The following is a 57,671-nucleotide window of genomic DNA, read 5'->3' as shown; positions in this document are numbered from 1 at the left end:
AGTTGCAAGCCCCCGGAGCACCGCCCCTGCTTTGTGTCGACACGCTCGATCCGAGCCTGGCCCAGGGCTGGCGGGCCGTTGAGCTGGCGGCCGACGATATCGCCTTCCTGCAATACACCTCCGGTTCGACGGCGCTGCCCAAGGGTGTGCAAGTCAGCCATGGCAACCTGGTGGCCAACGAACTGCTGATCCGTCGCGGCTTTGGCATCGACCTTAACCCCGATGATGTGATCGTCAGTTGGCTGCCGCTGTACCACGACATGGGCCTGATCGGCGGGTTGCTGCAACCGATCTTCAGCGGCGTGCCCTGTGTCCTGATGTCCCCGGGGTATTTCCTCGGTCGGCCCCTGCGCTGGCTGGAGGCGATCAGCGAGTACGGCGGCACCATCAGCGGTGGCCCGGACTTCGCTTACCGCCTGTGCAGCGAGCGGGTCAGCGAGTCGGCCCTGGCGCGCCTGGACCTGAGCCGCTGGCGCGTGGCCTATTCCGGTTCCGAGCCGATTCGCCTGGACACCCTGGAGCGTTTCGCCGAGAAATTCGCCGCCTGCGGATTCACCTCCCATCAGTTCTTTGCGTCTTATGGTTTGGCCGAGGCCACCTTGTTCGTGGCCGGCGGTACCCGTGGCCAGGGCATCCCGGCGTTGCGCCTGGATGACCGGGCCCTGGCGCGCAATTGCGCCGAGCCGGGCAGCGGCAATGCGCTGATGAGTTGCGGCAGCAGCCAGCCGCTGCACGCGGTGCTGATCGTCGATCCTCACAGCTTGTCCGAACTGGCCGAAAACCAGGTGGGCGAAGTCTGGGCCGCCGGCCCGAGCATCGCCCACGGTTACTGGCGCAACCCCGAAGCCAGCGCCAAGACCTTTGTCCAGCACGCTGGTCGCACCTGGCTGCGCACCGGTGACCTGGGCTTTATGCGCGCTGGCGAGCTGTACATCAGCGGGCGCCTGAAAGACCTGCTGATCGTGCGCGGGCACAACCTTTATCCACAGGACATCGAGCAAACCATCGAGCGTGAAGTGGAGGTGGTGCGCAAAGGCCGGGTCGCGGCGTTCGCAGTCACCGAGCAGGGCGTGGAAGGCATCGGCATTGCCGCCGAGATCAGCCGCAGCGTGCAGAAAATCCTGGCGCCCGAGGCCTTGATCAAGCTGATTCGCCAGGCCGTGGCCGAGGCCTATCAGGAAGCGCCAAGCGTGGTGGTGCTGCTCAACCCGGGGGCGTTGCCCAAGACCTCCAGCGGCAAACTGCAACGCTCGGCCTGCCGCACGCGCCTGGCCGATGGCAGCCTGGATCACTATGGATTGTTCCCGCCGTCGCACGGGGGCGCCCTTGAGTCGACCCCGGCCGAGCAGGGCAGCAGTGAGCTGCACGCCGTGATTGCACAGATCTGGGCCGAGCAGCTGCAAGTGCCCCACGTGGCGGCCGATGATCACTTCTTCCTGCTTGGCGGCAACTCGATTGCCGCGACCCAGGTGGTGGCGCGCCTGCGGGAAGCGCTGGGCCTGGAACTGAACCTGCGGCTGCTGTTCGAGGCCCCGACCCTGGCCGGTTTTGCTGCCCAGGTGGCGCGCCTGCAACAGGACGGCGGCCTGGCCCAGGGCGCCATTGGCGCCTTGTCCCGCAGCGAGGCCCTGCCGCAATCCCTGGCCCAGAACCGACTGTGGATCACCTGGCAACTCGACCCGCAGAGCACGGCCTACAACATTCCCGCCGGTTTGCGCCTGCGCGGCGAACTGGACCAGGACGCCCTGCGCACCAGCTTCGAGCAATTGATCGAACGCCATGAATCGCTGCGCACGCGCTTTTTCGAACGCGACGGCCAGGCCCTGCAGCAGGTGGCCCCGAGCGCTGAATTCAACCTGCAACTGATCGATCTCGGCGACCTGCCGCCGGCCGAGCGCGAAGCCCGGGCCCGGCAGATCCGCGAGGACGAAGCCCGCACCCAGTTCGACTTGGAGCACGGCCCGCTGCTGTGGGTCACCCTGCTGCGCCTGGACGACGAAGAGCACCAACTGCTGGTGACCTTGCACCACATCATTGCCGACGGTTGGTCGCTGAACCTGCTGATCGACGAGTTTTCGCGCCTGTATGCAGCGGCCTCCCAGGGGCAGGTGGCGACGCTTGCGCCCCTGCCGTTGCAGTACGCCGATTACGGCAGTTGGCAGCGCCAGTGGCTGGCCCAGGGCGAGGGCGAACGCCAACTGGCGTATTGGAAACAGCAACTGGGGGACGAGCACCCGAGCCTGGAACTGGCCACCGACCACCCACGCGCCGCGCAGCTCACCCGCAGCGCCGCACGCCACAGCCTGCGCCTGGGCGCGAGCCTGAGCGAGGCAGTGCGCGAGGCCGCCCAGGCCCAGCAATCGACCGCCTTCATGGTGCTGCTGACGGCGTTCCAGAGCCTGTTGTATCGCTACAGCGGTCAGCGCGACCTGCGCATCGGCGTGCCCAATGCCAACCGCCCGCGCCTGGAAACCCAGGGCCTGATCGGCTTCTTCATCAACACCCAGGTGCTGCGCGCCAACATCGATTCGCGGCTGTCGTTCGCCGAGCTGCTGCAACAGACCCGGCTAGCCGCGCTGGAAGCCCAGGCCCATCAGGACCTGCCGTTCGAACAACTGCTGGAAGCCTTCCCCCAGGCGCGGGAGCAGGGCCTGTTCCAGGTCATGTTCAACCACCAGCAGCGCGATCTCAGCGCCTTGCGCCGGCTGCCCGGGCTGCTGGCCGAAGAGTTGCCGTGGCACAGCCGCGAAGCCAAGTTCGACCTGCAACTGCACAGCGACGAAGACCGCAATGGGCGCCTGAGCCTGGCCTTCGACTACGCCGATGAACTGTTCGACGCCGCCACCATCGAGCGTCTGGCCGAGCATTTCGTCAGCCTGCTGCAACAGGCCTGCGAGCAGTCGGATACTGCAATTGGCGACCTGCAACTGCTCAACCCGGCCGAGCAGGCCCAGCAACTGCAATGGAGCAGCGCCCCCTGCGCCCCGGCCACGCGCTGGCTGCCGGAGCTGCTCTGCGAACAGGCGCGGCTGACCCCGGAGCGCAGTGCCCTGCTGTGGGACGGCGGCCAGATGAGCTTTGCCGAGCTGCACACCCAGGCCAACCGCCTGGCCCATTACCTGCGCGACAAGGGCGTGGGCCCGGATGTGCGGGTGGCGATTGCCGCCGAGCGTTCGCCACACCTGCTGATCGGCCTGCTGGCGATCCTCAAGGCCGGTGGCGCCTATGTGCCGCTGGATGCGGATTACCCCGCCGAGCGCCTGGCCTACATGCTGGGCGACAGCGGCGTCGAGCTGCTGCTGACCCAGACCCACCTGCTCGAGCGCCTGCCCCCGGCCGAGGGCGTCAGCACCATCGCCATGGACAGCCTCAAGCTCGACACCTGGCCAAGCCAGGCCCCGGGCCTGCACCTGGATGGCGAGCACCTGGCCTATGTGATCTACACCTCCGGTTCCACCGGCCAGCCCAAGGGTGTGGGCGTGACCCATCAGGCGCTGAGCGAACGCTTGCAGTGGATGCAGGCCACCTACCGCCTGGACGCCAGCGATGTGCTGATGCAAAAGGCGCCCATCAGTTTTGACGTGTCGGTCTGGGAGTGCTTCTGGCCGTTGATCACCGGTTGCCAGTTGTTGATCGCCGCCCCCGGCGAGCATCGCGACCCGCACCGTATCGCCCGCTTGGTGCAGGACTTCGGCGTGACCACCCTGCACTTTGTGCCGCCGCTGTTGCAGCTGTTTATCGATGAGCCCCTGGCCGCCCAGTGCACAAGCCTGCGCCGCCTGTTCTCCGGGGGCGAAGCCTTGCCTGCCGAATTGCGCGGCCGAGTCCTGGAGCAACTGCCGCAGGTGCAACTGCACAACCGTTATGGCCCGACCGAGACCGCGATCAACGTTACCCACTGGCACTGCACCGATGCCGACGGCGAACGTTCGCCCATCGGCCGGCCCCTGGGCAATGTGATTTGCCGCGTGCTCGACCACGACCTCAACCCATTGCCTGCCGGCGTGCCGGGTGAGCTGTGCATCAGCGGCAACGGCCTGGCCCGTGGCTACCTGGGACGTCCGGCGCTGACCGCCGAACGTTTTGTGGTCGACCCGCTGAGCGTCAGCGGCGAGCGCCTGTACCGCACCGGTGACCGGGTGCGTTGGAGCCGCGAGGGTGTGCTCGAATACCTCGGACGCCTCGATCAGCAGGTCAAACTGCGGGGCTTTCGCGTCGAGCCGCAGGAAATCGAAGCGCGGCTGCTGGCCCAGGACGGCGTGGCCCAGGCTGCGGTACTGGTGCGCGACACCCTGGCCGGGGCGCAACTGATCGGCTACTACACCAGCAGTGACAGCAGCGAGGAGCACGCGGCGCAGAGTGTCCGCCTGAGAACCGCGCTGGCCGCCGAGCTGCCGGACTACATGGTGCCGGCGCAACTGCTGCGCCTGGAGGCCATGCCCCTGAGCCCCAGCGGCAAACTCGACCGCCGTGCCTTGCCCGAGCCGCAGTGGCAGGTGCGCGAGCACGTTGAGCCGAGCAGCGCCCTGGAACAGCAAATCGCCGGGGTCTGGCGCGAAGTGCTGGGCCAGGAACGGATCGGCCTGCGTGACGATTTCTTCGCCCTGGGCGGCCACTCGTTGCTTGCCACGCAGATTATTTCCCGCACCCGCCAGGCCTGTGATGTCGAGCTGCCGCTGCGGGTGCTGTTCGAAGCCAGCGAGCTGGGGGACTTTGCCGAACAGGTGCGATTGATCCAGGAAGCGGGGCAACGCAACCAGCAGCCGCCGATTGCCAAGGTCGACCGCAGCCTGCCGGTGCCACTGTCCTATTCCCAGCAGCGCATGTGGTTCCTGTGGCAAATGGAGCCCGACAGCCCGGCCTATAACGTCGGCGGTATGGCGCGCTTTAGCGGTGTGCTGGATATCGGGCGTTTCGAGGCGGCGTTGCAGGCGCTGATCATGCGCCATGAAACCTTGCGCACCACCTTCCCCAGCGTCGACGGCGTGGCCCGGCAACAGGTGCACGGGCAAAGCGCGGTGCGCATGGCCTGGAAGGATTTTTCCGCGCTCGACGCTGCGGCCCGGGAGTCGCGTCTGCAGCAACTGGCCGACAGCGAGGCGCATACACCGTTCAACCTGGAGACCGGCCCGCTGCTGCGGGTGTGCCTGGTCAAGGCCGGCGAGCAGGAGCACTACCTGGTCCTGACCCTGCACCACATCGTCACCGAGGGCTGGGCGATGGATATTTTCGCCCGGGAGTTGAGCGCGCTGTACGAAGCCTTTATCGACGACCGCGAGTCGCCCCTGGAACCCTTGCCGGTGCAGTACCTGGACTACAGCGTGTGGCAGCGCCAGTGGCTGGAGGCCGGCGAACGCCAGCGCCAGCTCGACTACTGGACCACGCAACTGGGCTACGAGCACCCGCTGCTAGAGTTGCCCAGCGACCGTCCGCGGCCGCCGGTGCAAAGCCATCAGGGCGAGCTGTACCGCTTCGACCTGAGTGACGATTTGGCAGCGCGGGTCCGCGCCTTCAATGCGCAACAGGGCCTGACCCTGTTCATGACCATGACCGCGACCCTGGCAGTGCTGCTGTACCGCTACAGCGGCCAGACCGACCTGCGCATCGGCGCGCCGGTGGCCAACCGCATCCGCCCGGAAAGCGAAGGGCTGATCGGTGCCTTCCTCAATACCCAGGTCCTGCGTTGCCAGCTCGACGGGCAGATGAGCGTGGCCCAGCTGTTCGAGCAGGTGCGGCACACCGTGATCGAGGGCCAGTCCCATCAGGACCTGCCGTTCGACCACCTGGTGGAAGCCCTGCAACCGCCGCGCAGTGCTGCCTACAACCCGTTGTTCCAGGTGATGTGCAACGTGCAGCGCTGGGAATTCCAGCAAAGCCGGCAACTGGCCGGGATGAGCGTGGAATACCTGGCCAACGACGCGCGGGCGACCAAGTTCGACCTCAACCTGGAAGTCACCGACCTCGACCATCGCCTGGGTTGCTGCCTGACCTACAGCACCGACCTGTTCGACGAGCCGCGCATTGCGCGGATGGCCGGGCACTGGCGCAACCTGTTGCAGGCGCTGATCGCCAATCCGCAGCAGCGCTTGAGCGAACTGCCGCTGCTGGACGCCGGCGAGCAACAGCAGCTGCTGGACAGCCTGGGCATCGAGCCCGGGGTGCATCGTCTCGACCAGTGCATCCAGCAGCTGTTCAGCCAGCAGGCGCAGCTTCGCCAGGACGCGCCGGCCCTGACATTTGCCGGGCAGACCCTGAGCTACAGCGAGCTCGACAAGCGCGCCAATCGCCTGGCCTGGATGCTCCGTGAGCGTGGGGTTGGCCCCCAGGTCCGGGTCGGTCTGGCCCTGCCGCGCTCCCTGGAAATGGTCATCGGCTTGCTGGCGATCCTCAAGGCCGGCGGCGCCTACGTGCCCCTGGACCCGGAATACCCGCTGGACCGCCTGCATTACATGATCGAAGACAGCGGCATCGGCCTGCTGCTCAGCGACAGCGCGATGTTCGAGGCCCTGGGCCCGCTGCCGGCCACGGTCGGGCGCTGGTGCCTGGAGGCAGACGGCGCGCTGCTGGCCGACTACCCGGCCAGTGAGTTGCCCTTTATCAGCCTGGCGCAGCATCAGGCCTACCTGATCTACACCTCGGGTTCCACCGGCAAACCCAAGGGCGTGGTGGTGGCCCACGGCGAAATCGCCATGCATTGCCAGGCGGTGATCGAGCGCTTCGGCATGCGCGCCGACGATTGCGAGCTGCACTTTTATTCGATCAACTTCGACGCCGCCACCGAGCGCCTGCTGGTGCCGCTGCTCAGCGGCGCCCATGTGGTGCTGCGGGCCCAGGGCCAGTGGGACGCGCAGGAGATCTGCCAACTGATCCGCCAGCACCGGATCAACATCCTCGGCTTTACCCCCAGCTACGGCAGCCAGTTGGCGCAGTGGCTGGCAACCCAGGGTGAAACCCTGCCGGTGCGCATGTGCATCACCGGCGGCGAAGCCTTGACCGGCGAGCACCTGAGCCGGATCCGCGCGGCGTTCCAGCCGAGCCTGTTCTTCAACGCCTACGGCCCCACCGAAACCGTGGTCATGCCCTTGGCCAGCCTCGCACCCCAGGTGCTGGAGGAGGGCGTCGGCAGCGTGCCGATCGGCAGCGTGATCGGCGCCCGTGTCGCCTACATTCTCGATGCCGACCTGGCCCTGGTGCCGCAAGGTGCCACCGGTGAGCTGTATGTCGGCGGTGCCGGCCTGGCCCAGGGCTATCACCAGCGTCCGGGCATGAGTGCCGAACGCTTTGTCGCCGACCCGTTCAGCACCGAGGGCGGGCGCCTGTACCGCACCGGCGACCTGGTGCGCCAGCGTGCCGACGGCCTGGTGGAATACCTGGGGCGGATCGACCATCAGGTGAAAATCCGTGGTTTCCGCATCGAGCTGGGGGAGATCGAGACCCGCCTGCTGGAACATGCTGCGGTGCGTGAGGCGGTGGTGCTGGCGCTGGAGATGCCCGGTGGCCGGCAGTTGGCGGCCTACCTGGTGAGCGAGGCGGCCGAGCACGGCGCCGAGCAGCAGAACGCCCTGCGTGATGCGCTCAAGCTGCACCTGAAAAGCCAGTTGCCGGACTACATGGTGCCGACCCACCTGATCTTGCTGGCGAGCATGCCCCTGACCGCCAACGGCAAGCTCGACCGTCGCGCCTTGCCCCTGCCGGACCCGGAGCTCAACCGCCAGCAGTACGTGGCGCCGAGCAACGAGTTGGAGCAGACCCTGGCTCAGGTCTGGTGCGAAGTGCTGAACCTGGCCCAGGTCGGCCTGAACGACAACTTCTTCGAACTGGGGGGCGACTCGATCCTGTCGATCCAGGTGGTCAGCCGGGCGCGTCAGCTGGGTATTCATTTCAGCCCGCGTGACCTGTTCCAGCACCAGACGGTGCAGACCCTGGCCGCCGTCGCCAGCCGCAGCCAGCAGGTCAGTGCCGAGCAAGGCCTGCTCAGCGGCGCGTCGGGCCTGACGCCGATCCAGCACTGGTTCTTCGACAGCGCCATTCCCGAGCGCCAGCACTGGAACCAGGCCTTGCTGCTGCAACCGACCCAGGCGCTGGATCCGCAGCACCTGGAGCAGGCCCTGTTGACGGTGCTGGAGCACCACGACGCCCTGCGCCTGCGCTTCAGCCAGGACTCGGGTGCGTGGCAGGCCGAACACCAGGCCCTGGGTGACGAGCCGCTGCTGTGGCACGTGCGCGTGCCGTCCATGGAGCGTTGCCTCGAACTGTTCAGCGACGCCCAGCGCAGCCTCGATCTGCAGCAGGGGCCGCTGTTGCGGGCGCTGCTGGTGGACGGGCCGCAAGACCAGCAACGGCTGTTGATTGCCATTCACCACCTGGTGGTCGACGGGGTCTCGTGGCGCGTGCTGCTGGACGATCTGCAAAGCGTCTACCGCCAGTTGCTCGAGCAGCAGGCGCCGCGTCTGCCGCTGAAAACCAGTGCCCTGCGCGACTGGGCGGCGCGCTTGCAGGCCTATGCCGGCAGCGAGTCCCTGCGCGAAGAGCTGGGCTGGTGGCAGGATCAACTGGCCGGTCCCAGCGCCGAGCTGCCGGTGGAGCGCGCCCAGGGCGGGCAGCAACACCGGCACGGGCAGACCGTCAGCGTGACCCTGGATGCCCCGTGCACCCAGCAACTGCTGCAACAGGCGCCCGCCGCCTACCGCACCCAGGTCAACGACCTGCTGCTGACGGCCCTGGCGCGGGTGCTGTGCCGCTGGACCGGGCAGGACTCGGCATTGATTCAGCTCGAAGGCCACGGCCGCGAAACCCTGTTCGACGACATCGACCTGACCCGCAGCGTGGGCTGGTTCACCAGTGCCTACCCGTTGCGCCTGACCCCGTTGCAGATCGAAGAAGCAGCCGGGCAGGGCGCCTCGATCAAGGCCATCAAGGAGCAATTGCGCGCGGTGCCGCACAAGGGCCTGGGTTATGGCGTGCTGTGTTACCTGGCTGACGACCTGAGCCGCCAGACCCTGGCCGCCTTGCCCCGGGCGCCGATCACCTTCAACTACCTGGGGCAGTTCGACCAGAGTTTTGCCCAGGACGCGTTGTTCCGCCCCCTGGACGAGCCGGTGGGCCCGGCCCACTCGCCGGACGCACCGCTGCCCAACGAGCTGAGCGTCGACAGCCAGGTGTATGGCGGCGAACTGGTGCTGCGCTGGACCTTCAGCGCCGAGCGCTTCGACAGCCAGACCATCACCGACCTGGCCGAGGCCTACCTGGGCGAGCTGCGCAGCCTGATTGCCCATTGCCTCAAGGACGATGCCGGCGGCCTGACGCCCTCGGACTTCCCCCTGGCCCGCCTGACCCAGGCACAGCTGGACGGTTTGCCGGTGCCGGCGGCGCAGATCGAAGACGTGTACCCGCTGACCCCGATGCAGGAGGGCATGTTGTTGCACACCCTGCTGGAGCCGGGCACCGGCCTGTACTACATGCAGGACCGCTACCGCATCAACAGCGCACTCGACCCCGAGCGTTTCGCCCAGGCCTGGCAGGCGGTGATCGCCCGTCATGAAGCCTTGCGCGCGTCCTTCTGCTGGAACGTCGGCGAGGACATGCTGCAAGTTATCCACAAGCCGGGCAGCACGCCGATCGAGTACCTGGATTGGACTGCGATAGCCGAGGCCGAGCAGGAGCCCCAACTGCAAGCGCTGCTCAAGCGTGAGCGCGAAGCCGGGTTCGAACTGCTGGAGCAGGCACCGTTCCACCTGCGGCTGATCCGCGTCGGCGCCACCCGCTACTGGTTCATGATGAGCAACCACCACATCCTGATCGATGCCTGGTGCCGCTCGTTGCTGATGAATGACTTCTTCGAGATCTACAGTGCCCTCGGCGAATGCCGCGACCCGCAACTGGACGTGGCGCCGCGTTATCGTGACTACATCGGCTGGCTGCAACGCCAGAGCCTGGCCGAGGCGCGCCAGTGGTGGCAGCGCAACCTGCAAGGGTTCGAGCAGACCACGCCGATCCCCAGCGACCGGCCTTTCCTGCGTGAACACGCCGGTGACAGCGGCGGCATGACCGTCGGCGACTGCTACACCCGTCTCGATGCCCGCGACGGTGCGCAATTGCGCGAGTTGGCGCAGCAGCACCAGCTGACCATCAACACCTTCGCCCAGGCGGCCTGGGCCCTGGTGCTGCGGCGTTTGAGCGGCGAGCGCGACGTGCTGTTCGGCGTCACCGTGGCCGGACGCCCGGTGGAGATGCCGCAGATGCAACGCACGGTGGGGCTGTTTATCAACAGCGTCGCGCTGCGGGTCAAGATGCCGGCTGACGATCAGCCGTGCAGCGTGCGCCAGTGGCTCGGCGAGTTGCTGGCCAGCAACATGGAGCTGCGCGAGTACGAATACCTGCCGCTGGTGAGCATCCAGGAACACAGTGAACTGCCCAAGGGCCAGCCGCTGTTCGACAGCCTGTTTGTGTTCGAGAACGCGCCGGTGGAAGTCTCGGTGCTGGACCGTGCGCAAAGCCTCAATGCCACCTCGGATTCGGGCCGCACCCACACCAACTTCCCGCTGACGGCGGTGTGCTACCCGGGGGATGACCTGGGGCTGCACCTCTCTTACGACCAGCGTTACTTCGACGAGAACACCGTGCAGCGCATGCTGGGCGAGTTCAAGCGCCTGCTGCTGGCGCTGATGCACGGCTTGCACGGGGACATGGCCGACCTGCCATTGCTCGGCGAGCAGGAGCAGCAATTCCTGTTGCACGACTGCAACCAGAGCGCCGGTGATTACCCGCTGGAGCGCAGTTACGTCGAGCTGTTCGAGGCGCAGGTGGCGGCCCATCCGCAACGCATTGCCGCCACCTGCCTGGATCAGCACCACAGCTATGCCGAGTTGAACCGACGCAGCAACCGCCTGGGGCATGCCCTGCTGGCCAAGGGCGTGGGCTTCGACCAACCTGTGGCGCTGCTGGCCGAGCGCGGCCTGGACCTGCTGGGCATGATCATCGGCAGCTTCAAGGCCGGGGCCGGTTATCTGCCCCTGGACCCGGGCCTGCCGAGCCAGCGCCTGGAGCGCATCATCGACCTGAGCCGGACCCCGTTGCTGGTGTGCACCGAAGCCTGCCGTGAACAAGCGCAGCACCTGCTCGACGAGTTGGCCTGTGCCCACCGCCCGCAATTGCTGGTGTGGGAGGCGGTGCAGGCCGGCGATTTTGCCGAGGGCAACCCGGGCCGCTACAGCGCCCCGGACAACCTGGCGTACGTGATCTACACCTCGGGTTCCACCGGCCTGCCCAAGGGCGTGATGGTGGAGCAGCGCGGCATGCTCAATAACCAGTTGAGCAAGGTGCCGTACCTGCAACTGAGCGAGGCCGATGTGATCGCCCAGACGGCGTCCCAGAGCTTTGATATTTCGGTCTGGCAGTTCCTCGCTGCGCCGCTGTTCGGGGCGCGGGTGGACATCGTGCCCAACGCCCTGGCCCACGATCCCCAGGGCTTGCTGGAACACGTGCAGGCCCAGGGCATCAGCGTGCTGGAAAGCGTGCCGTCACTGATCCAGGGCATGCTCGCCCAGGACCTGGTGGTGCTCGACGGCCTGCGCTGGATGCTGCCCACCGGCGAGGCGATGCCACCGGAACTGGCGCACCAGTGGCTGCTGCGTTATCCACAGGTGGGCTTGGTCAATGCCTACGGGCCGGCCGAATGTTCCGATGACGTGGCATTCTTCCGCGTCGACCAGGCCTCGACCCGTGGCAGTTACCTGCCGATCGGCACGCCCACCGACAACAACCTGCTGTACCTGGTGGACGACGCCCTGGCCCTGGCACCTCTGGGTGCGGTCGGCGAATTGTGCGTGGCCGGCACCGGTGTCGGGCGCGGTTATGTCAGCGATCCGCTGCGCACCGCCCAGGTGTTCGTGCCCAACCCGTTCGGCGCGCCGGGCGAGCGTTTGTACCGTACCGGTGACCTGGCGCGGCGCCGCAGCGATGGCGTGCTGGAGTACGTCGGGCGCATCGACCACCAGGTGAAAATCCGCGGCTACCGCATCGAACTGGGGGAAATCGAAGCCCGCCTGCACGAGCACCCGGACGTTCGCGAAGCGGCGGTCGGGGTGCAAGAGGGCGCCAATGGCAAGCACCTGGTGGGCTACCTGGTGGCCAGTGACTCGGCGCTCACGCCCGGCGAACGCCTGGAGCGGATCAAGCAGCAACTGCGCAGCGAACTGCCGGAATACATGGTGCCGCTGCATTGGCTATGGCTGGAGCGCATGCCTCTCAACGCCAACGGCAAGCTCGAGCGCAAGGCCCTGCCGGCCCTGGAAATCGGCCAGTTGCAAGGCCAGGACTACCTGGCACCGCGCAACGAACTGGAGCAAACCCTGGCCGCGATCTGGGCCGAGGTACTGAAGGTCGAGCAGGTGGGCATCCGCGACAACTTCTTCGAGCTCGGCGGCCACTCGCTGCTGGCCACGCAGATCGCCTCGCGGGTGCAAAAGCAACTGCAACGCAACGTACCGCTGCGTGCCATGTTCGAATGCAGCACGGTGCAGGAACTGGCCGAGTACATCGACGGCCTGGGCACCAGCGAAATCGATGAAGAAAAAGCCGACCGCCTGAGCGATCTCATGGCCGAACTGGAGGGCCTCTAACCCACTGACCCTGTAGCCGCTGCCGAGGCACGAGGCTGCGCTGTCCCCTTCATCCGCCAACCCACCCGTAGGCGAATCCAAGGTCAGCCCAGCCTCCATCTTGCGCGGCAATCCTTGCTATAGTCCCGCCCCCATGCCCGCCAGCGCCCTCATCGTTGCTGCCGGGCATTGTTGTTTCAGACAGGTTTTCAAGAATCAAGAGTCAAGGATCAGGGACGATGACGGCACAGCTTTACTGGCGGGATATCGAGAGTCGGCAAGGCCGCTGGGTGGGCCTCGGGGTTCAGGTCGAGGGCGAGGCGCGCAAGCCCGAGCTGCACCTGCTGACCGGCAACAACTGGCGGATGCAGCTGATGCTGGGCGCCACGCCACTGTTCTGGGCGACCATGGCCGGTTATTGCGACGGCGTGTGGCTGATCAGAAATGCCCAGGCGGCCGAGGCGCTGCAACTGTTGCCGAGCATCTCCTCGGCAGAGGTCGAACAGCATCAGGCGCTGGCCCCCGACGCGCGGCTCAAGGCCTGGAGCCGCCATTTCGTCAGCCAACTGCACAGCCTGCAAACGGACTTCTTCTACCCCGGCTACTGGATTGCCCGGGGCCTGCTGCCGGACCCGGACAACATTCGTGGCATCGAGCGCAACGGCGTTTCGGCCTGGTCCTTTGCCTCCATCGACGACACCTCCAGCCACCTGCCGGGCTGGCGCCTGCGGGGCACGGCGCTGGCCGACGACCTGGCCGTGGAGCCGGTGCACTGGATCAACTGGTGGTCCCACGACAGCAACCTGATACGCCTGCGCCGCGTCGACCCCACGGCCGGGCGCCTGAAGTGGTGGCGCAAGAAGGCGCGCGAGGGCAGCTTGCCGCCGATCCTGTTGTGGTTCGTTGGTGGCCTCAGTGCCTATGTGGTCCTCGATGGCCATTACCGCTTGCAGGCCGCCATCGAGGAAAACCGCCCGCCGCAGTTTATCGTCCTCAGCTCGACCCATATCCAGCCGGTGCAGCCCGACCCCGATTGGCAGCAACAGGTGCTGGAAACCTTGCGCCGGCAGATCGACAAGTACCCCAACTTCAACCCGGCGAGCATGAATGACGTGCTGATCCACGCCTTCGACGACCGCCCCGAGCATTCCCCGCAGACCCACACCTGGGTCGGTATCGGTTCGGACCAGGCCTGGGTCGATGAGGTCAGCCAGCATTTGCAGGCCCAGGGTGAAACCGAGCATTTGCAGGACATTATTCAGCGCAAGGCGTGAGCGCAGGCAGGGATTGAGGAGTGAAGGTGGAACAGATTTTCTGGCGTGATATCGAGGACCTCGCAGGCAACTGGAGCGGCCTGGGCGTGGACGTGAAACGGCCGTGCGCTGCCAAGCCGCCGTTGCGTCTGCTCAGTGGCGACAACCTGCGCATGCAACTGGTGCTGGGGGATCAGACCCTGCTCTGGGGCACCCTGTCGCGCTGCTATTACGGGGTGTGGCTGATCCGCAACACCCTGCTCGAACAACTGCCGCTGACCCTGGTCGAGGCCATTGATTCGCCCACGGTCGAACAGCACGCGCAACTGGCGCCGGCCTTGCGCTTAAAGGCCTGGAGCCGGTTTTTCATCGACCAGCTGCGGCACCAGCAGCCCGACTTCCTGTACCCCGGCTACTGGCTGGTGCGCGGCTTGTGGCATCAGCCGCTGAAGCTGATACAGCGCCAGTGGGCACAGGAACAGCACTGGAATTTCGTCGGCGGCCAGGACGCCCTGAGCCATTTGCCTGAGTGGTCGATACGGGGCGATAACCTTCTGAGCAACCAGGAGCCCGGCGCGCCACGTTGGGTCGCACTCGGGGAAGCCGGCGGGGCGGTGGTCGGCCTGCACGCGGTGGACCGGTTTTCCGGACGCCTTACCGGACGCCTGAAGTGGTGGCGCAAAAAGGCGCGCGAGGGCAGCCTGCCGCCAATCCTGCTGTGGTACGTCAGCGGCCTGAATGCCTACCTGATTCTGGATGGCCATTACCGCTTGCAGGCGGCCCTGGATGAACAGGTGGCGCCGCAGTTCCTGGTCCTCAGCTCGCCGAAACTGTCCCGTTACCGCCGCAATGAAGAAGAGGAACAGAAAGTCCTGAATGCCCTGCTGCGTCAAAGTGAAAAGAACAACCTCGACCTGAGCCACGTCAACCAGCGCTTGATCTACACCTTCGACGACCGCCCCTACCACAGAGTCGGCAGCCAGGCCTGGGCCGGTATCGCCTCGAACGAGGCCTGGGTCGACGAAGTGACCCGGTATTTGACGGCGCACGGCATGACCGAGCAGTTGCCGAATATCATTGAGCGCCGTGAGTGAGGTTGTGCTACAACCCCGTCGCCCCGATACCCTGTAGCCGCTGCGGCCAGGCTCGGGCCGCGTTCGGGCGCTGGCCCTCAACGACACCCCCAAACCACTGACACCCTATCGGCGGCTATCCTGGCCAGCGCAGCCCGGCGGCAGCGGCTACAGGTGCCTCAATCAATCTGACTTCCTGTTGCCTTTGGTCGCGGACACAGAGGTGCTGATCCACCTCTGCCTGCTGCTTGAATCAGGGAAACCGCGGGCGGGATGGCTTATTTCGGACCAAGGATTTTCAGCAGTTTGTCCGGCGAAGGCGCGCCTTGCTGCTGTTGCAGCTCGCCCTTGTCGTCGAGGTAGAAGATCGCCGGGGTGGCGGACAGTTCGAGTTCTTCCATCAGCTTCATGTTGGCGTCGAGCTTGGCCTGGATGGCTGCCGGGATTTTCGCCAGGGGCTTGAGGGTGCTGCCTTTGCCGGCCTTTTCGTGCTCGGCCAGGGTTTTCTGCGGGTCTTTGGCGGCGAGCAGGGCGGCGGATTTACCCGGGCTGTCTTCGCGGATGATGCCGACCATGATGTGCCGCAGCTGGACCTTGCCTGCGTTCACCCAGGGCCGGGCCTGTTCCCAGAACATGTTGCAGTACGGGCAATTGGGGTCGCTGAACAGGTACACGGTGCGCGGCGCGTCCTTGTTGCCGTCGGCGATCCAGTTGCTGGCTTCCATCTTGGCCCAGACTTCCTTGGACATCGGCGCGTACACCAGCTTTTGCAGGGGCTCGGCGCTCAGGTCCTTGCCGTCGGCGTCGTACAGGTTGCCCAGCAGCACGTGCTGACCGTCGGCGGTCAGGTACAGGGTCATGCCCCGGTTCTGGTACTGCGCGGCGTAGCCCTTGAGGCCGCTGGGGGCGTCGAAGCTGCCGATGATCTTGGCGCCCTTGGCTTCGATCTTGCGGATGGGCGCCGGCAGTTCTTCGGCGTGCAGCGCGGTTACCGGCAGCAGGGCGGCGCCCAGGGACAGGGTCAGCAGGTGGCGGATGAAGGGCATGGCAGTTTCCTTGAAGGGGCGAGCGCCGAGGTGTGCGGCGTGTCGAAGTTTTCCAGGGCGCGGGCCAGGCTGGCCTCGGACAGTTCGCCCAGATGGCTGCCCAACAGGCGCCCGTCGGCGCTGTAGAACAGGGTAGTCGGCAACGCCATCGAACCCACGGCCTTGCCGAGACGACCGCTGCCGTCGAACAGCACGTTGTTCAGGTTCAGACCCTGGGTGGCCAGGTAGGTGCTGACGCTTTGCATGCTTTCGGCCTGGTTGACGAACAAGAAGGTCAGGTCCGGGCGTTGCTGCTGGGCTTTTTCCAGCACCGGCATTTCTCGCCGGCACGGTGGGCACCAGGTGGCCCAGAGGTTGATCACCAGCGGGCCGCCCTGATAGTCGGTCAATTGCACGCTTTCGCCGGTGGCGCTGTGCAGGGTGATCTCGGGCAGGCGCGTGCCTTGCTCGTACAGGGTCAACGACAGGCTGGCCAGCAGCCAGAACGCCAGGCCGCTGCCGACCCCGGCGCCCAGGGGCCGGCGCAGCGCCGGCCGGCACCAGCCCCAGGCCAGCGCCCCGAGCACCAGGACAATGACCCCGGGCCAGACCAGGAAGCCGCCGTCGCGCAGGTCGACGATCTGCCACAGGTCATCGCGATAGTGTTTCCAGTAGGCCAGCACAAAGCCTGCGCGCGCGGCCAGGAGGCCGAGCAGGAACAGGCTGAACAGCACCGATTCGGGGTTTTCACCACCGCGCTTGGCCACCCTCCAGCCAATCAGGGTGGCGAGCGCCAATGCACTGATCAACAGCAGGTGGTTAAGGGCGATGGCAAAGGTGCCGATGGTAAAGGTCAGCATCAACGGGCTTCCCGGGTGATGGTCCAGCGTTGCAGAAAAGCCGCGGCATCTACCTCACCGGTGATCCGCTGGCTACGACGTTCTTCGCCGTCCGGGCCGATCCACAGCAGGCTCGGCGGCCCCGGCACTTTATACCGGTTGAGCAGTTCGCGGCTGTCGGCGTTGTCGGCGGTGACATCCAGGCGCAGCAGGCGCACGTCGCTCAGGGCCTGCATGACAGTGGCCTGGCCGAACACCTGCTTCTCCATGACTTTGCACGACACGCACCAGTCGGCGTAGTAGTCCAGCAGCACCCATTGGCCCTGGGCCTTGGCACTGTCGAGGGCGCCTTGCAGCTCGGCCGGGGTCTTGACGGTATGGAACGCTTCGTCGGTGGTCGCGGCGCTGGCGACGTTGCCGCCGCTGTAGACCTGCAAGGGTTGCCACAGGTTGTCGCTGCCGCCGGCAGCGCCCACCAGCAGCAGGCTGCCCCACAAGCCGACCAGCAGCGCGCCGGCACCGAACAGGTGCAGCAGCCGTCCGGCAATGGCCCGTTGTTGCCAGGTGGCGTAGGCCAGCACCAGGCCCAGGGCGCCCCACAAGCCCATCCACAGGCTGGCGTCCAGCACCGGGCGCAGCATGTAGATCGCGGTGCCGAGGAACATGAAGCCGAACGCGCCCTTGAGCAGGTTCATCCACGGCCCGGGCTTGGGCAGGAAACGGTTGCCCACGGTCACCAGCAGCAACAGTGGCAGGCCGATGCCCAGGCCCAGGGCAAACAGGGCCAGGCCGCCGAATACCAGGTCGCCGGTCTGGGCGATATACAGCAGGCCGCCGGCCAGGGGCGCAGTCATGCACGGGCCGACCAGCAAGGCGGAGAGGGCGCCGAGAATGCCGCAGCCGATCAGGCTGCCGCCCTGGCGCTGACGGCTGGCGTCTTCCAGGCGGTCGCGCAGGAAGGCGGGCAATTGCAATTCGAAGAAGCCGAACATCGGCAGCGCCAGCAGTACGAACAGCGCGGCGAAGCTGCCCAGGACCCAGGGCTGTTGCAGCCAGGCTTGCAGGTTGCTGCCCAGCAGCGCGGCAATCACGCCCATGGCGGCATACACCAGGGCCATGCTCAGCACATAGCTGCTGGCCAGGGCCAGGCCGCGACGGGGGCTGGCGCCACTGCCCACCACCAGCCCGCCGAGGATCGGCAGCATCGGCAGCGAGCACGGGGCAAAGGCCAGCACCAGGCCCAGGCCGAAGAACAGCAGCAGGCTCCAGCCCAGGCTCTGCTGTTGCAGGCTGCTGGCCAGGGCCTGGTCCGCCGCTTGCGTGGTGTTGCCGGCCAGCGCCGGGCTGCCCCCCAGGTCAACCTCCAGCGATTGCGGCGGGTAGCACAGGCCGGCGTCGGCGCAGCCTTGCCAGCCGACCTTGATCTTGCCGCTGGCGCCGGCCGGGATCTTCAGTTCCAGGCCCTGGCGATAGACTTGCTGGGCGCCGAAAAACTCATCGCTATGGGCCTCGCCCTCGGGCAGCGGCGGTTTGTGCGCATCCGCCAGGCCATCGAGTTTCAGCCGCTGTTGATAGAGGTAGTAGCCATCGGCAATTTGCCAATAGAGCTGGGTCTCTCCGGAGTCGAGACGTTGTGAAGTGAACACGAAAGCCTTGCCGACCGGCAGGAAGTCCGGCTTGACCTCGAACGGGTTATTCCCCGCCTGGGCCACGGCCGAGACCAGTAAACACAGCAAAATAAACAATCGACGCATGCTAAAGCCTTAAACCTTTGGGGGCAGCGAGCACAATGGCGGGTGGCGATTAACCGATGATTAACCCTGCGCAGCTTGTGGCGTTGGCCGTGCGGGCCATAATGTCGGCTTAATCCCGCGCGGTCTTAATCTACGCTTTTCTACAGGTCTCACCATGCACGTACTTGTCTGTGAAGATGATGAGCTGATCGCCAGCGGCATAGTCGCCGGTCTCACGGCCCAGGGCCTGACCGTGGAGCATGTCGCCACCGCTTCCGCGGCGCGGGCCATGCTCGGGGTGGCCGAGTTCGATGTGATGGTGCTCGACCTGGGCCTGCCTGATGAAGACGGCCTCAAGCTGCTCAAGCAACAGCGCCAGCAAGGCCTGGAGATTCCGGTGTTGATCCTTACCGCACGCGATTCGGTCACCGACCGCGTCGACGGCCTGCAGGCCGGTGCCGACGATTACCTGCTCAAACCCTTCGACCTGCGTGAACTCGCCGCCCGTCTGCACACCCTGTTGCGCCGGGTGGCCGGGCGCAGCGTCAACCTGATCGAGCATGGCCGCCTCAGCTACGACCCGAGCACCCGGGAAACCCTGCTCGGCGGCGCACCGGTAGACCTTTCCCGACGCGAGCAGGCGCTGCTCCAGGCGCTGCTGCACAACCGTGGTCGGGTGCTCTCCAGCGAGCAGCTCAAAGACAGTGTCTACGGCTTCAACGACGAGCTGGAGAGCAACGCGCTGAACGTGCACATCCACCACCTGCGGCGCAAGCTCGGTAACGGCATCGTCGAGACCGTGCGCGGCCTGGGCTATCGCCTGGGGCCGGCAGATGGCGGGGAGGACGCCTGAGTGATGAGCCTGCGCCTGCGCCTGAGTCTGACCCTGGGCGCTGCCTTTATCCTGATCTGGGCCCTGGCGGCGGCCTGGATGCTCAGCGACCTGCGCAATCAGATGATGTTTTCCCTCGACCAGCGCCTGGTGGCTTCGGCGCGCATGGTCGCCGGCCTGCTGGAGCAGTTGCCGGAGCTGCCGAACAAGGGTGAGGGCACCCATTTCAGTGCCCAGCAATTGAACGTCCCCGGCGGCATGGCGTGCCAGGTCAGCTCGTTGCGGGGCGAGATCCTGGCCCGGAGCCACAGCACCCCGGAGCAGAAACTGGAGGCCGAAAAACTGGGGTTTCATGACCAGATGATTGACGGCGCGCGCTGGCGCAGTTTCACCCTGGCCCGCGACAACCTGCGCATCACCACCGCTGATCGCCAGGTGGAGCGCGAAGCCCTGAACATGTCGGTGCTGCTGGCGGCCTCGGTGCCGGTAGGCGTGGCGCTACTGGGGTGCCTGTGGCTGTTCTGGCTGGGCATCGGCCAGGGCCTGGCGCCGCTCAACCGTATTCGCGACGCCTTGATGCGGCGCAGCGCCGATTCCCTGGAGCCGTTGCAGATCGACCCGATGCCCAGTGAACTGCGGCCGTTGGTGGAAACCCAGAACCAGCTGTTCCAGCGGATCGCCAAGACCCTGGAACGGGAACGCCGCCTGACCGGCGACGCCGCCCACGAACTGCGCAGCCCGCTGACGGCGATCAAGACCCACCTGCAAGTGGCGCGCATGACCGAGGGGGCCGCGCGCGACCAATCCCTGGCCCGCGCCGAAGAGGGCGCCGACCGCATGCACCGGACCCTGGAACAATTGCTGCTGCTGGCCCGGGTCGAGGGCAGCCTGTCGTTCGACGACGGCGTGCAGTGCAACGCCGAGCAGGTGGCGCGCCTGGCGATCCAGGACGCGGCCAGCGGCGCGCGCCAGCGGATCCGTCTGCACCTGAACGACTCGGTGGCCACCGCACCGGTGGAAATGCCCTCGGTGCTGGCGATTGCCGCCCTGCGCAACCTGCTGGACAACGCCTTGCGCCACACACCGGACGACGCGCCGGTGGAGCTGACCCTGGAAACCGTCGGCAGCCGTGTGCGCTTTCAGGTGCGCGACCATGGCCCCGGTATTGCCCAGGAAGACCTGCAGCACCTGACCCAGCGTTTCTGGCGCAATGGCCAGAGCACCGGCTGTGGCCTGGGGCTGGCGATTGTCCAGGCGATCGTCCAGCGCTGCGGTTGTGCCTTGCTGTTCGACAGCCGGCCGGATGGCCTGCGGGTCGAATTGACCTTGCCGCTGCACGCCGCCTGATCCCACTCCAGGGCATCACGCCCTGGGTCTTTTTCGTGACTGGAGCAACGCGGCTGATGACCGCTCACGGGCCCACGTCGCCGGATGCGGATTGCCCGGCACCTGCCGTTGAGCAATTAACTGTCCCCTGGGTGTAAATCCCTGTCGTGCTGGTGCGTTTCCAGAACAGGAAAACCTGCGAGTGTGCGCCGTCACGGCTGCCTCTGGCTGGTGAGCAGTTTTGGTCAATTCCAGCGTGAGGGTTTGCGATGTCAGCCGTTACCAGCCTTATTGAAGATCAGCCCGCGCGGGTCAGCCCCGCGCCGGCCGAAACCCTGTATCAGTTCAACGAATCGCCGTTGCTGGCGCGTCAGGCCCGCCAGGAGTCCAACGCCCGCAGTTACCCACGGCGCATACCGTTGGCGCTCAAGCGCGCGCGCGGCATTTATGTCGAGGACGTAGAAGGCCGGCGCTTTATCGATTGCCTGGCCGGTGCCGGCACCCTGGCCCTGGGGCATAACCACCCGGTGGTGATCGAGGCCATCCAGCAAGTGCTGGCCGACGAATTGCCGCTGCTGACCCTGGACCTGACCACGCCGGTCAAGGACCAGTTTGTCCAGGACCTGTTCGGCCTGTTGCCCCAGGCCCTGGCCGACGAGGCGAAGATCCAGTTTTGCGGCCCCACCGGCACCGACGCGGTGGAAGCCGCGTTGAAGCTGGTGCGAACCGCCACCGGCCGCAGCACCGTGCTCTCGTTCCAGGGCGGTTACCACGGCATGAGCCAGGGCGCCTTGAGCCTGATGGGCAGCCTGGGCCCCAAGCGCGCGATGGCCGGCCTGTTGAGCAGCGGTGTGCAGTTTCTGCCCTACCCCTACGACTACCGCTGCCCGTTCGGCCTGGGGGGCGAGGCCGGGGTCAAGGTCAACCTGCATTACCTGGAAAATCTGTTGAGCGACCCGGAAGCCGGCGTGCAATTGCCGGCGGCGGTGATCGTCGAGGCGGTGCAGGGCGAGGGCGGGGTGATCCCGGCCGATCTTGATTGGCTGCGCGGCCTGCGGCGGATTACCGAGAAGGCCGGCGTGGCGCTGATCGTCGACGAGATCCAGAGCGGTTTCGGCCGCACCGGCAAGATGTTTGCTTTCGAACACGCGGGGATCATTCCCGATGTGGTGGTGATGTCCAAGGCCATTGGCGGCAGCTTGCCGATGGCGGTCATGGTCTATCGCGACTGGCTCGACACCTGGTTGCCGGGGGCCCATGCCGGCACCTTCCGTGGCAATCAGATGGCCATGGCTACCGGATCGGCGGTGATGCGTTACCTCAAGGAGCATCGTCTGCCGGAGCACGCGGCTGCCATGGGGGAGCGCTTGACCGAGCACTTGCGGATCCTGCAACGCGAGTTCCCGCAACTGGGGGATATTCGTGGCCGTGGGTTGATGCTCGGCGTCGAGCTGGTCAACCCCGAAGGCGAGCGCGATGCCCAGGGCCACCCGCCGCACTACGGGCAGTTGGCGCCACTGGTGCAGCGCGAGTGCCTCAAGCGCGGGTTGATCCTGGAGTTGGGCGGACGCCATGGCAGCGTCGTGCGTTTCTTGCCGCCGTTGGTGATTACCGCGGCGGAAATTGACCAGGTGGCGAAGATTTTCAGCCTGGCGGTGGCTGCTGCGGTGAGCAGTTTGTAATTTATTGCCGCGCTGATCCGTTCCTTTTACACAGTGGCCGCGCACGTGGCGTGGCGAACCTTATATCGATGGAGACACGCAATGACTTCAGTATTTGACCGCGAGGACATCCTCTTTCAGGTAGTGGTCAACCACGAGGAGCAATACTCGATCTGGCCCGACTACAAAGCCGTGCCACAAGGCTGGCGCACCGTCGGCAAGAGCGGCTTCAAAAAGGAATGCCTGGCCTATATCGAAGAGGTCTGGACCGACATGCGCCCCCTGAGCCTGCGCCAGAAAATGGATGGCCAGGCCGTCGCGGCGCAGTAAATCCCAGATACGCCGCGCCTGTAGCCGCAGCCTGCGGCAGCGGCTACAGGGCTCACCACAACGCCGTGATGTGTCAGGTGTGCTTGGCGCAGCCTGCGGCCGTGGCCACAAGGGTGTAGCTCAATGGCAAGCGCCATGGCGCTTCCTTGAGGTGCCATTCTTCCTGGTCGTCCAAGACCATCTGCCCAGGCAGCGCTTCCCAGGGAATGCTTTGGTGTTCCACCAGGGCGCTGATCTGCAGGCCATATTTCAGCAGTGCGGTGATGACCTCGCCCAGGCCGTGGTTCCACTCGTAGCTTTGGCTGGCCTTGATCCGGACTTCGCTTTGCACATAGGTCGTCTCATCGTTCCAGCTCAGCGGCTGCGCCTGTTCGAAGTAGGGGCGGTCCACCACCAGGGCGTCTTGGCGGTCTTCGTTGAGGCTCATCATCATTGGGTGCCCATCGCGCAGGAACAGCCGGCCACCGGGCTTGAGCAGTTCACTGACGGTGCGTGCCCATTGGTCGATGCTCGGCAGCCAACACAGGGCGCCGATGCCGGTGTAGACCAGGTCGAAACTTGCCTTGGGCAGCACCTCGCAGGCCGCGTAGACATCGGACTCCACATAGGTGATCGGCGTGGCGCATTGCTCCGCCAGGCTGCGGGCCTGGACCAGCGACGCCGCGGAGAAATCCAGCCCGCTCATCTGCGCGCCGAGGCGCGCCAGCGACAGCGTGTCGGTGCCGATATGGCATTGCAGATGCACGGCCCGCAGGCCGCGGATATCGCCCAGCAGCGGTTGATCGAAACGCACCACGCACGACAGGTGGTGGGGGTCGTCGAGGTAGCGCTGAAATGCATATTCCTCGGACGCGGCATGCAGCGGTGCGCGTTCGTCCCAGTTGGCTTGGTTGAGCTTGAGGTAGTCGCTCATGGGGCAGGGCTCCTGTCGGTCCTTGAAGGCGAACGGCAGGTTAGCACCGGCTAGGGGGCTATTTCCTGAAGGTTTTTGTAAGCGCGTAACGGCCTGTAGGTGCCGGGTTGCGGATGCCCGCTCGCCGGCTCCCGTTTACAGCGCTCAGGATTGAGGCGTGAGGGCGCGGGTGACCTGGCCGATGTTGGTTTCCAGCTCGGTCAGGGGGTCGTCGCTGTCGGTTTGCAGTACCAGCAACTGGCTGCCTGCGGCGCTGATCGCGGCTTTCACGGCGTCGGACGGTTGGCGGTGGTGGAGGACGATGGCCACGTCGTTGTCCTTGAGCTGGGTCTTGAGTTGTTCAAGGGTTTGGGGCGTCCATTCGTTGTCGGGCCGTGCATCGACGCCGATCGACTCCAGGTTGAGCCCGCTGATCAGGTAACCGAAGTGTTCGCTCAAGCTGAACGTGCTGAGGTTATCGGCATCGGCCAGGCGCGCTTCGCTGTCGGCGCTGAGTTTGAGCAGGCGCTGCTTGAGCGCGGCCAGGTTGGCTTCGATCTTCGGTTTGGCCTCGGGGGCCAGGCGCACCAGGTCGGCGGCGAGCACATCGGCCATGCGCCCCAGGTTGTTGCTCGACAGCCAGGGCTGGCTGTTCAGGCCATCGGTCTTGCCCGGTTGCAGGGCGATGCCCGGCAAGGCGCCATCCACCGGCCGCGCGGCGTCGACTTCGACCACATGGATATTGCTGCGCCGGGCGTTGGGGTACAGCGGATCGTCGGGCCAGATCGAGCGCAGGCCAATCACCGCGTCGGCGCTCAGGGCCAGTTTGCTCAGGGCCGGGGCGCCGCGCCCGGTGAAGTAGGCGGTCTGCCGCGAACCCGGGAGGTTGGCCGGTGCTGCCCGCTCCAGCTTGACCGGCGTGCCTTGCAGCAATATCTGCCCCAGGCCGAAGGTCACCGGCAACGAGGCCAGTACGGTGACCGGCTTGCTGGCCGTGGCCGAGTGCAGGGCCGCATTGCCCAGGCCGTTGCTGGCGAGCATGTGCATCGGCTCGAAGCGTTCGACGGCGCCGGCATGGCTGATGCCGAGCCCGGCCAGGGCCAGGGCGACGGTCAGGTGACGCAGGGGAGTGTGCATTGAACGAAGCATTTATCCGATATTCCCTTTCAGACTGGGGACCGTGCCGCGGGCGATGGCGGCGAGGGCGAAGGCGATGCCGGCCACCAGGATGATCGCGGCGCCGGAGGGGATGGGCAGGTCGAACAGGATCGGCGCGAGAATGCCGCACAGGGTGCTGACCGTGGCGATCAACACCGAGATCCAGAAAAAGCCCTTCAGCGACTGGCTCAGCAAGCGTGCGGCAGCGGCCGGGATCACCAGCAGCGCGCCCACCAGGATCGCGCCGATCACTTTCACCGCCGCCACGGTGATCAGGGTTACCAGGATCACGAACAGGTAATCCAGGCTTTTCACCGCCACCCCGCGCACCGCTGCCAGTTGCGGGTTGAAGCTGGCGAGCATGATGCGGTTGTACAGCGGCAGGCTCAGGCCCATGACCAGTGCGCCGACCACGGCCAGCACCAGCAGGTCGTTGCCGTTGACCGTCAGCACCGAGCCGAACAGTACGTTCTCGAGGATGTGCACGTTGATCTTGCCCGCCAAAATCAGCAGCAGGCTGGCGCCCAGGGCCAGGGACACCGAGAGGAACACGCCGATCAGGGTGTCCGGTGCCAGGCCCGTGCGATTGCGCAGGTAGTTGAGCAGGATGCCGAACAGCAGGCAGTAGCCGAAGAGGCTCCCGTAGGGCCCGGTGTAAGGTTCGCCCAGCAGAATGCCGATGGCGACCCCGGTCAGCGCCGCGTGGCCCACGGCTTCGGAGAAGAACGCAAAGCGCTTGACCACCACCAGGGTGCCCAGGCCGCCCAGCACCGGGCCGATCAACAGGCCGGCGAGCAGGGCGTTGACCACGAAGCCGTAGGCCAGGGCTTCAGGCAGATACCCGGAAGAGGCCCAGCCCTGGATCGTCAGGCGCACAGCTTCATAACTCATCAGGCGGCACTCTCGCAGGTGGCGTCGGCGGGACGCGGATGGGTGGAAAACAGGGTCAGCAGGCGTTCCGGAGTCAGGGCCTGTTGCGGATGGGCGTCGAACAGCACGCGACGGTTGAGGCCGGTCACCCGGTCTGCCAGGCGCCCGACCGCTTCCAGGTCGTGCTCGATCCACAGCAGGGTGATCCCGGCGCGGCGCCAGTCGCCCAGCAGGCGCTCGAAGACCTGGATCCCGGCTTCGTCGAGGGCCGACATCGGCTCATCCAGCACCAGCAGTTGCGGGGCCGGGATCAAGCCCTGGGCCAGCAGCACGCGCTGGCGTTCGCCGCCGGACAGCGCACCCATGCGCCGCTTGCGTTTGTCCTGCATGCCGACCCGCTCCAGGGCTTCGCCGATGGCCCCGGCGTAATGCCGGCTGAGACCGAGGAAGGCCGGACGGCGCTGGCACATGGCGGCCATGAAGTCGTCGACGGTCATCGGCAGGCCGCGGTCGAATTCCAGGGCCTGGGGCACGTAGCCGATCACCCCCGGTTCACCCGGCCACTGCAGGCTCAGTTGGCCCTGGTGCGGCATCTGCCCGAGCAGGGTCTTGATCAGCGAGCTCTTGCCGCCGCCGTTGGGGCCGACCAGGGCGTGCACGGTGCCGGGTTGCACGGCAAAGCTGACGTTGTCGAGGATGGTGGTGCGGCCCAGGGTCAGGCTGACCTGGGCGAACTCGATGGACGGGCCGCGGGTCAGGGTTTCAATGGCGGTCATGCCCCGGCCTCCTGAATCGCCCGGACAACGGTGTCGAGGTTGCCGGTCATTTCCTTTTCATACTTCTCGGCGCTGTAGTCGCCATAGGAAATATGCGACAGCGGGTACAGCTTGACCCCGGATTCGCGCTGGATGGTGTCGACGTAGGTGGACGGGAAGTCCATCTCGGAGAAGATCACCTTCACGTCCAGCTCACGCAGTTGGTCGATGGTCTTTTTCAGCTGGCTGGGGCTGGGCTCGATGCCGTGGGCCGGCTCGACCACGGCTGTGACTTCCAGGCCGAACTCGCGCAGCAGGTAGTCGTAGGCCGCGTGCACCGTGGCCACTCGCAGGTCGGCGTTGGGGGCTTTGGTCAGCTTGGCCAGGGCGTCGGCGCGCATCTGCCGCAGGCGCTTGCCATAGGCGCGGGCGTTCTGGGTGTAGGTCTTAGCGTTGTCCGGGTCCATCTTGCCCAGCTCGCGGGCGATGTTGTTGACCTGGGCAATGGAGGCGCTGATGGAGAGGAAGGTGTGCGGGTTGACCACCTTGCCCGCGCCGCGGGCGGCCACACCGGTGGCGGCCAGCAGCGGTACGTTTTCGTTGGCCTCGATCACCGGGATGTCGGGGCGCTCGCTGGCGGCGATCATGCGGTCGGCGAAGTCATCGTGACCCACGCCGTTGAGCACAATCACATCCAGGGTGCCGATGCGCTTGATGTCTTCGGCGCGCGGTTCGTAGGCGTGGGGGTTGAAGCCGGCGGGAATCAGCGGCACCACCTCGGCCTTGTCGCCGACGATATTGGCCACATAGCTGTAATACGGGTGCAGGGTGATGCCGATGCGCAGGCGCTTGGCTTGATCGGCCTGGGCCAGGGGCGCAAGCAGCAGGGCCAGCAGGCCGACCAGCAAGCCGCGCAGCAGCGGGCGACGTAGAGATGAAATAGGCATGGGCAAGCAGTCTTCTCTCGGGTGAATGCGGAGTTTCAGTGCCGATGCTGGCGGGTCACCCCGGCATCGAATTGCGCGACCACCTGTTTCCAGCCGGCATCGAGCAGGGCCTGGTCACTGAAGTCGGTCGGGGCGGCAAGGGGCTTGCTGCGGTTGAGCCAGATAGCCGGGTTGCTCGGGTCAGCGCCGATGCGCATCACAAACGAGCCTGCCACTTGCGGGTTCTGGCTCAGGCCGACATAGGCCTGGCCGAGCAATTGCCAGGCGTGGTCGCCACGGCTGATCGAGCTGGCGTCCTGGGCAAAGGGCGCGAAACCTTCTGCGGCCAGTTGCGCGGGGGTAGGCAGCGCCTGGGCCTCGGCTTGCAACAGGTGGATTTCGTCGAGGGTCACCCGCAGGTCGGCGTAGATCCCCTGTTCGCCGGCGCTGAGGTCGCGTCGGGCGTCCAGTTGATGACTGTCGACGCTGCTGACGGTCTGCGACTCGCCGCGCAGCAGCGCTACCGAACCGGCCACGGCCAGGATCACCAGGCACAACAGCAGCACGTACAGGGTTTCGTGGCCGGCGCCGGCAGGGCGCACGATCTGGGTTGTGGAGGCGCTCATGGGGCCTCGATATCGGCTTGGTCGATTTCCACCACGTGGCCGGGGCCGGCGTCGAACAGCACGTAGAATTCCGACGCCGGCTTCTTGAAGGTCAGTGTCGAGTCAGTGCCCAGCTTGCCCGGGACGAGGATGGTTTCGTCGTAGCCGATCACGTCCAGGGTCACCCCCGGGGCGCCACTGCCGTCGGAGAAACCGCCGGTGCACTGGATCTGCTCGGCGTCGATGGCCTTGCATTCGCACATCGGGTTGTGGGCCAGGGCGTTGCCGCTGAATGCGGCGCCGGCGGCCAGCAGCAGGGCGCTGCGCAACAGGCGCAGGCGGGAGAGGGGTGCGGCGAAGATCATGGTTTGCCTCCTTGTTTGTTCAGCCAGGCAATGGTGGCGGGCGACGCTTGGCTCAGGGGGATGGCGGCCTGGTGCATGCTGCCGTCCCAGCCTTCCATGGTGATCCACAGTTCGGCGTCGGCCTTGGTTTTTTCCGCGACCGGCAAGGTGGCAGCCAGGCGGTACGGGGTGCCGAAGAAAATCACCCCGGCGGCGCGCAGGCTGCGCGGTTTGCCGATGCGCAGGTACGTGGCCTTGACCTGATCAACGCAGGCCTCGCACAGGGCGGCGTTAAACCGTTTCATGTAACCGGCCGGGCCGTCGAGGCGTGGTGCTTCATTGCGCAACTCGGCCAGGCGCAAGCTCCAGGGGCCGACCTGGATTTCCCCGAGTTCCCGCTCGCCCAGGCCGCTGTCACCGCGAAACAGTGCGGCGTCGGCAAAGTACTTGGGCATGAACCCCAGGGGGATCAGCAACAGCAGGATGTTCAGGTGGAAACGCCATTTGTGCCACAGCCGGCTCAGGCCCGAGGTCGGTGTGGTAGTGGTTGCCTGGCTCACAGGTTGCCCTCCGGGGTGTCGGTGTTCATCGCCGGGACAGCCCGGGGCGGGGTGCTACTACGGGCCGGTTTGTTACTGCGCTTGAGCGCGTTGGCGGTGGCCAGTGCGGTGCGTTTGGTCCAGATCAGCAGGCCGCTGAGGACCATCATGCTCAGCACCAGGCCGAAGAAGAACCAGATCAGCTTGATCCACAGGCCGCCGAAATCGCCGGTGTGCAGCGGACGCATGGATTCGGTGACGAACTCCAGGGAAGTGCGGTCCGCCAGCAGGCTGGTGGTGTCCACCGAGCCGGTATAGGGGTTGATGTTGGCGGTCTGGAACATCAACGGGTACCAGCCACGGCCGCCGACGTACAAGTGGCTGTAGGCGTTGCTCGGCAGGCTGACGAAGCTGATGTCGAAGCCGGGGATTTTCTGCGTGGCAATGGCGATCGCCTCGTCCAGGCCGATCATCGGCGCGGGCTTGCCGTCCAGCGACATCGGCACGCTTTCACGGGCGATCACCGGAACCACGGCTTCGCTGGAAATGCTGATGTGGTTATCGGCCAGGATCGCCTCGATCAGGAACCAGGTGCCAGTAATGGAGATCACCGCAATAAACCAGATCGACCAGATGCCGCTCAGGCGGTGGAAGTCGCCCCAGAAAATCCGCGCGCCGTGCTTGAAACGCAGGTTGGGCTTGAGAAACCCCTTCCAGAACTTCTTGTAGACCACCAGCCCGGTGATCAGTGACACCAGCAGCGGCAGGCCCAGCAGCGACACCAGGTACCAGCCCCAGCTGTAGCCGTTGGTGAAGGGCACCAGCCACCAGCCGTGCAGGGCACGGGTGAAGGCTTGGAAGTTGAACTGCGGGCTGACCCCCTGGATGGCCCCGGTATAAGGGTTGACGTACACCGTGACCGAGCGCCCGTCGGGATAAGTAACAGCGGCATCCAGGGCGAAATGCCCTTCATCGGGGGTGCTGATGGACCTCACCATCAACTGCGGCTCGGCCTGCTTGATGGCCGCGACCACCTGGTCGTAGCTGAGGGCCTGGGCATCATCCGACGGTTTGCTGGCCCGGACATCCGGGTTGGCCAGCCACACGATCTCCTGGCTGACCACCGCCAGGGTGCCGGTGACGCACACGATCAGCACAAAGAACCAGATGGGCAGCGCCAGCCAGCTGTGGACGAGAAACCAGATTTTTGAGCGAGACTTCTTCGACATTGAATGCACGTCTTGATTCGAGGAGTGGAGCCGCTTTGGCAAATTGACCTCATGCCCCGGGCACAAAAAGTGGAGGCATAGGTTTAGCCAACGCGGCCGGCTGCATCTAATTAAGACGAATGAGAATCTTAAAACCCGCAGGCGGATATGAAAGGAAATGTTTCAGAGCCAGTCAGCGGCCCACCGAGCCCCGGGCCTGGGCCAGGCCACAGGGGGCGGGAGGGCTGATGAGCCGCTAAGGGTCAGCCATGGGCGGTCGTCCGCGAGGTGCCGCACGTTTCGGGCTCAGGCCTGTTGAAACATCTGCGCCGCGCGCTGGCTGATTTCTTCATTGCTGAGGTTTTCCTTGCGGCTGGCGAGGAACCACAGGTGGCCGAACGGATCCTTCAGGGTGCCGCTGCGGTCGCCGTAGAACTGGTCCTTGACCTCGGACACCACCTGGCCGCCGGCAGCGATGGCCTGGGCGAACTGCTGGTCGACGTCCTTGACGTACAGGTGCAGCCCTACCGACGGCGAGGCCTGCGGGTTGCTCAAGGGGCCCTGCTCGCAGGGGCTGCCGAGCATGATCGGGCAGTCGCCGATGCGCAGTTCGGCATGGCCGATGCCGCCGTCGGGCATGCTCAGGCGCATGACTTCAACGGCGCCGAAGGCCTTTTTATAGAACTCGATGGCCTCGGCGGCCTTCTGGATGCCCAGGTAGGGGGTGATGCTGGGGTAGCCCTCGGGAATCGGATTCACGCTCATGACGCTTCTCCTGGATCGTGGTGAGTGACGCGGGTGGGCCGGTTTTTCCGGTGGATTCACTATAGGCCCGGGCGTCATTGGCCCTGGTGCGAGCCGACGAGGTGTCGCCCTGGCAACAGTGGCGCGCTGTTGGCCGGGCAACAGTGATCCAGCAGTTTGCTCGCCAGGGAAACCTTCACTGCTGGTCGCGCTGGCGCAACTGATTGAATCCATTGGCTAAAACTTCCGGCATGGAAGCTGCAATGGCCCTGGCAGACCTTTATTCACCCGAGAGCGCTGCATGCCTTCCTTGCCTGAATCTGCCGTTTACCCCATTCATTCGCCCGCTGCCCATGTGATCCGCGACGAGGCCGAAGCCATCAGCGTCGCCGAGCGGGTCGCCGCCGTGCTGCTGGAACGGGACGCCGAGCGCGACCGCAGCCGCCAGGTGCCGGTCGAGGTGGTCGACCTGTATTCCAACAGTGGCCTGTGGGGCATCAGCGTGCCGCGCGAGTTTGGCGGGGCCCAGGTGTCCTACGCGGTCCTGGCACGGGTGATTGCGATCATCTCGGCGGCCGATCCGTCCCTGGGGCAGATCCCGCAGAACCACTACTGCCTGCTGGAGGACATCCGATTGCAGGGCAGCGCCGAGCAGCAGGCGCATTTTTTCGCCCTGGCCCTGCAAGGCCATCGCTTCGCCAATGCGTTGTCGGAAACCGGCGGCAAGAACGTGCAGGACATCCAGGCCACCATTCGTCGCGAGGGTGACGGCTACCGTGTCAATGGCCGCAAGGGGTACTGCACCGGCTCGCTGTATGCTCACTGGCTGGCGGTGCTGGCCCTGGACGAAGAGCAAAAGGGCCAGTTGGCCTTTGTGCCTCGTGACACCCCGGGGCTTTCGGTGATCGATGACTGGGACAGCATGGGCCAGCGCACCACCTCCAGCGGTACGGTGCTGGCCCAGGACCTGTATGTACCGGCCTTCAACCTGTTTCCCACCTACCGCTCCTATGAAAGCCCGACCCTGGCCGGGCCTTTCGCCCAACTGACCACCGCCGCCATCGACGCCGGGATCGCCCGCGCCGCGCTGCGCGACACCGTGGCCTTTGTGCAGCAGCATGCGCGGCCATGGATCGATGCCGGTGTGGAAAAAGCCAGCGAAGACCCGCTGACCATCATTCAGATCGGCGCCCTGGACATCCGCCTGGAAGCCGCCGAGGCCCTGCTGGAACGTGCCGGCCTGGCCCTGGATGCGGCGCGTCCGGCGCCGGATGAAGACAACGTGGCCCGGGCCTCGCTGGCAGTGGCCAGGGCCAAGGTGCTGACCACCGAGATTGCCATCGAGGCCAGCAACAAGCTGTTCGAGCTGGGCGGCACCCGCTCGACCCTGAAAAAGCACAACTTCGACCGTCACTGGCGCAACGCCCGGGTGCACACCCTGCACGACCCGGTGCGCTGGAAGTACCACGTGCTCGGCAACTGGCTGCTCAATGGCGTGAAGCCGCCGCGCCACGACTGGTCCTGAGGCGCACGTCATGGCTGAGTTACTGAAGAATATTTACTGGGCCGATATCGGCCAGGCCTGCCTCGACACCCTGAGCATGCTGTTTGCCGCCCTGGGGTTTACCGTGCTGCTGGGGCTGCCCCTGGGGGTGCTGCTGTTTCTCACTGGCAAGCGCCAGTTGCATGAGGCCATAGGCGTTTATCGGGTGCTGTCGGTGATCGTCAACATGCTGCGTTCGCTGCCGTTCATCATTTTGCTGATTGTGCTGATCCCCCTGACCACGCTGCTGGTGGGCACCTCCCTCGGGGTGCCCGGCACCATCCCGCCGCTGGTGGTGGGCTGCACGCCGTTTTTCGCGCGCCTGGTGGAAACCGCCCTGCGCGAGGTCGACCGCGGCGTGGTCGAGGCCACCCAGGCCATGGGTGGCAGCACTTGGCAGATCATCCGCCACACCCTGTTGCCGGAAGCCCGTGGCGGGTTGCTGGCGGCGGTCACCGTGACCGCCATCGTCCTGGTGGACTACACCGCGATGGCCGGGGTGATTGGCGGCGGCGGCCTCGGCGACCTGGCGATCCGCTATGGCTACCAGCGTTTCCAGACCGACGTGATGGTGGTCACCGTGGTCCTGCTGCTGGTGCTGGTTCAGGCCCTGCAGATGACCGGCGACCGCCTGGTGGCGCGCTACAGCCGGCGTTGAGCCCTTCCTTTTCAAAACCAAAAAACGGCCTCACGTGCGCCCCACGACGGTCACTCGCCTCTGCCTTAGGAGCACAGCATGAAAAAGTCCCTGGCCATCCTGGCCGCCGTCCTGTCGTTGAGCGTTCACGCCAATGAAAAGCTGATAGTCGGTGCCACCCCGGTGCCCCACGCGGAGATCCTCGAATTCGTCAAACCGACCCTGGCCAAGGAGGGCGTGGACCTGGATATCAAGGTCTTCACCGACTTTATCCAGCCCAACCAGCAACTGGCGCTGAAAAACCTCGACGCCAACTATTACCAGTACCGGCCGTTCCTCGATGACTTCAACAAGACCCGCCACACCGACCTGGTGCCGGTGGTGGGCGTGCACATCGAACCCTTTGGCGCCTACTCGACCAAGATCAAGAACATCTCCGAGTTGAAGGACGGGGCCACGGTGTCGATCCCCAATGACCCGGTGAACACCGGCCGCGCCCTGGTGCTGCTGCACGAGGCCGGTTTGATCAAGCTCAAGGACCCGAGCAACACCCTGGCCACCCAGCGCGATATTGCCGAGAACCCCAAGCATCTGAAGATCCGTGAACTGGAAGGGGCCTTGCTCGCCCGTTCGGTGAGCCAGGTGGACCTGGCGTTTGTTTTCGCCAACTACGCCCTGGAAGCCGGGATCGACACCAACAGCGCGCTGATCGTGGAGAAGGGCAAGGACCTGTACATCGAGTTCCTGGTGGCGCGCCCGGACAACATCAACGACCCGCGGATCCAGAAGCTGGCCAAGGCCTTGAACTCCGATGAGGTCCGGCAATTTATCCTGACCCGCTACAAGGGTCAGATTGCCCCGGGCTTCTGATTTGCCCACTCGGCGCCCGGTGCCCGACGGGCGTTGTCACAAGGTGCGCAGTTGACGCACGTCGTGCTGCACCAGCGCTTCATCCAGCGCCACTTCCTTGAGCGGGACCGCGCCCACGGCCAGGGCCTTTTCGATGCTCAGGTCATCGCCCTGGGCCGCGAGCAGAGCTTGCAGGCGCTGGAATTCGCCGCACCAGATGGTTTCGATGTCCTGATCGCGCTGGCTGTCGTGATTGGCGGTCAGCGCCACCGCACGCACTTGCAGCCGGCCATTGTCGGCGCTGCCGCCGACTTCGACGCCATAGCCCGGGGTGGCGGTTTTGCGCAGCACCACCCGGCCCTTGTCGGCCCAGGCCGTGGCCATGCCTTCACGGACTTCGTAGCCCAGGCTGCTCAAGCCTTCCAAGACTGCCTGGCGTCGGGCCAAAGCGGCCTGGCGTTGCAGGTGCTCGGCGATCAGTGCGGTGCATTGTTCGATCAGCTCATTGACCCTGTGCGGGTCGTCGGCGGCGCACTGCTGCACCTGGCTGAGCACGTCCTGGGCCGCTTCGCCGAGCAGGGTCTCGACTTCCGCCGCCAGATCCTGCAACTGGGCCAGGCGCTCCCGGCGTTCGGTGCTGGCGCGGGTGGCCGCGGCCAGTTCCAGCACCAGGCTGTCGAGCAGCAGGTTGCGTTGCAGGCTCCGGTGTTCGCTTTCGATCAGCACCAGCTTGGCCAGGTACGGTTCGGCGCTGGCGTCGCTGTCGAGGGTCTGCAGGTGGGCGATATGCCGATCGATGTCGAGCAGGCGGGGTTCGCGTTGTTCATGGGCGGCGCGCCACTGGGCCAGGGTCTGGGGCGCGGTGTCGGTTTGCAGGCGCCGGGCCAATTGTTGTTGCGCCTCACTCAGGCTGCTGTCGAGCGGCACCGCGCTGAGTGCGGCAAAGCCCTCGGCCAGAATACCCTCGGCTCGTTCGCCGCCCTGGCCGTCTGCCAGGGCTTGCAGTTGTTCCAGCAGCGCGGCCGGCGCCTCTTTGCCTTGCAGGGCCTTGAGCAGGGTCGCCGCGTTTTCCCGCAGGCGCCGCTGCCATTGCCGCTGCTCGGCAGCGCGTTGCACCGCGCGCTCTTCGCGTTGGGCCAGGTCACGCTGGAGAAACTCGATCTCGATCGGCACCAGGGTTTGCAGTTCACGCAACTGGTCGGCGTCGATCAGGCGTCGCAGTTGATCGCGACGGGCGTAGGTGGCGGCCTGTTCGCCGGCGTTGAGTTCACCGATCCGTGCGGCTTGCTGCTCCCAGCGGGCGATGGCTTTTTCCAGGCGGCGCAAATGGCCGGCGCAGATCTCGAGGACTTCTTCGCGGGTAATGATGCGTACGACTTTAGGGCCGCTCATGGGGTGTCTTCCGTATCGAGGAGGGGCTGCACTGCGTCCGGCTCGGCGACTATGGCCGGGGCCGGGGCCACCAATGGCGGGGCCACGACCGGCTGGCTCAGGGCGCGTTCGATGGCGGCTTGCAGGCGGGCGCGCTCGGCGTCGCCATCCTGGTACCAGCCCTGGGACGAGACCCGGTGGATATGGGGAATGGCCCGGCGCAGCACCGACGGCCGCCAGATCTCTCGCGAACGGGCGCGGCCGAGCAGGGCGTGGCGCGGGGTGTCGCATTCGATGCCGATGGCATACAGCCCGGTGGCCGGGTTTTCGATGGCGAAATCCAGGCCGAAGGCATCGCCTTCGTTGGCCGGCGCTGCGGTCCAGCCCAGGGTTTGCACAAAGGCCGCCACAGCCTGGGTAAAACCGTCGCTGTGGGCGCTGTGTTGCAGGCGCACTTCCGGGCGTTCGGTGAGCAGGCGCCCGAGTACGTTCTGGCTGGTGCTGAACTCCCCGGCAGACAGCGCCCGGGCGTATTCCAGGTAGCCCTGCAGGTAGTCCCGGGGGCTGGCCGGCGGGCGCTGGGTGCTGAGCATGTCGGAGATGTCGGCAATCGGCATCGAGGTGATCATCACCACTTTTTTCCGCGCCCGGGTCACGGCCACGTTGAGTCGGCGCTCGCCGCCGGTCTGCCCGAGCACACCGAAGTTGCGGCGGAAGCTGCCCTGGCTGTTACGGCCGAAGGTCGAAGAGAAAACAATGATGTCCCGTTCGTCACCCTGGACGTTTTCCACGTTCTTGACGAACACCGACATGTCTTCGCCGTCTTCGCTGCGTTCACGTTCCTGGCTGTAGGCGGCGCGGAACAACGGGTCGAGTTCGGCGCGGCGTTCCAGGCATTCCTCGATCAGGTCGGCCTGCTTGCGGTTGAAGGTCACCACGCCCACCGACGGTCGCTCGTCGTACGGCGTCAGCCACAGCTGGGCCAGGTGCTCGACCACGCGCTCGGCTTCCAGGAGGTTGCTCTGCTGCTGGTAGACGCCGTCGACGCGAATCAGCTCCAGGGGCTTGATGCTGAGGATATTGGCCTGGGGATGGCGCACCGGAATACTCAGGCGGTTGCCATAGAACGAGGCATTGGAGAAACCGATCAGCTCGCGGTAGGCCGAGCGGTAGTGGATCTGCAAGGTGGTGGCCGGCAGCGAACTGCGGGCCAATTGCAGCAGGTCCGGGCAGTCCTTGATCTCGCGCCGGTTCCAAGTGTCTTCGAATTCCTCGCGCTGTTCTTCGTTGTCCTGGTCTTCCGGCAGGTCGCCGTCGAACAGTTCGGCTTCGTCACTCTCGACCCGGCTGGAGAAAAACGCGGTCGGCGGCATTTGTTTTTCATCGCCGCTGACCACCGTCACCCGCCCGCGATACAGGGTCGGCAGGGCGAACTCCACCGGCATCTGCGAGGCTTCGTCGTAGATCACGATATCGAACAGCCCGGGCTTGAGCGGCAGCACCCGGCTCGCCACATCGGGGTTCATCAGCCACACCGGACGCAGGCTCATCAGGCCCAGGCTCGAGCCCATCTCGATGAACTCCCGCAGGCGCCGCGAACGCCGGCCTGTCAGGCGCGTCACGTCTTCCCATTGCTTGCGCGTGCCCAGGCGTGCGGCGTCGATGCCCTCGCTGAGCAACTGGCGATTGAGCAGGCGCATCTGCGCGTCGGCTTCGGCAAGGCTGGCAATTTTTGCGGCGGTTTCGCTTTGCTCCAGCATCAGCTCCGGCAGCTGTTGCTCCATGCGCCGTTTCCAGCCCAGGCGCGCTTCGCGATTGAGCATGCGCCGGATCAGCGCCTCCAGTTGTTCGGGCGGCACGGCATCGAGGGCCGCTTGTTGCTCGCGCAATACGCCAAACAGTTCAAGGTCGGCGGCGGACAGTTGGCCGACCCGGGTCCGGAACTGCTGATAGGCCGCCAGCGTCGGCAGCGCAGCCTCCAGGCGGTTGAGGATCAGCAGGTTGCTCTGGTTCTGCTGCACCGCGCCTTGCAACTGTGCCAGGAGCGGCGGTTCCAGCCAGTCCCCCAGGCGTTGCAGGGCGGCCAGGCTCAGTTGGCGCACATTGCAGCGGATAAAGGCCGCGTCGTAGCCAGCGAGCAAGGCTTCCAGGGACTGCCGCTCGCCGGTGAGAATCGCGGCGTCCACCTGGTCGACCCGGGGTGCTTCGGCCAGGCCCCGGGCCAGGGCGCGCATGTCCTGCAATTGCCGCAGGTCATTGCGCACCAGCGGGTGCAGGGCCAGGCCGCTGTCGCTGGCCACTTCGCCCAGGCCCAACACCTGGTGCAACTGGCCGAGCTGGTGGCGCAGCGGACGCCACTGGCTTTCCAGCAGGGCGGCGTTGAGCAGGGCCGGCAGCCGTTGTTCGCTGGCGCTTTCCCCCTGTTCGGCGAGGAAGCCCAGCACCTTGCTGCGGCGCACCAGGCGCAAGGGGTTGAGCCGGGCCAGCCAGGAAGTGCCCTGGATCAGGCTGCGGGTGCGGTTCTGCAAGGCCCGCAGCTCGGCCGGTGGCAGGCTGCCGAGGGCCGGCGACAGGCTGGCCTGGTAATGGGCCGGGTCGCACTGCTGCAATTGCAGGTCCAGTTGTTCCAGGGCCTGGATCAGGCCATCGCCCTGGGGCGTTTCGCCGCCATGGCTGCGAAACAGCGGCAGCCAGCGGGCCAGTAGGTGGCGATGGCTGTCGTCGAGGCCGAGCAGGCTTTGCACATGGCCATCGAGCCAGGCGCGATAGGGCGCCGGGTCCTCGACTTCAAAGCTCGCCGGGTGGCTGTCCAGGGTTTGCAGGCGCGTGCGCTCGGCTTCCTGAAAGCTTCGCAGGCTGCTGTCGAAGGCTTGCAGGCTGGCCTTGTCGGTGGGAAAGGCCTGGACCTGGGCCAGCACGCTGTTTTCGTAACGTGCCGGCAACCACAGCCGGGCCAGGGGCGCGCAGGCTTCTTCCAGGCGCGTCAGGTCGGCGATGTCCAGGGCCGCCAGGCGCTGGCGCAGCACCGGCATGTCCAGCGGCGCGGTGCCTTGTTCGAGGCCGATCAGCTCGCCGAGCAGGGTCCGGTAGCTGAGGCCGGTGTGTTCATCGAGACGGTGCAGGCTCTGGTGGAAACGATCCAACTCGCCTTCCAGGGCTTCGATCCGCGCCGCCAGGCGTTCGCGCTGGCGCAACCAGGGCTGCTCCACCACCTCGACCTTGAACAGTGCCTCCAGTTGTTCGCGCACGCTGCGGATCACCGGTTCGCGGTCGCGGTTGATGTCGTTGAGCATGACGATGCGGTTGCCCAGGCCTTCGGCCACCAGGCGTTTGTGCACCACTTCCAGGGCCGCGTGCTTCTGGCAGACGATCAGCAGGCTGCGCTGGCGGCCAATGGCGTCGGCCACCATGTTGACGATGGTCTGGCTCTTGCCGGTGCCGGGCGGGCCTTCCACCAGCAGCCCGGGGGCTTGCCGAGCCTGGAGCACGGCGGCTTCCTGGGACGGGTCGCTGGCCACGGTGAAGAAGCGTTGCAGTTCCGGCACCGCCTCCATGGCCGGCGCCTGGGTGCTGCCCTCGGTCAGGCGCAGGGCGGTTTCCAGGCCGGTGCCGCCGGGGGGCAGGGCCTTGAGCTGGCGCAGGTCTTCGCCGATGGCCTGGCCCATGAAGGCCACATGGAACAGCACCGCGGAGCAGGCCAGTTGATCCTGGTAGGCGACCACCTCGGTGGTGGCCGGCGGCAGTGCCCCCAGCACCCGCGAACGGGCGGTGGCCAGCATGCCGAAGGCGTCCATCACGTCGGCCGCCTTGAGCGCCGAGCGCCCCAGCAGCTCGTCGGCGGCCTTGCGCCAGACCTTGCTGGCGTCGATCCCGAGCAGGGTTTCCAGGCCCGGGTTGAGCCGCACCTCTTCGCGTTCGCTGTCGAACACCAGGGACACCTGGCCACGGCTGCCGACTTCCAGCAGCAGCTTGACCGGCCACAGCAGCAGCGGGGCGATGCGGGTGCGGGTGGTGCCGCGCGGGTCGCGGGTCAGCAGGAACGGAAAGCCCAGGTACAGCCCGTCGATCCCGGTGTCGCGCTTATACAGCGAGCTTTGCCGGTACAGGCTGTTCAGGCGCCCCTCTCGCCCTTCGTCGCTGGCGAAGCAGGCCGGGTCCAGGGCAATCGGCTGCGCGTTGCGCGCTACCAGGTGATCCAGCAGGGCCGGGGCCGGGCTGCGTTCGCTGTGCAGTTCGTGGAGGTCGACCCGGGCCGTGGTCTTGCCGATGCTCATGCGCACCAGCGGCCCGCGCATGACCACGCTGGCAACCTTCTTCTCGAAGAAATCCAGGATCTGCGACACGTAATGCTGCTTTTGCGGCTCCAGCCATTGCTCGGCCGGGATCGCCAGTAGCACCAGGGCCCGGGCCAACGGCATGCGCCGCTCCAGGCGGAACTGCTCGGCCCACTCATCGATGCTCGGCACACCACAGCGGGCAAAGCCGCTGATGCGCTCGTCGACGCTGCGGTAAATGGACGGCCGTGGCTGCGCCAGCAAGCTGCGCGCCGCTTCGTCTTCATAGCTCAGCACCACCGCGTCCCGGGCCAGTTGCGCGGCTTCCTCGAGGATCGCGTCCACCGAACGGAACTGGCCGATGGCCGCACTGAGCAACACGATCAGGTCTTCTTCGCTGATCAGGCGCCGGTCCGACAGTGACAGCACGCCGTGGTGCTCGCTGTCGGGCAGCAAGCGCTGACGCTCTTCCCACTGCGCCGCCAGGCGCGCGCGGGAGGTCGAGAGCAGGTAGATCCGCAGCTGGTCTTCGTCCAGTTCGATGGATTGATGCTGGGCGCGCTGGCGTACCTGTTCGGCGCGTACCTTGAGCCGCGACAGCCAGTGTTCGGTCTCCAGGCGTTCCAGCAGGTCAGGGGCCGGGCCGCTGATCAGGCGATAACCGTCCAGGGGGTGTTCCAGCAGCCAGCCCGGGGTGACGATGTCACCGCGCTGGATCAGCGGCATTTCCGGGTTCAGCAGCTTGAGCGCGAGCATCAGCCGCACGTCATCTTCCAGGCCTTCGTGCTGGGCCACCTGGCGCAGGCCGGCCAGCAACTTGGGCGCCAGGCCGGCCTGTTCGGCCCAGGTCACGATCACGCCGCGCAGCAGGTGGTCCAGGGCCTGGTCCCAGTGCTGCGCTTCGGCGGCGGCCAGGGCAAACAGCCGGGGCTTGCGAAAGCGCCGGCTGTCCAGGGCGATGGTTGCGCCTTCGGCGGTGTCTTCCTCGGCGGCCGTGGCGGCGGGGGCGCTGACCGCCTCGCCATTGAGCCAGGCCTGGACCTGAGGCCATTGCCAGCGCTGGTGGCGGTCACGGGCCAGCAGGCCGCGCAGCAGCAGGTCGAGTTGCGGGTCGAGGTCCTCGGGCAACAGCACGCCGTTGGCCAGGATATGGATCAGGTAGGCATTGGCGTTGATGCCTTCAAAGCAGGCGCCCTGGGTCAGTTGCTCGAGCAGGATCATGCCCAGGCTCCACCAGTCCGACGCTGCGGCCACGCCGCCGGCAATCGCCTCGGGGGCCATGTAGCGGCTGGTTTCCAGGGGCGAGACGATGTCCAGGTCGAATTCCGACAGGCGCGCCGAACCGAAGCCGCTGATCACCAGGTCCAGCGGCTCGCGGCTGCGTACCAGCAGGGTCGCCGGGCGCAGGTCGCGGTGGCGCAGGCCGGCTTCGCTGAAGGCATGCAGGGCCTGGCCCAGCTCGCGAACGATGTGCTGCACCGCGCTGACATCAGTGACCACGATCCCCAGGTCGGCCAGGGTGCCGCCGGTGAGTTCTTCGGCCACTTCATAGGCGCGTTCGTCCCAGCGCCCGGTGGCGATGATTTCCGGTACGTGCTCGCGGGGCAGGCGCTTGAGCACTTCGTACACTGCCGGGTCCGGCTCGGAGCCAGCCTGGTACAGGGTCAGCACCGCTTGGCGGGCGCTGTCCAACTGCTCGGCCATGAACCGTTCGCGCACGCCGGTGCTGCTGATCTGGCGCAGCAGGCGCCAGCCGTCGATCACGGTTTCGCCGCTGGCGGCAGCCGGTTCCGGGGCCGCCACCGGCGCCGGGTCGGTGACGGGGGCGGCGCTGGCCGGGTCGGCGCCGCACTCCAGGCACATGATGTCGCCGGGGTCCATGGGGTGCCCGGCGGTGCAGTGCAGGCCAATGGGCGCGGCGTCCAGAGTCTGCTGCTGGGCCAGCAGTTCCTGGGTGATCACCGGTTGAGGGTGCCAGCCGTCCGGGTGGATGGCCTCGGCGGAGAGCTCCCAGCCACAGGGCCGGTCATCCGGCAGCTGGCCTTCGCAAAAGATTTCCGCCAGCGGGCGTGCGGTCTGGCAATTGGGGCAAAAACGTATCATCGGTGGCAATTCCGGTTAACGGCGGCGTGAGGTATGGGCGCTGATCTGGAGTTGGTGACCCTGCTCGTGCAACAGGTCGCGCAGTTGCAACAAGTCGTCACGGCGAGGGATGCCGGCCATCCAGATGCTGCCATCGTCATCGAACATAAGGTCCAGAGCCCGGTCGTCCGCCTGCAATGGGCGCTCGTAGGCACCCAGGCGTTGCCGACCCAGCTCGGTGAAAAAAATCAGGCGTTGGTTATCGCTGCCGCGTAAGACCCGCGTTTGCGCCTGTTGTTGCTCGAACGGGTCGCATATCAGTGCATCGAGCAAACCCTCGGCGCGTTGCAGCAACGGTTGCAGGGTTTCCAGCGGGTGGCCGCTGTACACCAGGATATCGACCCGGGTGCGCTGGCGCAGCGCACCGAGCAGGGCCAGCAGGGCGTCGGGCTGGTCGAACGGCTCGCCGCCGGAGAGGGTGATGCCCTCGGCCTCGGCCAGCCACGGCTGGATATCGTCCAGCAGTTGCGCCAGGGCCAGCGGCCGTTTGCCGGGGCCCCAGGTGTCGGCGGAGATACAGCCGTCGCAGCGGATGCTGCAGCCCTGGAACCAGATGCCCAGGCGCCGACCCGGCCCCAGGGTGGTGACCGGGAAATGCACCCGCGACAGGCTGATATTCACAGGGTACGGCGTTCCAGCAGCAGGCCTTCGGCGTTCAGTTGGCTGATCTGGAAGTGCTCGCCGGGTTGCGCATCCTGGTCGAACAGAGCCCGGGCCAGCGGGTTGAGCAGGTGCGCCTCGAGCTGGTTGCGAATGCCCCGGCCGCCGTTGGACAGGTCATGCAGGCACAAGTCGCGCAGGCTTTGCAGGGAGCCGGCGTCCAGTTCGATATGCAGCGCCTGGGCCGTGAGGTCGGCCAGGGTATTGCCGACCATCTGGTGAAAGATCTCGCCGGCCACGTCCTCACGGATGAAATCGAAGACGATGATGTTCTCGCCGATGCGGTTGAGGATCTCCGGACGGTTGAGCACCAGTTTGAAGTAACGCTCGATTTCCCCCAGGACCTTGCCCTGGACCACCGGGAAGGTTTCCCCCGGCAGTACGTTGGCCACCCGCTCGCCGTTCTCGCCCTGGCGGTAGATGCCGAGGTTGGAGGTGAAGACAATCAGCGCCTCGGAAAAGTACACCCGGTCGCCCCGGCCCGAGGTGAGCACACCGTCGTCGAGGATTTGCAGAAACTTGTCGAGGATGCGCGGGTGGGCTTTCTCGATTTCATCGAACAGCACCACGCTGAAGGGTTTTTCGCGGATGGCATTGGTCAGTTCGCCACCGACGTCATAACCGACATAACCCGGGGGCGCGCCCACCAGGCGCTGGTCGGCATGTTCGGCGCTGAATTCCGACATATCGAAGCGGATGTACGCGCTTTCATCACCAAACAGCAGGCTGGTCACGGTCTTCGCCAGTTCGGTCTTGCCCACCCCGGTGGGGCCGGCGAGAAAGGCCACGCCCCGGGGTCGATTGCCCTTGCGGCTGGCGCCAACGCCGGTCATGGCGCGCTTGACGATATCCAGCATGTGGGTCACGGCATGGCTCTGGCCCTTGACCCGCTGGCGGATGAAGTCGTCGGCCTGGCGAATCCGCTGGCGGTCGATCTTCAGCCACGGGTCTTCGGTAACCCCGACCTTGTAGCGCCGCACCGCATCGCCGATGCGCTCCAGGGCCAGGCCTTCGACCCGGGCCAGTTGGGCGATGGCATTCAGGTCGAGGAGCAGCAGGCCTTCGGTGTTTTCGGCAAAGTCGCGGGCGGCTTTGTGCTGGGTTTCCTCGCTGGCTTCCTGGCCGCCGGCTAGGCCGCGCAGCAAGGCCGGGGCCAGGGCCAGGCGCGCTTGCTGGTCGGGTTTGGACACCGGGATATGGCGCAGGCGAGGGTTGTCGATCAGCATCCAGTCCGGCAGGTCGCCTTCTTTTTCCACCACCCAGAGAATGCTGTTGAAGAACGGTTTGCGCTGCTCGCCGGCCGGGCGGCCCCGGGCCTGGTGGGACAGCACCAGGGCCTGGGTGAAGAGTTGGTGTTCGGCCGGGGTCAGGGCGTCGTTGCGAATGACCAGGCGCGAGGCAAAATCGACAATCAGCGCCAGGGGCTCGCCGGGGCGATTGACCAGGCGCTGCAAGGTGGCGCTGAGCAGGTCGGTGCCGGCTGGCGCGGCGCCTTCCACCGGGGTCAGGCCCAGTTCGCGCAGCAGGGTGTCGGCAATGGCCGGATCGGCCCCGGGTGGCTGCAACACACGAAACCCGGCCAACGGGTCCCAACTGATGACTTGGCTGTAGCCGGCCGCCAGCAGTTCGTCGCGCAGGTTGAGGTTGAAGGTCTGGGGCGTGATGACCCCGGGCGCGACTTCGCTGGCCTGCAGGTCGCGGACATTGCCAGACAGCACGAACTGACTTTTAAGGGGCAGGAAACGCAGCAGGTCGCGCAGCCAGCGCGGCTTTTCGAAGGAGGCAATCCGTGGCATGGAAGGGTGCTCAATGTAGGAGGCAGTTGCGGACATTAGCATAGGGTCGATTTTACTGACGACGGCCTACGGCCTGTTCCTACGTACTCGGCAGATTTCTTAACCTTCTCGGCCACCAGCCCCGCTTAATCCTGGAGGTGCGCCCCCGGTCCGCGCTCGCCCAGCACGTCACCAAAATTGCGCAGCGGGCAGGCTTCCATGGACAGGCAGCCACAGCCAATGCAGCCATTGAGCTGGTCGCGCAGCCAGATCAGTTTGCTGATGCGCTCGTCGAGGTCATTGCGCCACTGGGCGGAAAGATTTTTCCAGTCCGCTGCCGTGGGCGCCCGGCCATCGGGCAACGCCTGCAAGGCTTCGCCGATGGTGGCCAGCGGGATGCCCAGGCGCTGGGCGATCTTGATCAATGCCACCCGGCGCAGCACCTCGCGGTGGTAGCGGCGCTGGTTGCCTGCATTGCGATTGCTTTTGATCAGGCCCTTGGATTCGTAGAAGTGCAGGGCGGTGACTGCCACGCCGCTGCGCTCCGAGAGTTGGCCGACGGTCAGTTCCTTGTGGATGTTGTCGCTGCAGATCATGGACGGCCCCGGATAAAAAAGTGACTTGACCTCTAGTTAACTAGAGGTTTTACCCTGCGCACCTTCGAATCGCAAGATTTCTGTTTTCACTTGTCCGTGGGGATTGGCCATGCACCTGCCCGAAAAAAACCGCAGCTTCACGCAATTGATCGAATTCGAAATCGAACCCCACCAGCAGCCGGGGCTGGTGGCCGCACTGTCGGTACAGACCGAGCGTCTGGCCCAGGATCATGAGGGGTTCTTGAGTGCCAGCGTGCAGGCCAGCGACGACGGGCGGCGGGTCCTCAACTACCTGCAATGGCAATCACGGGAAGCCGGGGAGGCGGCCTTTCGCAGTTTTGAAAACGGCGAGCAGGACTTCTGGCAGCTGATTCACGCCTATCAGGCCAGGACGGTGACCTTTGGTTCGTTCCAGGTGCTGCGCAGCATCGAGCGCAGCCCGGACAACGCCCTGCATTGTCTGTTGGTCGAGCCGCAAACGCCGGCCCCGCAACGGGTCAACTGACGTTATATCGACAGTTGCAGGGTGCGTTCGCTGGGGCCTTCGACCGGCCGCCTTTTGTTGACGGCCAGCTCGCCGATCTTGATCAGGCGGGTGCGGGTGACGTTGCGGCTCAGGCCCAGCAGGTTGGCGGTGTGCACCTGGTTGTAATGGCTGAAGCGATAGGCCGCGCGCAGCAGGGCGTCTTCGACTTTCTCGTGCAAAGCCCCGGCCTGTTCTTCAAACAGTTTATGGAAGGCCCGCTCGAGCAGGGCCTGGGCCGAGTCGTCCTGGGTGCCGTGGCCGTCGTCCTGGCGCTCGATGCGCATGTTCGACAGGCGCAGGTCGTCGCGCTCGATCACCCCGTTGCGGCAGATCAGCAGGGTGTGGTGAATCACGTTTTCCAGCTCGCGGATATTGCCCGGCCAGCTGTAGCTCTTGAGCTTGGCTTCGGCTTCGCTGCTCAGGGACACGCTGCCGTAACCCAGGCGCTGGCTGTAGGCATCGATAAAGTGCCGGGTCAGCGGCAGGATATCGCCGGGGCGCTCGCGCAATGGGCTCAGTTCAAGACTGACCACGTCCAGGCGGTAGTACAGGTCCTCGCGAAAATGCCCGGCGTTGATGGCTTTTTCCAGTTGCACGTTGGTCGCCGCCAGCACCCGCACATCGATCGGGATGCTTTTGCGCGAGCCCAGGCGCACCACTTCGCGCTCTTGCAGCACCCGCAGCAACTTGACCTGGATCGCCATCGGCAAGTCGCCGATCTCATCCAGGAACAGGGTGCCGCCGTTGGCCTCCTCGAACCAGCCGGCCTTGGCACTCAGGGCGCCGGTGAACGCGCCTTTTTCATGGCCGAACAGTTCGGCCTCCACCAGGGATTCGGAGAACGCGCCGCAGTTGACCGCCACGAACGGCCGGTTGCGACGCGCGCTGAGGTTGTGGATATGTCGCGCCACCAGCTCTTTGCCGGTACCGGTCTCGCCGATGATCAGGACGCTGGCTTCGCTCGGCGCGACCTGTTGCAAGTGGGCGAGCAGGGCCCGGGATTTCGGGTCCTCGAAGACCTGGGCGGTGGCCCGGATCGAGGTGGCCAGCGCGGGCGAGGGCGGTAAGGTCAAAAGCTGCATGGACACGCTCCGGGAACAGAAGGCTATGAATAGAAAGTCGGTGTCGGCAGGGACTGGTTCAGTGCCCAGTCGCCCAGCTCATGGAGTTTGTAGTCCAGCGGGTCGTGCAGGGTCTGGGTGCGCAGGTTGCGCCAATGCCGGTCCAGGCGCAGCGAGGCATGGGTGGAGCGGGCGCCGGTGACTTCGAACAACTTGCTGCACAGCTCAAGCCCGTTGCGGCTGGCGGCGACCTTGGCGGTAGCAATGGCGGTGGCCAGGTGCCCGCGTTCTTCGGCGCTCAGGGCCGGACCCCGGGCCCAGGCCTTGTCCAGCAGGTCGGCGGCGCGTTCCACCAGCAGGCGCACGCCTTCCAGGGCAACCCAGAACTCGCCGTAGTGGCTGAGCACGTAAGGGTCCTGGCGTACGTCCTGGGCGCTGGATTTATGCCAGGGCCGGGTTTCGGTCAGGGTGTATTGCCGGGCTTCTTCGAACGCGCCTTCGGCAATGCCGAGGAACATATGGGTAAAGGTCAATTGAGCGATCAGCGGCCGCAGGCAGGCGAACGGCGTGCTCAGCGGACCCGGGTCGAGCAGCAGCTCCGATTCTTCGACCCGCACCCGTTCGAAGCTGGCGCTGCCGCTGTCGGTCTGGCGCTGGCCCATGTTGTTCCAGTCGTTATGCAGGGTGATGCCGCTGCGGCCGCTGGGGATGGCGGCAATCAGCAGCTTGCCGCCGGCGCTTTCATCGACCGCCGAGGCGATAAGCATTTCCGAATCGCTGGCGCCGGAGCAGAAGCTCTTCTTGCCGGAAAACTCGCGCCAGCCGCCAAGGTTCTTGACCACGGTGCGGGTGTCCAGGGGGTTGAGGGCATTGCCCCAGAACCAGTTTTTGCGCGCGGTCTGTTCGAACCAGGGTTGCCACTGCTCGGGGCGGGCAAACAGGCGCACGGTGGCCAGCATCAAGTGATGAAAGCCGAAGACGTGGGCGATGGAACTGTCGACCTTGGCGAACTCGCGGACGATGTTCAGGGTGTCGCTCCAGCTGGCGCCGAGGCCGCCGTACTGGGTGGGGATACTCAGGGCCAGCAGCCCGCTCTGGCGCAGGGCATCGCGCTGGGCCTTGGGGGTGCCGCCACGCTCATCGCGTTCGACGGCGGTCAGGGCAAACTCGGCGGCCAGTTGGCGGGCGGTCTGCAGGGGGGACAACAGGGCGCTTTGCGGCTTGGCAGTCACGCGGTGTTCCTCGTGGAGAAGCGTGGTCATCGCAAACCCTGCGCAGCAGTCGTACTCCCATCCAATGGGCCGGCCATGAAGCACCGCCCATCGGCTTTGCACGACCACCGCGCGACACAGGTTTGCGAGCAATCAGGCCTTGGCGTGTGCGGGGAGGACATCGTTGGCGATCATTTCGCCAAACGGCCCGGTGAGGTTGGTGACGCCACGGCCGGCAAGGCTGGCGTAGGGTTCCGGCAGCAGCGGGAACACCAGTTCGGCGAAGCGGTAGGCCTCTTCCAGATGCGGGTAGCCAGAGAAGATAAAGCTCTCGATGCCCAGGTCCGCGTATTCCTTGATGCGTGCCGCCACCTGCTCGGGGTTGCCCACCAGCGCGGTGCCGGCGCCACCACGGACCAGGCCGACCCCGGCCCAGAGGTTGGGGGCGATTTCCAGGTTGTCGCGGCGCCCGTCGTGCAGCGCGGCCATGCGGCGCTGGCCTTCGGAGTCGAAGCGGGAAAAGGATTTCTGCGCGGCGGCGATGGTTTCGTCGCTGATGTGCTCGATGAGCTTGGCGGCGGCTTTCCAGGCGTCCTCTTCGGTTTCACGCACGATCACGTGCAGGCGGATGCCGAATTTCACGGTTCGGCCATGGCGTGCGGCGCGCTCGCGGACGTCGGCGAGTTTTTCCGCCACGGCGGCCGGTGGCTCGCCCCAGGTCAGGTACACGTCCACCTGTTCGGCCGCCAGGTCATGGGCCGCGTCGGAGGAGCCGCCGAAGTACAGCGGGGGATAGGGCTTCTGCACCGGTGGGTACAGGGCCTTGGCGTTTTGCACCTGCAAGTGCTTGCCTTCGAAATCCACGGCTTCGCCTTGCAGCACGCGACGCCAGATCTTGAGGAACTCGTCGGTCACTTCGTAGCGTTCGCTGTGGTCGAGGAAGATCCCGTCGCCACGGTTTTCATCGGGGTCGCCGCCGGTGACCACGTTGATCAGCAAACGGCCGTTGGACAGCCGATCCAGGGTGGCGGCCATGCGTGCCGAGACCGTGGGCGAAATGATCCCCGGGCGGATCGCCACCAGGTAGCGCAGGCGTTCGGTCAGGGGCACCAGGGCCGAGGCGATGACCCAGGAGTCTTCGCAAGAGCGGCCGGTGGGGATCAACACACCGTGGTAGCCGAGGCTGTCGGCGGCCTGGGCCACTTGTTTCAGGTAATTGAGGGTGACCGGGCGCGCGCCCTGGGTGGTGCCCAGGTAATGGCCGTCGCCGTGGGTCGGAAGAAACCAGAAAACATCCATGACAGGTCCTTAAGCGATTTTCAGCAGATTTTTCGGATGGGCGCCGAACAGGGGAGCGGCGCGTTCTGCAGCAAGGCGAATGCGGGCCTTCAAGGGCTCACTGGTTATTTGGTAATTGGCGAAGTCGGCTTCAGTGGCATAGACCCCGATCGGCAGCGTCAGGGCCTGGAAGAAACTGAACAGCGGGCGCAACTGGTGATCCAGCACCAGGGCATGCCGCTCGCTGCCACCGGTGGCGGCCAGCAGCACCGGGGTGTCGATCAGCGCATTGAGGTCGATCAGGTCGAACAGGTGCTTGAGCAGGCCCGGGTAGGAGCCGCGATACACCGGGGCGGCGACGATCAACAGGTCGGCGCTTTCGATGGCTTGCAGCTCGGCCTCGATCTCGGCCGGCAGCTCCTGACGCGACAGCGCGGCGCCCAGGGGCCGGGCAATGTCGCCCAGTTCGATCAGCTTGCTGTCGATCGGCAACTGTTCGGCCAGTTCGGCGAGCAGGGCCTGGGTCAGCACCAGGGTGCGCGAGGGACGCCAGGTACCGCCGGAAAGGGCAACGACTTTCAATGGACGCGACATGATCAGTTCCTTTTTAAACAGTGGCTCAAGGAGCAGTGAGAAGTCCCAGAGCCTGAGCAAGAGCTGTACCAACGACCGCAGCCCACGTATTACGGGGCTTGTAGCCCAATGGGAGGGTGTCGGGTGCTGTTGCCTGGGTCTGCTTTTGTTGATTGGCTGTTGCCTGACAAACAGTTGCTCAGGCAACAGCCGTGCAACGGATGGCCAGTTATAAAGCCTTGTTGTTATTCCTCAAAAGAGCGTATTTCCATATTTATAGATCGTTAAGAAATATAAGGACCGCCAATAACGGGTACACAAACAGTCGATAGCGACTATCGAGGCCGTTGATTTTTCTCTCCCGAGAGGCGGGAGTAGCCTGTGTTCATTGTCCGCAACCCGATTTCCAGGAACCCGCCATGAACCGTCTTCCCGCCCTTTTACTGTTGCTCGCCGCCACCGTTCTTGCCGGTTGCGCCAGCCCTTCCACCCCCGAATTGCGGCCCTACACGGCTGAAGAAAGCCGGGAACTGGCCCTGGAGGCGCTGAGCCGTCGCGGCTTGTCGTTCGATGAGTACCAGCAGAAAAAAGCCCAGTTGCTGGGCCTGCCGCAAAAGGTCCCGGGTTTTGACAAGCAGGGTGAGATGAGCGCCGAGCGTGGGCTCAACCTGCACGGGCGGGCCAGCTGAGGCGTCTGTACTGCTCGAAGTTTTCTCCAACTGTCCGTGGGTTTCGCGCCTGGGCTCGAATAAGGTCAATGCCTGACTGACCTGCCCCAAGGACTTGCCCCATGACTCTCTCCCCGGACCTGCTGCTGGCGTTTGCCTTGTTTGCGCTGGTCACCTCCATCACCCCCGGACCGAACAACACCATGCTCCTGGCGTCAGGGGTCAACTTCGGTTTCAACCGTTCGATCCCCCATATTCTCGGCATCAGCTGCGGCTTCTTCGTGCTCGTATTAGCGGTCGGCCTGGGGCTGGGCGCGGTGTTCGAGGCGTACCCGGTGCTGTACAGCGTGTTGCGTTATGTCGGCGCGGCCTATTTGTTGTACCTGGCGTGGAAGATCGCCCGTTCCGGGCCAATGTCCGAGACCGAGCAAGGCCAGGGCAAACCCATCAGTTACTGGGGCGCCGCGGCGTTTCAATGGGTCAACCCCAAGGCCTGGGTGATGGCCGTCGGTGCCATCAGCACCTACACCCCCTTGCAGGGCTATTTCACCAATGTGCTGGTGATCTCGGCGGTATTCGCCTTGATCAATGCACCGACCGTCAGCCTGTGGGCGGCCTGCGGCAGCCTGTTGCGCAATGTGCTGCGTAACCCGCGCTGGCTGCGGCTGTTCAATCTGGGCATGGCGGCCCTGCTGGTGATTTCCCTGTACCCGTTGCTGCTCGAAAGCTTTGGCTGAACCGCTTCAACCCGGCGCCAGTAGCCTGTTAAGCTGATTTCAGGAGCGTTCCTACGCACTTTTAAACGAAGTTGTTTTTCTTTAACTGCATTCGATCGGCTGTTGCCGGGCTGTCCTGCCGTTGTCGCATGGCCTTCGAGCCTGCGCTGTGAGCGGCAACAGGACGCCCCGCGGCCTGATCCTGGAATAGTCTCTGTGGGTTTTTTGCCATGAATAAACGTCCTCTTTATTTCGACTACGCCGCCACCACGCCGGTGGATGAGCGAGTCATCCAGGTGCTGGTGGAGTGTCTGGGGTTTGCCGGCAACTTCGGCAATCCGGCGTCCAGCTCCCACGCGTTCGGCCAACAGGCACGACGCAGTGTCGAACTGGCGCGCCAGCAGGTCGCGCAACTGGTGGGTGCAAGCGCCGAGCAGATCGTCTGGACCTCCGGCGCCACCGAGTCCAACAACCTGGCGCTCAAGGGGGTGGCCCAGGCACGCGGGGTGCCCGGCGGGCACATCATCACCAGTCAGATCGAACACAAGGCGATTCTCGATACCGCTAAACAACTGCAGGAAGCCGGCATTGCCGTGACGTACCTGGTGCCGGATGCCGAAGGGCTGATCAGCGCCCAGGCCGTGAGCGAGGCGCTGCGTGACGACACCTTTCTGGTGTCGCTGATGCTGGTCAACAACGAGCTGGGCACGGTCAACGACATTCCTGCCATCGGTCAGGTGGTGCGGGAGCGCGGTGCGTTGCTGCATGTGGACGCGGCGCAGGGCGCGGGCAAGGTGGCCATCGATCTGGCGCAATGGCCGGTGGACCTGATGTCGTTTTCCGCACACAAGATCTACGGGCCCAAGGGCATCGGCGCGCTGTATGTCGGCCCGCGCGCGCAACAGCGTTTGCAGGCGCAGATTCACGGCGGCGGCCACGAGGGCGGCTTGCGTTCCGGCACCCTGGCCACCCACCAGATTGCCGCGATGGGCGCCGCCTTTGCCCTGGCTGCCGAACACTTTGAGCAGGAAGCCGCGACCATCGCCGATCTGCGCGCGCGCCTGCTCGAACAACTGGCCGATATTCCAGGCTTGCGGCTCAATGGCAGCGCCACGCAGCGGATTCCCCATACCCTGAGCCTGACCTTTAATGAAGGTGCGTTCGATGGCGCAGCCTTGAGCGCGTCCATGGCGTTTTCCGCGACCTCGGCCTGCAATTCGGCGAGCAATGCGCCGTCCCATGTGCTGCTGGCACTGGGGCATGACGCACGGTCCGCCGGCCGCACCATCCGCCTGAGCCTGGGGCGTTTCACCACTGAGCAAGACATCGATCAGGCCGCACAGTTGATCAAGGCCGCCGTGGCCAGTGCGCCTGCGTTCTGGGCGGTGGCCCAACCCTGAAGAGGGCGCGGGCTTCAACCTTCTATAACAATGATCCAAACGGTTAGCAGGAGAGACAATGAGTACGCAGGCTTTGACCCATGGAACGGTTCCCCAGCGCCTGGCGCGCACCCGCGAACTGATGCGCCGCGAGGGTATCCACGGATTGCTGGTGCCATCGGCCGACCCGCACCTGTCGGAATACCTGCCGGGCTACTGGCAGGGCCGGCAATGGTTGTCGGGGTTTCATGGCTCGGTCGGGACCCTGATCGTGACGGCGGACTTCGCCGGAGTCTGGGCGGATAGCCGGTATTGGGAACAGGCGACCAAGGAACTCAAAGGCAGTGGTATCGAACTGGTCAAGTTGCTGCCGGGGCAACCCGGGCCCCTGGACTGGCTGGCCGAGCACACACCCGAAGGCGCGGTGGTGGCGGTGGACGGCGCGGTGATGGCCGTGGCGTCGGCTCGCACTCTGGGTGACAAGCTGGAGCAACGAGGCGCCCGTTTGCGCACCGATATCGACCTGCTGGAGCAGGTCTGGAGCGATCGCCCGGCCTTGCCGAATCAGCCGATCTATCAACACTTGCCACCCGAAGCCACGGTCAGCCGCGTCGAAAAGCTGGCCAAGTTGCGGGAAACCCTGAAGGCGCGTGGGGCGGACTGGCACTTCATTGCCACCCTCGATGACATCGCCTGGCTGTTCAACCTGCGCGGCGCCGATGTGTCGTTCAACCCGGTGTTTGTCTCCTTTGCCCTGATCAGCCAAGAGCAGGCCACCTTGTTTGTGGCCCTGGGCAAGGTCGACCCGGCACTGCGCGCGGTACTTGAGCGGGACGGTGTGAACCTGCGCGATTACAGCGAAGTGGCCGCCGCCTTGAGCGCGGTGCCTGCGGGGGCCAGTGTGCAGATCGACCCGGCGCGGGTGACCGCCGGTTTGTTGGGCAACCTGGACGGCGCGGTGACCCTGATCGAAGGCCTGAACCCGACGACCCTGGCCAAGTCGCAAAAGAGCCTGGCCGACGCCGAACATATTCGCCAGGCCATGGAACAGGACGGTGCCGCGCTCTGCGAGTTCTTCGCCTGGCTCGACAGTGCCCTGGGCCAGGAGCGCATCACCGAACTGACCATCGACGAACACCTCACCGCAGCCCGTACCCGGCGCCCGGGTTATGTTTCGCTGAGCTTCAACACCATCGCCGCATTCAACGCCAACGGCGCGATGCCCCATTACCACGCCACGCCCGAGGAACACGCGCTGATCGAGGGTGATGGGCTGTTGTTGATCGACTCCGGTGGCCAATACCTGGGCGGCACCACCGATATCACGCGCATGGTGCCGATCGGCACCCCGAGCGCCGAGCAGAAAGCTGATTGCACCCGGGTGCTCAAGGGCGTTATCGCGCTGTCCCGGGCGCAGTTTCCCCGGGGCATTCTCTCGCCCTTGCTGGACGCCATCGCCCGTGCGCCGATCTGGGCTGAAGGCGTGGACTACGGTCATGGCACCGGCCACGGCGTGGGCTACTTCCTCAACGTCCATGAGGGCCCGCAGGTCATTGCCTACCAGGCCGTGCCGGCACCGCACACGGCGATGCAGCCGGGGATGATCACGTCCATCGAACCGGGCACCTATCGGCCCGGCCGCTGGGGCGTGCGTATCGAAAACCTGGTGTTGAATCGTGAAGCAGGCAGTACCGAGTTCGGAGAGTTCTTAAGGTTTGAAACCCTGACCCTGTGCCCGATCGACACCCGTTGCCTGCAACCTTCGTTGTTGACCCAGGACGAGCGTGATTGGCTCAACGCCTACCACGCCGAAGTTCGCCAGCGTCTGAGCCCGTTGCTGCAAGGCGCGGCACTGGCCTGGCTGGAGACCCGCACCGCGGCGATCTGATTGCCGATTGCGCCGTCTGCCCCTGGCAGGCGGCGCAGGGCGTGGGGAGATCAGCTCAGGGCTTCGCGCACGAAGTCCAGACGATCCTGGCCGAAGAACAGCTGATTATCGACAAACATGCTCGGCGCCCCGAATACGCCGCGCTGCAGGGCGTGCTCGGTTTTGTCCTTGAGGGCCGTCTTGACCTCTTCATCCTCGCACAGCGCGAGAATTTCCCGAGGGTCGAAGCCGCCCTGGCTCAGGGTGGCAGCTACCACTGCCGGATCATTGAGGTTCAGTTGGTCGACCCACAGCGCGCGGAACAGGCAATCGACAAACTGCCCGAAGCGTTCAGGGTGGCGCAATTGGACGCCGGTCACTGCGCGCATCAGTTGCAGGGTGTTGATCGGGAAGTGCGGGTTGAAGTTGAGCGTCACCTGGTAGCGTCTGGCGTAGCGTGCAAGGTCTTGCAGCATGTAGCGACCTTTGGCGGGAATGGTCACGGGTGAGGCATTGCCGGTGGTCTTGAACACGCCTCCGAGCAACATCGGTTGGTAAATCAGCTGGCTGCCGGTTTCGGCGCAGATCTTGGGCAACTGGGTGTAGGCCAGGTAAGACGTGGGGCTGCCCAGGTCGAAGAAGAACTCGACGCTTTTGCTCATGGAGGGTACTCCCTGATTGTTGTTATTGAGGGGGGGTTACCAGCGCTCGTTCCACGGCCGCAGGTCGAGCTCGAAGGTCCAGGCGTCCCGGGGCTGGCTGTGCAGGTACCAGTAGTTGTCGGCGATGTGCTCGGGATTGAGGATGCCGTCCTGATCCTTGAGCGCGTATTTTTCCGGGAAGTTGCTGCGAATAAAGTCGGTATCGATGGCGCCGTCGACCACTACGTGCGCGACGTGGATATTCAACGGGCCCAGCTCCCGCGCCATGCTTTGTGCCAGCGCGCGAATACCGTGCTTGGCTCCGGCGAACGCGGCGAAACCGGCGGCGCCCCTTAGGCCGGCAGTGGCGCCGGTGAACAGGATGGTCCCTCGCTGGCGGGTGACCATGCGCTTGGCGACTTCCCGTCCATTGAGGAAGCCGGAGAAACAGGCCATTTCCCAGATCTTGAAGTACTTGCGTGCCGTCTCTTCAAGGATGCTGCACGGCACATTGGCGCCGATATTGAAGACGAAAGCCTCGATCGGGCCGACCTGGGTTTCGATGTGCTCGATCAACGCGACCACGTCTTCTTCCTTGCGTGCATCGCAAGCGAACCCATGGGCCTCGCCGCCTGCTTGCTGGATGGACTCGACCAGCGGCTGCAGTTTGTCGGCGCTGCGTCGTGTGACACAGGCGGCGTACCCTTCTGCGGCGAAGCGCCTGGCGATGGCGCCGCCGGTGGCATCGCCAGCCCCAACGACCAATACGACTTTCTTGTTATCAATGATTGCAGTCATGGTGGGATCACTCATTAGTAAACGATCGTTAACTAAACGAACGTTATGCTACGATTCGCGACGCGTCAAGACGAGAAATCAGCGAGGCAGACCATGCGCTATTCAGCCAGTCACAAGCAGGAAACCCGGGAGCGGCTGCTGCAAAGCAGCGCGGTGTCGGCCAAGAAGGAAGGCTTTTCCAGTGTTGGTGTGGATGGGTTGATGAAGGCTATCGGACTGAGTGGCGGTGCTTTCTATAGCCACTTCTCGTCCAAGGACGAACTGTTCGCCACGATCGTCGAGCGTGAACTGAGCCATAGCCTCGAGCGGCTGGGTGGGGAGGGCGAGCAAAGTCAGGCCAGGTTGCGCCGTTGCCTCAAGCAATACCTGAGCATGAGTCATGTCGAACAACCGGAGGCTGGGTGCGCGTTACCGACATTGGGTGCGGAAATTTCCCGGGCATCGGTGGAGATACGTCAGCAGGCGCAGGACTGGATTTGCCGTTTGCAACAATGCTGGGCCCAGACCCTGGGCGATGAAGCCCTGGCCTGGTCGATCCTGTCGCAGTGCGTGGGGGCACTGGTAGTGGCGAGAATGCTGGTCAGCCCGGACATGCAGCGCCAGGTGCTGAAGTCGAACCATGACCGGATCGTCAGCCAGCTAAGCGAACCCACCTGAGGCGCGTGCGCTTACTTGCAGATGACGATCATGCTGCGGCTGGTGTAGCCGGCAGGGTTCAGCCCGAACGGGTAGTCGCCGGGTTCTTCCGTACCGTCACCCGACTTGGCGATCACCCTATAGCCTTTGGGGCCGCAGGAGTCGGTAGCGCGGGTGTAGCATTTGTCCCAGGAAGAGGACAGCCCTGAACAGTTGATATGCAGCCCCTTTTTGCCACGCTTGACCTCGGTCTTCGCGGTCGCGGCGCAGCCTGCAATAGCAAGTACAGCCAACAGTATCAAAAATCGTTTCATTCCCGTCCTTAATGCCGGCCTCGAGTCTGGTGCTCGAGTGTGACTGCAGTGAGCCTGCATTGACCGCTGCTTTAGCGTTTGCGATATCCCTGTCCGAAAAGTCCGTGGTTGACGCTCCATTAGCCGGCTAAACATCGCTTAATTGAGCGCTAAATACCAGAGCTAGATCGCAGATAGAATCAATCCGCTGCGACCATGGGTTTGGATTCGCTGCGCATGGTCATGGTCGCTCCGACCGAGGCCAGGATAATGCAGGCGATCGCGAGCCATTGCGCCAGGGACAGGTATTCATGCAGGAACAGCAAGCCGGACAAGGCGCCGAAGGCTGGTTCGATGCTCATTAACGTGCCGAAGGTGCGGGCGGGCAGTCGGGTCAGGGCGACCATCTCCAGGGTGTAGGGCAGGGCGGTGGACAAGATTGCCACGCAGAGGGCAACCGGGATCAGGGCTGGTGTCAGCAAAGCCGCGCCCGCATGGACAATGCCGACCGGGGCCACCACCACGGCGGCGATCATTACGCCGAGGGCTGCTGTCTGAATGCCGTTATCGGCCCCGGCCTTTTGCCCGAACAATATATAGAGCGCCCAGCACACGCCTGCGCCCAGGGCATAGGCTGCGCCGACCAGATCGATGCTGGCACTGGTCTCGCCAATGGGCACCAGCAGCAGTAGCCCGATGATCGCCAGGCCTATCCACAAGAAGTCGACTGCACGCCGTGAAGCATAAATAGCCACCGCCAGCGGGCCGGTGAACTCCAGGGCCACGGCAATACCCAGAGGCACGCTTCTGAGGGACATATAGAAGAGGAGGTTCATGCCGCCCAGCGCCACGCCATACACCAGCACCGTGCGCAATGACTTTGCGGTGAGCTTGGCGCGCCAGGGGCGCAGGAGCAGCAACATGATCACGCTGGCGAAAATCAGCCGCAGGGTGGTGGTGCCCTGGGCTCCAACCACGGGAAACATGCTCTTGGCCAGGGAGGCGCCGGATTGGATCGAAGCCATGGCGATTAGAAGCAGGCCAACCGGGAACAGGGTTGCACCGAGGCTGCGGGGTTGATCGTTCATTTCTGGATGTATCCGAACTAGTCAGGCGGGAGCACATCATGCTCAAGTCGTCCGGGTTGCGCAATATATTGCTCAAGGTGTTTCCTTCTTCTATATAGAAGGGCGATTGGCGGGTATTTCCAGGTTATTGAAAGTAAATACAAATTAGGGGTTGACGGCAGATTCTGGAAGTCTATAATTCGCCCCACTTCCGGCGCAGTCGAAACGGAAAACTCCTTCGTAAACAAAGAGTTACGCGGTTTTCGACAGTGAGCTGCTTCAGATCATCGAAGCCCAGAAGGAGTTGATAGAGCAGTGTTGTTTGGCTCTATTAGCGGTTCGATCTTCTCGGTCGAAAGCGGTGAAAAGAAGGTGTTGACAACGGCGAGTAACGCTGT

General features: G+C 65.2%; 42 protein-coding genes (1 of these 42 running past the window's edge). 16 read left to right on the top strand and 26 right to left on the bottom strand.

Annotated features, from left to right (window positions below; translation table 11 throughout):
- From AC19YX_RS23875 to AC19YX_RS23865, 3 genes are all read left to right on the top strand, one after another.
- A protein-coding gene (locus AC19YX_RS23875; protein ID WP_500607190.1) for a non-ribosomal peptide synthetase crosses the window boundary here: on the top strand, nt 1–12,620 show its 3' portion. The gene continues 403 nt to the left of window position 1, outside the view; 12,620 of the gene's 13,023 nt are visible here — the last part of the coding sequence; its start codon lies off the left edge, out of view; it ends in the stop codon at nt 12,618–12,620.
- A gap of 218 nt (nt 12,621–12,838) precedes the next feature.
- A complete protein-coding gene (locus AC19YX_RS23870; RefSeq protein ID WP_500607189.1) occupies nt 12,839–13,873 on the top strand; it encodes a hypothetical protein in 1,035 nt (344 codons plus the stop codon).
- A 26-nt stretch (nt 13,874–13,899) separates the two neighbouring features.
- Entirely contained in the window at nt 13,900–14,946 is a 1,047-nt protein-coding gene (locus AC19YX_RS23865) for a hypothetical protein (protein ID WP_500607188.1), read from the top strand.
- 257 nt (nt 14,947–15,203) lie between these two features.
- Here the strand turns inward: AC19YX_RS23865 and dsbG are convergent, their stop codons facing one another.
- Genes dsbG through dsbD form a run of 3 tightly spaced genes read right to left on the bottom strand, consistent with a single transcriptional unit; the run spans nt 15,204 to nt 18,543 of the window.
- Nucleotides 15,204–15,971 (bottom strand): thiol:disulfide interchange protein DsbG, encoded by a 768-nt coding sequence (dsbG, locus tag AC19YX_RS23860; protein ID WP_078470619.1) that lies wholly within the window; start codon nt 15,969–15,971, stop codon nt 15,204–15,206.
- The gene (locus AC19YX_RS23855) at nt 15,947–16,810 is read right to left on the bottom strand and encodes a TlpA family protein disulfide reductase (RefSeq protein ID WP_500607187.1); all 864 of its coding nucleotides are present in this window, start codon (nt 16,808–16,810) and stop codon (nt 15,947–15,949) included. Before AC19YX_RS23855 ends, dsbG begins: the two co-directional genes overlap by 25 nt.
- A complete protein-coding gene (gene dsbD, locus AC19YX_RS23850) occupies nt 16,810–18,543 on the bottom strand; it encodes a protein-disulfide reductase DsbD (RefSeq protein WP_201131863.1) in 1,734 nt (577 codons plus the stop codon). Before dsbD ends, AC19YX_RS23855 begins: the two co-directional genes overlap by 1 nt.
- A 154-nt stretch (nt 18,544–18,697) precedes the next feature.
- Here dsbD and AC19YX_RS23845 point away from each other — a divergent pair, with 154 nt between their 5' ends.
- The 4 genes from AC19YX_RS23845 to AC19YX_RS23830 all read left to right on the top strand — a co-directional run bounded on the left by AC19YX_RS23845 (nt 18,698) and on the right by AC19YX_RS23830 (nt 22,671).
- On the top strand, nt 18,698–19,375 hold the full coding sequence (locus tag AC19YX_RS23845; RefSeq protein ID WP_020299753.1) for a response regulator: 678 nt from the start codon (nt 18,698–18,700) through the stop codon (nt 19,373–19,375).
- Nucleotides 19,376–19,378: 3 nt separating this feature from the next.
- Nucleotides 19,379–20,701 carry an ATP-binding protein gene (locus AC19YX_RS23840; protein WP_078470615.1) on the top strand — a complete coding sequence of 441 codons (1,323 nt, stop codon included), beginning with the start codon at nt 19,379–19,381 and terminating at the stop codon, nt 20,699–20,701.
- 248 nt (nt 20,702–20,949) lie between these two features.
- A complete protein-coding gene (locus tag AC19YX_RS23835) occupies nt 20,950–22,362 on the top strand; it encodes an aspartate aminotransferase family protein (RefSeq protein WP_500607186.1) in 1,413 nt (470 codons plus the stop codon).
- Nucleotides 22,363–22,443: 81 nt separating this feature from the next.
- Nucleotides 22,444–22,671, top strand: coding sequence for an MbtH family protein (locus AC19YX_RS23830; protein ID WP_201131861.1), 228 nt, complete (start codon nt 22,444–22,446; stop codon nt 22,669–22,671).
- A 73-nt stretch (nt 22,672–22,744) separates the two neighbouring features.
- On the opposite strand, the gene AC19YX_RS23825 is transcribed toward AC19YX_RS23830, so the two are convergent.
- From AC19YX_RS23825 to AC19YX_RS23780, 10 genes are all read right to left on the bottom strand, one after another.
- Nucleotides 22,745–23,584: a class I SAM-dependent methyltransferase gene (locus tag AC19YX_RS23825; protein ID WP_078470613.1), complete on the bottom strand. Its 840-nt coding sequence runs from the start codon at nt 23,582–23,584 to the stop codon at nt 22,745–22,747.
- Between the two features lie 144 nt (nt 23,585–23,728).
- The gene (locus tag AC19YX_RS23820) at nt 23,729–24,700 is read right to left on the bottom strand and encodes a metal ABC transporter solute-binding protein, Zn/Mn family (RefSeq protein ID WP_500607315.1); all 972 of its coding nucleotides are present in this window, start codon (nt 24,698–24,700) and stop codon (nt 23,729–23,731) included.
- Nucleotides 24,701–24,712: 12 nt separating this feature from the next.
- Nucleotides 24,713–25,612 (bottom strand): metal ABC transporter permease, encoded by a 900-nt coding sequence (locus tag AC19YX_RS23815; protein ID WP_078470611.1) that lies wholly within the window; start codon nt 25,610–25,612, stop codon nt 24,713–24,715.
- Nucleotides 25,612–26,367 carry a metal ABC transporter ATP-binding protein gene (locus tag AC19YX_RS23810; RefSeq protein WP_078470610.1) on the bottom strand — a complete coding sequence of 252 codons (756 nt, stop codon included), beginning with the start codon at nt 26,365–26,367 and terminating at the stop codon, nt 25,612–25,614. Before AC19YX_RS23810 ends, AC19YX_RS23815 begins: the two co-directional genes overlap by 1 nt.
- Nucleotides 26,364–27,293, bottom strand: coding sequence for a metal ABC transporter substrate-binding protein (locus AC19YX_RS23805; protein ID WP_020299761.1), 930 nt, complete (start codon nt 27,291–27,293; stop codon nt 26,364–26,366). The genes AC19YX_RS23810 and AC19YX_RS23805 overlap by 4 nt, the downstream gene beginning before the upstream one ends.
- Nucleotides 27,294–27,328: 35 nt before the next feature.
- Entirely contained in the window at nt 27,329–27,898 is a 570-nt protein-coding gene (locus AC19YX_RS23800) for a DUF6162 family protein (protein WP_201131859.1), read from the bottom strand.
- Nucleotides 27,895–28,242, bottom strand: coding sequence for a hypothetical protein (locus AC19YX_RS23795; RefSeq protein WP_078470608.1), 348 nt, complete (start codon nt 28,240–28,242; stop codon nt 27,895–27,897). The genes AC19YX_RS23800 and AC19YX_RS23795 overlap by 4 nt, the downstream gene beginning before the upstream one ends.
- A complete protein-coding gene (locus AC19YX_RS23790; protein ID WP_078470607.1) occupies nt 28,239–28,781 on the bottom strand; it encodes a PA2404 family protein in 543 nt (180 codons plus the stop codon). Before AC19YX_RS23790 ends, AC19YX_RS23795 begins: the two co-directional genes overlap by 4 nt.
- The gene (locus tag AC19YX_RS23785; RefSeq protein WP_078470606.1) at nt 28,778–29,989 is read right to left on the bottom strand and encodes a PepSY-associated TM helix domain-containing protein; all 1,212 of its coding nucleotides are present in this window, start codon (nt 29,987–29,989) and stop codon (nt 28,778–28,780) included. Before AC19YX_RS23785 ends, AC19YX_RS23790 begins: the two co-directional genes overlap by 4 nt.
- Nucleotides 29,990–30,274: 285 nt before the next feature.
- Nucleotides 30,275–30,733, bottom strand: a complete 459-nt coding sequence (locus AC19YX_RS23780; RefSeq protein WP_078470605.1) for a VOC family protein — start codon at nt 30,731–30,733, stop codon at nt 30,275–30,277.
- A gap of 280 nt (nt 30,734–31,013) precedes the next feature.
- Here AC19YX_RS23780 and AC19YX_RS23775 point away from each other — a divergent pair, with 280 nt between their 5' ends.
- From AC19YX_RS23775 to AC19YX_RS23765, 3 genes are all read left to right on the top strand, one after another.
- Nucleotides 31,014–32,237 (top strand): SfnB family sulfur acquisition oxidoreductase, encoded by a 1,224-nt coding sequence (locus AC19YX_RS23775; RefSeq protein WP_500607185.1) that lies wholly within the window; start codon nt 31,014–31,016, stop codon nt 32,235–32,237.
- A 10-nt stretch (nt 32,238–32,247) separates the two neighbouring features.
- Entirely contained in the window at nt 32,248–32,913 is a 666-nt protein-coding gene (locus tag AC19YX_RS23770; protein WP_078470603.1) for a methionine ABC transporter permease, read from the top strand.
- A gap of 78 nt (nt 32,914–32,991) precedes the next feature.
- Complete coding sequence (locus AC19YX_RS23765) at nt 32,992–33,762, top strand: MetQ/NlpA family ABC transporter substrate-binding protein (RefSeq protein WP_078470602.1); 771 nt, start codon at nt 32,992–32,994, stop codon at nt 33,760–33,762.
- Nucleotides 33,763–33,798: 36 nt separating this feature from the next.
- Here the strand turns inward: AC19YX_RS23765 and AC19YX_RS23760 are convergent, their stop codons facing one another.
- From AC19YX_RS23760 to soxR, 5 genes are all read right to left on the bottom strand, one after another.
- Nucleotides 33,799–35,133: a hypothetical protein gene (locus tag AC19YX_RS23760; protein WP_500607184.1), complete on the bottom strand. Its 1,335-nt coding sequence runs from the start codon at nt 35,131–35,133 to the stop codon at nt 33,799–33,801.
- Nucleotides 35,130–41,489 (bottom strand): AAA domain-containing protein, encoded by a 6,360-nt coding sequence (locus tag AC19YX_RS23755; RefSeq protein WP_500607183.1) that lies wholly within the window; start codon nt 41,487–41,489, stop codon nt 35,130–35,132. Before AC19YX_RS23755 ends, AC19YX_RS23760 begins: the two co-directional genes overlap by 4 nt.
- Before the next feature lie 15 nt (nt 41,490–41,504).
- Nucleotides 41,505–42,149 carry a 4Fe-4S cluster-binding domain-containing protein gene (locus AC19YX_RS23750; RefSeq protein ID WP_201131854.1) on the bottom strand — a complete coding sequence of 215 codons (645 nt, stop codon included), beginning with the start codon at nt 42,147–42,149 and terminating at the stop codon, nt 41,505–41,507.
- Complete coding sequence (locus tag AC19YX_RS23745) at nt 42,146–44,026, bottom strand: AAA family ATPase (RefSeq protein WP_102047905.1); 1,881 nt, start codon at nt 44,024–44,026, stop codon at nt 42,146–42,148. The genes AC19YX_RS23750 and AC19YX_RS23745 overlap by 4 nt, the downstream gene beginning before the upstream one ends.
- Before the next feature lie 83 nt (nt 44,027–44,109).
- Nucleotides 44,110–44,559, bottom strand: a complete 450-nt coding sequence (soxR, locus tag AC19YX_RS23740) for a redox-sensitive transcriptional activator SoxR (protein WP_421548342.1) — start codon at nt 44,557–44,559, stop codon at nt 44,110–44,112.
- Between the two features lie 109 nt (nt 44,560–44,668).
- Here soxR and AC19YX_RS23735 point away from each other — a divergent pair, with 109 nt between their 5' ends.
- Complete coding sequence (locus AC19YX_RS23735; RefSeq protein WP_421548341.1) at nt 44,669–45,064, top strand: antibiotic biosynthesis monooxygenase family protein; 396 nt, start codon at nt 44,669–44,671, stop codon at nt 45,062–45,064.
- Between the two features lie 2 nt (nt 45,065–45,066).
- Here the strand turns inward: AC19YX_RS23735 and AC19YX_RS23730 are convergent, their stop codons facing one another.
- From AC19YX_RS23730 to msuE, 4 genes are all read right to left on the bottom strand, one after another.
- A complete protein-coding gene (locus AC19YX_RS23730; RefSeq protein ID WP_078470595.1) occupies nt 45,067–46,167 on the bottom strand; it encodes a sigma-54 interaction domain-containing protein in 1,101 nt (366 codons plus the stop codon).
- A 23-nt stretch (nt 46,168–46,190) separates the two neighbouring features.
- Entirely contained in the window at nt 46,191–47,408 is a 1,218-nt protein-coding gene (locus AC19YX_RS23725; RefSeq protein ID WP_177326786.1) for an acyl-CoA dehydrogenase family protein, read from the bottom strand.
- Nucleotides 47,409–47,510: 102 nt separating this feature from the next.
- Nucleotides 47,511–48,656 (bottom strand): FMNH2-dependent alkanesulfonate monooxygenase, encoded by a 1,146-nt coding sequence (gene ssuD, locus AC19YX_RS23720; RefSeq protein ID WP_201131851.1) that lies wholly within the window; start codon nt 48,654–48,656, stop codon nt 47,511–47,513.
- A 9-nt stretch (nt 48,657–48,665) separates the two neighbouring features.
- A complete protein-coding gene (msuE, locus tag AC19YX_RS23715; protein WP_020297809.1) occupies nt 48,666–49,229 on the bottom strand; it encodes an FMN reductase in 564 nt (187 codons plus the stop codon).
- Between the two features lie 398 nt (nt 49,230–49,627).
- Here msuE and AC19YX_RS23710 point away from each other — a divergent pair, with 398 nt between their 5' ends.
- From AC19YX_RS23710 to AC19YX_RS23695, 4 genes are all read left to right on the top strand, one after another.
- Nucleotides 49,628–49,897: a hypothetical protein gene (locus AC19YX_RS23710; RefSeq protein WP_421548339.1), complete on the top strand. Its 270-nt coding sequence runs from the start codon at nt 49,628–49,630 to the stop codon at nt 49,895–49,897.
- 101 nt (nt 49,898–49,998) lie between these two features.
- Nucleotides 49,999–50,613 carry a LysE family translocator gene (locus AC19YX_RS23705; protein ID WP_020297806.1) on the top strand — a complete coding sequence of 205 codons (615 nt, stop codon included), beginning with the start codon at nt 49,999–50,001 and terminating at the stop codon, nt 50,611–50,613.
- Nucleotides 50,614–50,822: 209 nt separating this feature from the next.
- Entirely contained in the window at nt 50,823–51,992 is a 1,170-nt protein-coding gene (locus tag AC19YX_RS23700) for a cysteine desulfurase family protein (protein WP_421548338.1), read from the top strand.
- Between the two features lie 58 nt (nt 51,993–52,050).
- Nucleotides 52,051–53,859 carry an aminopeptidase P family protein gene (locus tag AC19YX_RS23695; RefSeq protein ID WP_500607182.1) on the top strand — a complete coding sequence of 603 codons (1,809 nt, stop codon included), beginning with the start codon at nt 52,051–52,053 and terminating at the stop codon, nt 53,857–53,859.
- A gap of 50 nt (nt 53,860–53,909) precedes the next feature.
- Here AC19YX_RS23695 and AC19YX_RS23690 read toward each other — a convergent pair whose 3' ends face one another.
- On the bottom strand, nt 53,910–54,500 hold the full coding sequence (locus AC19YX_RS23690; RefSeq protein ID WP_078470589.1) for a 2-hydroxychromene-2-carboxylate isomerase: 591 nt from the start codon (nt 54,498–54,500) through the stop codon (nt 53,910–53,912).
- Between the two features lie 36 nt (nt 54,501–54,536).
- Nucleotides 54,537–55,277, bottom strand: a complete 741-nt coding sequence (locus AC19YX_RS23685; RefSeq protein ID WP_500607181.1) for an SDR family oxidoreductase — start codon at nt 55,275–55,277, stop codon at nt 54,537–54,539.
- 93 nt (nt 55,278–55,370) lie between these two features.
- On the opposite strand from AC19YX_RS23685, the gene AC19YX_RS23680 reads away from it, so the two are divergent.
- Nucleotides 55,371–55,934: a TetR/AcrR family transcriptional regulator gene (locus tag AC19YX_RS23680; RefSeq protein WP_500607180.1), complete on the top strand. Its 564-nt coding sequence runs from the start codon at nt 55,371–55,373 to the stop codon at nt 55,932–55,934.
- An 11-nt stretch (nt 55,935–55,945) separates the two neighbouring features.
- Here AC19YX_RS23680 and AC19YX_RS23675 read toward each other — a convergent pair whose 3' ends face one another.
- Both AC19YX_RS23675 and rhtA read right to left on the bottom strand, forming a co-directional pair.
- Entirely contained in the window at nt 55,946–56,227 is a 282-nt protein-coding gene (locus AC19YX_RS23675; RefSeq protein ID WP_020297800.1) for a hypothetical protein, read from the bottom strand.
- A 179-nt stretch (nt 56,228–56,406) separates the two neighbouring features.
- The gene (gene rhtA / locus AC19YX_RS23670) at nt 56,407–57,294 is read right to left on the bottom strand and encodes a threonine/homoserine exporter RhtA (protein ID WP_500607179.1); all 888 of its coding nucleotides are present in this window, start codon (nt 57,292–57,294) and stop codon (nt 56,407–56,409) included.
- Between the last annotated feature and the right edge of the window lie 377 nt (nt 57,295–57,671).

This window comes from Pseudomonas sp. MF09150 (genome assembly GCF_059862355.1).
The sequence above is the reverse complement of the archived record's forward strand: the minus strand, read 5'-3'. Positions and strand labels throughout refer to the sequence as shown.

Coding starts and splice junctions, on each gene's coding strand:
- AC19YX_RS23855 (WP_500607187.1), bottom strand. CDS start 16,810: ATGCTGACCTTTACCATCGGCACCTTTGCCATCGCCCTTAACCACCTG.
- AC19YX_RS23820 (WP_500607315.1), bottom strand. CDS start 24,700: ATGCACACTCCCCTGCGTCACCTGACCGTCGCCCTGGCCCTGGCCGGG.
- AC19YX_RS23840 (WP_078470615.1), top strand. CDS start 19,379: ATGAGCCTGCGCCTGCGCCTGAGTCTGACCCTGGGCGCTGCCTTTATC.
- AC19YX_RS23730 (WP_078470595.1), bottom strand. CDS start 46,167: ATGCAGCTTTTGACCTTACCGCCCTCGCCCGCGCTGGCCACCTCGATC.
- AC19YX_RS23845 (WP_020299753.1), top strand. CDS start 18,698: ATGCACGTACTTGTCTGTGAAGATGATGAGCTGATCGCCAGCGGCATA.
- AC19YX_RS23830 (WP_201131861.1), top strand. CDS start 22,444: ATGACTTCAGTATTTGACCGCGAGGACATCCTCTTTCAGGTAGTGGTC.
- ssuD (WP_201131851.1), bottom strand. CDS start 48,656: ATGGATGTTTTCTGGTTTCTTCCGACCCACGGCGACGGCCATTACCTG.
- AC19YX_RS23825 (WP_078470613.1), bottom strand. CDS start 23,584: ATGAGCGACTACCTCAAGCTCAACCAAGCCAACTGGGACGAACGCGCA.
- AC19YX_RS23725 (WP_177326786.1), bottom strand. CDS start 47,408: ATGACCACGCTTCTCCACGAGGAACACCGCGTGACTGCCAAGCCGCAA.
- AC19YX_RS23770 (WP_078470603.1), top strand. CDS start 32,248: ATGGCTGAGTTACTGAAGAATATTTACTGGGCCGATATCGGCCAGGCC.
- AC19YX_RS23810 (WP_078470610.1), bottom strand. CDS start 26,367: ATGACCGCCATTGAAACCCTGACCCGCGGCCCGTCCATCGAGTTCGCC.
- AC19YX_RS23735 (WP_421548341.1), top strand. CDS start 44,669: ATGCACCTGCCCGAAAAAAACCGCAGCTTCACGCAATTGATCGAATTC.
- AC19YX_RS23765 (WP_078470602.1), top strand. CDS start 32,992: ATGAAAAAGTCCCTGGCCATCCTGGCCGCCGTCCTGTCGTTGAGCGTT.
- AC19YX_RS23835 (WP_500607186.1), top strand. CDS start 20,950: ATGTCAGCCGTTACCAGCCTTATTGAAGATCAGCCCGCGCGGGTCAGC.
- AC19YX_RS23800 (WP_201131859.1), bottom strand. CDS start 27,898: ATGAGCGCCTCCACAACCCAGATCGTGCGCCCTGCCGGCGCCGGCCAC.
- AC19YX_RS23690 (WP_078470589.1), bottom strand. CDS start 54,500: ATGAGCAAAAGCGTCGAGTTCTTCTTCGACCTGGGCAGCCCCACGTCT.
- AC19YX_RS23760 (WP_500607184.1), bottom strand. CDS start 35,133: ATGAGCGGCCCTAAAGTCGTACGCATCATTACCCGCGAAGAAGTCCTC.
- AC19YX_RS23710 (WP_421548339.1), top strand. CDS start 49,628: ATGAACCGTCTTCCCGCCCTTTTACTGTTGCTCGCCGCCACCGTTCTT.
- AC19YX_RS23695 (WP_500607182.1), top strand. CDS start 52,051: ATGAGTACGCAGGCTTTGACCCATGGAACGGTTCCCCAGCGCCTGGCG.
- soxR (WP_421548342.1), bottom strand. CDS start 44,559: ATGATCTGCAGCGACAACATCCACAAGGAACTGACCGTCGGCCAACTC.
- AC19YX_RS23700 (WP_421548338.1), top strand. CDS start 50,823: ATGAATAAACGTCCTCTTTATTTCGACTACGCCGCCACCACGCCGGTG.
- msuE (WP_020297809.1), bottom strand. CDS start 49,229: ATGTCGCGTCCATTGAAAGTCGTTGCCCTTTCCGGCGGTACCTGGCGT.
- AC19YX_RS23680 (WP_500607180.1), top strand. CDS start 55,371: ATGCGCTATTCAGCCAGTCACAAGCAGGAAACCCGGGAGCGGCTGCTG.
- rhtA (WP_500607179.1), bottom strand. CDS start 57,294: ATGAACGATCAACCCCGCAGCCTCGGTGCAACCCTGTTCCCGGTTGGC.
- AC19YX_RS23775 (WP_500607185.1), top strand. CDS start 31,014: ATGCCTTCCTTGCCTGAATCTGCCGTTTACCCCATTCATTCGCCCGCT.
- AC19YX_RS23785 (WP_078470606.1), bottom strand. CDS start 29,989: ATGTCGAAGAAGTCTCGCTCAAAAATCTGGTTTCTCGTCCACAGCTGG.
- AC19YX_RS23745 (WP_102047905.1), bottom strand. CDS start 44,026: ATGCTAATGTCCGCAACTGCCTCCTACATTGAGCACCCTTCCATGCCA.
- AC19YX_RS23795 (WP_078470608.1), bottom strand. CDS start 28,242: ATGATCTTCGCCGCACCCCTCTCCCGCCTGCGCCTGTTGCGCAGCGCC.
- AC19YX_RS23870 (WP_500607189.1), top strand. CDS start 12,839: ATGACGGCACAGCTTTACTGGCGGGATATCGAGAGTCGGCAAGGCCGC.
- AC19YX_RS23685 (WP_500607181.1), bottom strand. CDS start 55,277: ATGACTGCAATCATTGATAACAAGAAAGTCGTATTGGTCGTTGGGGCT.
- AC19YX_RS23805 (WP_020299761.1), bottom strand. CDS start 27,293: ATGCCTATTTCATCTCTACGTCGCCCGCTGCTGCGCGGCTTGCTGGTC.
- AC19YX_RS23675 (WP_020297800.1), bottom strand. CDS start 56,227: ATGAAACGATTTTTGATACTGTTGGCTGTACTTGCTATTGCAGGCTGC.
- AC19YX_RS23815 (WP_078470611.1), bottom strand. CDS start 25,612: ATGAGTTATGAAGCTGTGCGCCTGACGATCCAGGGCTGGGCCTCTTCC.
- AC19YX_RS23780 (WP_078470605.1), bottom strand. CDS start 30,733: ATGAGCGTGAATCCGATTCCCGAGGGCTACCCCAGCATCACCCCCTAC.
- AC19YX_RS23755 (WP_500607183.1), bottom strand. CDS start 41,489: ATGATACGTTTTTGCCCCAATTGCCAGACCGCACGCCCGCTGGCGGAA.
- dsbG (WP_078470619.1), bottom strand. CDS start 15,971: ATGCCCTTCATCCGCCACCTGCTGACCCTGTCCCTGGGCGCCGCCCTG.
- AC19YX_RS23705 (WP_020297806.1), top strand. CDS start 49,999: ATGACTCTCTCCCCGGACCTGCTGCTGGCGTTTGCCTTGTTTGCGCTG.
- dsbD (WP_201131863.1), bottom strand. CDS start 18,543: ATGCGTCGATTGTTTATTTTGCTGTGTTTACTGGTCTCGGCCGTGGCC.